Consider the following 57671-nt stretch of genomic DNA (forward strand, 5'->3'; position numbering starts at 1 on the left):
AATCTTTCGTACGAAGTCTAGCACCAAGGAGACTGCGAAGAAAGCGCTTGAAGGATGGTACAAGAAGGTCACCAAGTCTACCCTTAGAGAGATTAAATCCGTAAAACAGTCTATCCAGCACTACGAGGACGAGATACTCAATTACTTTATCAACAGAGACACTAATGCTTCTGCAGAATCGCTCAACTCCAAGATGAAAGCCTTTAGGTCATGCCTGAAGGGAATAAGGGATATACCCTTCTTTTTCTATAGATGTATTACCGTCTTTGGTTAGGCAGCGGCATCCGCCCGCCACGGACAATCCCCCTTGGGCCTTGCTTTGCCTATAAAAACGATGCTGAAAGACCTTGTAAAAGACATGAGTCAAATGGCCTCAAGTGTTTCGCAAGAATTGTTGGGGCTAATAAAAGAAAGAATGTCAGATTGGCTACCATCAGAGGTAATGGCCGACACTGGTATTGGGCGAACTGTAGAGTCCTGTCTGGGTATCTCTATGAACTCGGATAAGAATCCTGACTACAAGGGGATTGAGTTAAAGAGCAAACGAGCAGAAGCTAAAGTCAGAAACACTTTGTTTACACAAACACCTAATTGGCAGATTAGCAAACTAAAAAGTGCTAAGGAAATTTGTGCTAAGTATGGCTATTATCAATACGATGACGGTGTAAAACGCATGCATGTCACTCTCAAGTCATTATGCCCTAATCCTCAACATCTTGCATTGAATGTAAATATGCTATCAGATCTTTTGGAAGCTAATGAGTATTCTCCAATAGAGAACGAAGATGGAAGCTATAAAAAAGTTGATGACGTAGTCGTATGGCAGTTAATGACATTGCATCAACGGCTTCTTACTAAACACCGTGAGACTTTCTGGATAGATGTTGAAAACAAAGTTGAGCAAAATAAAGAATTCTTTCGTGTTAAGGACATTGTTCACACTAAGAATCCTATTGTTAACCAGTTTGACATTCTCATGGAGCAGGGACATATATCAGTAGATTTTCTACTATGTAGAAGAACTGGTGGAGACACTTATAGTTTTAAAATTGACGCAAAGTCTAGACCTTTGTTGTTTCCACAAAGTGAGACGTACATCATTAATCAATAAATATGAAGCATAATCTAATAGAGCAACTAAGAAAAGAGTCAGTTCTTGACCTCTTTGACGATAAAGACAAAGTAAGTTGGAATGTTTGGTATCGTAATATCGCTAAATATTTTAACCTCCATGAACCTTCGTATGAATCTTTGTTATCCTTAGGTGACCACCTTTCAGATGTTTTTAAGTCTACTAATAACGGTGATGCGCGTTCACAATCGAGCCTTAGCAAGGGAGGTACATATTGGGAGAAGCTGGTAACATGGTATATAAATATATGTAGCGTTGGTTCAAGGGTAGTAGCTTTTAGAGGAAGTAAGAAAACGCGTATCCCTGATGTGGTTTCCCAAGCACTAACAGTTGAATACAGAAACTTGGAATGTCAATCTGAAGCGGATATCATTGTTCTCGTATTTCCAAGAACTTACCCATTTGTCGAGGCGAAAGACTTACAATTATTTCTAAATAAGAAGGGCAACATAGACTTTGATGTTCTCTCTGATGAAATTGGAAAACAATTTTATTCCTTCCAGATAGGAGTTATACAATGTAAGACTAACTGGAATGATAATGCTCAGGCACCTATGTTATGGGATTTAATATATAAGTCCAAGAAAAAAGCCATAGACGGTATAACCGTAGGCTCTGCATTATATAGTATACAGAATATACCTTTTACTTACTCTTTTGTAACAGTGCCATCAAACAATTTGGATACCTATAGTCCTTCGTCAATCAGTGTAGCAAGAGTTACACATTTGTCAGGTGGAAATTATTGGGGGCATGAAAGCAAGAATGGAATAGCTTTGAGCTTATCAAAAATCTTTTCGAGGAACTATAGACAGGGCTATACAGACTGTGATATAAATATAGACTTGAAGAGAGAAATTAATGAATTGGTTGCTAACTATCCATATTTTTGGAAAGGTAATAAAAAACAAAAAACACACAAGAAATAGTAATGGTTAGGCGATTATGGACAAGGGATGAATTCATGATAGTCTTCAATTTGTACTTGAAGACTCCATTTGGGAAAATGTACAGCACAAATCCCGATGTAAAGCGAATTGCAGAACTAATAGGAAGAACAGCAGGTTCAGTTGCTCTCCGTCTCGCAAATTTTGCTTCATGCGACCCTATTCTTCAGCAACGTGGCATTAAGGGTATGACTGGTGGCTCAAAGCAATGTCAACCTTACTGGGATGAATTCTTTGCCGACAAAGAGAAGTTTGTCTTCGAAACAGAGCAAGTCCTTGCTCATTATCAAAAGACGTCTCTGGAGAAGAAGTACAAAAGAGTCCTTAGCGACATATCTGATAATTTAACAGGCAAAGACAAAGAGAGGATAGTTAAGACAAGAGTAAACCAAAACGTATTTCGGGCTATCATCCTTGCCAATTATGATTCGACTTGTGCTTTGTCTGGAATAGATATTCCTGAATTACTCGTAGCCAGTCATATTATGCCGTGGGCAGACAATAAAGAAGAAAGACTCAACCCAGAGAATGGTATTTGCCTTTCTTCTATCTATGATAAAGCGTTCGACCAAGGACTAATAACATTCAATGATGATTATAAGACAATACTTTCCAGCAAGATAAAAGCAAATGTAGGAAAGACATTCTATGCAGATTTCTTTGAACCAATTGAAGGAAAACAACTACTGACTCCAGAAAAGTATTTTCCGAGCAAACGCTTCTTAGAATACCATAGAGATGTAATATTTAATCATTAGAACAGATGATGAGATTAAAAATTCCAAAATATAAAATATCATGGATATAAAACAATTTGTAAAGGAGTCTGTTTCACAAATAGTAGAAGCTATCAATGAATCTAATCCCAAGCTACAATCCATTGGCTCATTCATACCTACAGGTGGGATGATAGGAGAAGGAGTTCTGTTTTCTGCAAATAGTGAACCTTCAAAAGATGCAAATAAAGAAAATAACCATCGACATTTCATTAAGGTTGATTATGATTTAGCTGTTACAGTATCCACTTCCACTACCTCTAATGCTGGCGGAAAAATAAAAATAGCAGTATTGGGAGCAGAAGGTACATATGAAGAATCAAATCAAAACCAATGTATCAGCAGGATTAAATTCATGATTCCTATTGCATTACCAAAGCAAGAGGCGAAGGAAGAAAGATAAACTTCTCATTTACACTGAATATTGCTATTTAAAAAACATGAAGACCAAATAGCAGCAGATATATTTGCAAAGGATTAGAAAAAGGAGACCTTCAGCAAGTGTAGGATGAGTGATCGTACAGGGGCATTCGTTCGTGCAGGCACGTCGTAGAGCCAGATTCGTGCAGCATACTCGCACTTGCTGATTCAAGCAGGCGGACTGTTAGCTTTCGTAAGGACACCTCAGAGATGCGTGCATCCGAGGGACGAAGTTCGTGCAGAACAGTTGACCGCCTACAGGCAGGTTTCCAGATGCAAAGGTAAACACATCTTGGGGATCACACAACGGCCAATAGTGCACATTTTAATAAAATCATATTTGAACAACATAAAATTTACAGTTATGATGACGCCATTGAAAATGCTATTGTCAGTCGCTTTTGCAACGACAGCACTGGCTGGTTTTGCCCAAAGCAAAGCACCGGTATTCACAACCATCAAAGCCAACGCGATAACGTCGGTGAAGGATCAGAACAGAAGTGGGACGTGCTGGGACTATGCCACCTGCGGATTCTTGGAGAGTGAGATCCTGCGCAAGACGGGCAAGACGGTGGACCTCGCCGAGATGTATGTGGCATATCAGGATTATCTCGACTGTGCCGACTACCATATCCGCATGCATGGCAGCAGCCGTTTCTCGGAAGGCGGCTCCTGCGACGACGTGGTGAGTGTCATCAAGCGATTCGGTATCGTGCCGGAAGAGGCGATGACAAGACCGGGAGCGATGGTAGGCGATAGTCTCGCCAATTTCAACGAGTTCTTCCCTGCCTTGGAAGCGTATGTCAACAACTATGCTGACAGCAAGCAGACCTCCATCACGACGCAGTGGCGGCAGGGCATGACGGGAATCTTGGATGCTTATCTTGGCACTTATCAGAAGGAGTTTAGCTATGGGGGCAAACGCTATACCCCGCAGTCGTTTGCAGCAAGTCTCGGACTTGATTGGGACGACTATGTCAGCGTGACCAGTTACACCCATCATCCTTTTAACGAGTGGATGGTGATAGAGGCACCTTACAAGTGGCGCCCGCGTCCGAGTTTCAACATTCCGCTGGACCAAATGATGGCGGTCATCGACAATGCCCTTGCCCACGGCTACTGCGTGGCATGGGGCGGAGATGTGAGTGGAGACAACTTCTCACGGAGCGGCATCGGCCTGGCCTTGGACAAACAGAAAGCCTACTCGTTGGCTGGGAGCGATGCGGAGCGGTGGCTCAAACTGCCGAAGGCACAGCAGAAGAGCAAACTCGACAGTCTCGGTGTGGATGCACCGGAGGTGACACCGACACAGGCTTTGCGGCAGAAATATTTCGATACGTGGGAGGCGACCTACGACCACGTGATGCTGATCTTCGGTACGGCGAAGGACAAGAATGGCAAGGAATACTATATGGTGAAGAACTCGTGGGGCGACTATGGCAACTACCATGGCATCTGGTATCTCAGCAAGAGCTTCGTGGCGATGTACACCACCTATATCTTCCTGAACAAGCACGCGCTCGACAAGCGTCTGTTGGATAAAATGGCGGTAAGGTTCTGAGCAGGTAATACAGGAAAGTTCGTCACCGTATTACTGATATTACCCGTCTTACCGCCCTCTCTGCCGCTTCTTCCCACCCGGCCGCATCATGGCGGCTGAGCGGGCGATACAGCGTCGCCACCACTGCTCGTCATCCTCATCCTTGTCACGTCCCCAGCCGGTGTTGTTGACGGTGCTGCCGCCGTTGGACTCGGCATAGGCGGTAGCCTCGCGGATGCAGTTAAGGGAAAGGAGCAGGGCACAGTTGATGACACCGGCGGCATTGTCGGTGAGATGGGTGAATCCTGACTCGTCGAGAAGATGCTGCTGGTGCTCGGAGAGCGTCGGACGGACGGGTTCCCAGGAAGAAGCCACCATGTCGTTGTAGGTCGCCAGCAAGTTCTTCTGCAGCTCCGTGGTCTTATAGTTGAAGTCTGCACCCAGATGCTCCCGTATCTCGGCATGTTCCTGTTTCAACGCAGCGAGACGCGCACGGGCAGCGAGGATGGTGCGCTCGGCATCCTCCAACATCTGCTGACGGAGAGAAAGCTTGCTCTTGACGTCTTCGAGCTCACTCCGCAAAGCCGCCATCCTGCTGGCCAAGGCAGCATGGTCACAACCGTCCTGGCCAAACTGACGGGCGATCTCGTCTATCTCATCCTGAATGGCCTGCTTGCGCTCCCGGAGATTGGCGATCATCGTCGAGATGCCCTTCAACTTTATCTCGGCCCGACGGATCTGCCGAAGCAGTCCCTGACGGGTGGTCTCCAGGTCGCACACCTCTGATACAAGCTCACGTTTGTATTCCTCGGTGGAGCGGTGCCGGGCTTTTGTCTCCTCCATATTGCTGCCACGTTCCAGTCCCCACTTCTTGTTGACCTGTTCGACAAGTTCGGAGTGCAAGGCGGTCATATTTGCCGATTCAGCCTCAATGGTACTGCCAAAGACTGTTCTCCATGAGATACGGTTACGGGCTATATCGACCGGCACCATTGTACAATGAATGTGGGGATTCTTCTCGTCGAGGTGGACATAGAAGCTGATGATGTTATCCTCGCCATAACGTTTGGCCATGAAATTATATACGTCACGTGCCCAGTCCTCGATCTCTTGGCAACGGGTGATGCCACTGTTGTCCGCCCCTTTCGTCAAATCGACTTTCTGAGTGCCAAAGGCGAGCTCATGCATCCGCTCACGGTTACCGCCAAAGATGAACTTGGCAATGGTGCGGTACTTCCGTTTGCCGTCAGCGTTACTGTTCGGATCCCTGATGCCGCGGGCTGCCAGGTTCTCAGCCATCTTCTGAGCGATGCTCTTGGATGTATCTATAGGCTGCACGACCCCTCCCCGTACGACCTCAAAGTTGAGCTTAGCACGGGTAGGGTCGTAGTTGGCAAGACTGTCCGCGGCTTTCTTCTTCCACTGTTGGGCAGTCCAGTTGCGTTGCTGCTCATCACTCTCTTTTTGACTGACACCACCCGTCTCAGAGCGCATGTCCATGACTTGTTTTCTTCCTGCCATATTCGTTTTTATTGACAATATTATTACCTATTCAGCCCGAGCTTGCTCCCCGCAGGAACTCCCTTGGAGGGGCTCTCAGGGCGTTAATGTAAGTTAACGCTAATTAGGCTTACCGATTTGGAAAATCGTGCCTAAACCGTAGGTTGCACTAAACTGGTGAAGAAAGGCAAGCAAGCTCGCTCGGCTTAGAAAATTATTGAAACGGAGTGCACCGGTTCCTGAAAGGTTTGAATGGAAAAGAAGGAGAATTTGAAGCATCGCGACATGAGGTTAAAGGAGTAAATGTTTGTGGGACTTCTTGGCCAAGGAGAACACGAAGGTGTTGCCCTTGCGCTGGCGTGAGATCACCGAGAGCGCGGCAAGCTCATCAAGGAACTGCTGTACGGTGTGCCGTTCCCAGTTCCATTCTTCAGCCAGGCGCATGTAAGAGGCAGTGAACGGGAGGACATGGATCTGTTCGCCCTGTTCATTACACACGGGAATGCCCTTGCCGATGGATTCCATCAGCCATACGAAAGCATCGTAACGTGACAGACGGTGACGGTCTTTGGTTCGAAGACAGTTGATGAGTTCGTGGCCGATGGCCATCCAGTTGACAGTCGATTTCTTCTTTTGCTTCATTGCTTATTCGTTGATTCAATGTTTAGTGGCATCAGATTCTGTAATGTTCTGCTGGGGTATGTCCGGCAGGCAGGCGGCTGTAATCAGGACAGCAGACAACGTGTAGGCGATGGGGAACATGCCGGGGATAAAGCCGATGGGAACCGCGATGGCGAAAATACCAAGATAGATGGGCATGGAGGAACGGATGAACAATAGCAGAAGGGTGTTGCGCTTGACGGCTATGGCAAAGAACGCATAGAGCGATGAGATGGCCAGACCGATCGTCACGGGGAAAGCCAACGAGTAAGCCAAATGGAAGAGGAGAATGACAATGGCAAGCAGACTTGCGGCAAAGTTGGCGCGCTTCTCGGAACGTGACAGACAGCGGCGGACAACCATGAGGCGACCCTTGCGGGCGAGTGCGATAGAGACGGCCAACGGCAGCAGCGAAACGAGTAATATGAAGAGTAATTTTGCAGTCATGATTTCTTAATAGTAATATGGGTAATACATGATGGTTGGGATTAGTTTTTGATGCAATCTACATAGAGATGGTAAGACGAGTTGGAGATCTTCAGCGTCAGCGATTTCAGCGTGGCCCGGCGAATGATCCACTCCACATCCCTGGGGGAAGGATTGCAGGTTTTCATCCGCTCAGCAAAGGCTTTGTCGCGGCGACTGATCTTCTGAATGATCTTGTCCATGTCGCCCTCATAGACGTTCCACACCGTCCGGCGCACATGATTCTTTGCCTTGCCGGAAAGCATGACACGGAGCACGTAACAGGAGGAACGTACGAGGCGGCTGCCTTCCTGCACCATATAGTCGTGCTTGGCAAAAGGCACTACGGCATGATAGGTGTCACCATGGGCGTTGATGACATCGGCAATGGAATAAAGCAGCTCAGGTCTCATAGCTCATCTTGCAAAAAACAGACAACAGTTCCTGGCTGGTCATCGCCTCGGTGAAGTCGAAGGACAGCGTGTGGGAGAGAAGATCGCTGTCGAGTTCTTCGGCAAAGACATCCACGGTGTCATAGACGGTGACGGCAACACTGTCTACAAAGCCGTCGGTGCCGGTGAGCAAGTTGATCTTGAACATGCTCTTGCCGAGCTTGGGACTGGCGAAGAAGCAGCAGTGGAGGATGCGCGGCTCTGACTTCTTTGAGCCGTGGTAGAGGAGCTGAAGGTCGAGGTCGTCGTCGATCATGTCCATCACCATGCCAATGGGGAAACGCTCTTCAAGGTTGAAGTACAGTACCGCCGAGTCCTCGGCGATGTCGGGTTCTACACACTGCTTGCTGTCAATGAGTTTGGGCAGCATCAATGGCATCAGGGCCATAAACTTGTTTACTTCTTTTACAATCATAATTAGTTTGGATTAGACGGATAAAACATATATTTTGAGCAACTGCTGTGGCAGCAGATAGTTCAATGCGCTCAGGTTGATGTCGAAGGTATCGGCAAACCGCCGCGACTTGGGCAGATGGGTGACGATATACTCGAACCGGCTGCGCTCCTGTGGGGTCATGGTGGCCAGCAGGAACGGGTCGATGCTGACAAAGGGCTGGATAATCATCCAGAGGTAGGCATTGCCCTGTGCCTTGCCTTTCATCTCCAGGCGGTTGATGTTCTCGACACACTCGGCGGAGTTCTGCAACAGCCTGCGCACGGTGCGCATGGACATATAGACGATAGCATCCTTGGAGGGGATGCGCCCTTCACGGGCAGCGATGAAGATGTTGCGGCAGATGGCCTCGGTGTTCCGGCTGATGTCTGCCAGGGGCTCGTCGTCCATCTCATAGAGGTGATGGAGGAAGGTGCGGAACATATAGTCTTCGTCACGGATGAAGCGCAGCATGTCCTCACGACTGTTGACGCCCTTGCTGAGGGTGGTGGTCAGGAAGTAGCGGTACCGTTTCAGGATGGAGGCCTTGTCGCAGACACTGATGGCGGTACTGTCGAGGGAGGTAAAGAAAGGTGTGGCAAGGCTGACGGCTTCCGCCAGTTCGCTGTCATCCTTATAGGTGCTGGTCTGCTCCTTGATGGACAGCACGTCGTCGTAGCCATAGCGCCAGGTCTCGGCGAGACGGAGCAGCTCTTTGCGGATGGAGTCACGGATAAGAAAATAGTCGTTCGCCTCATTATGGTACTTCACAAAAGCAGAGTCAGCAACGAGGAACTTGTAAACGGTATCGTTTACTTCCTTCCATTCCTTCAATGAGGCGACATATTCCTTGGTATTGCTGGTCCTGACAGATTTGATTTTACTGAGAAACGCACGGTAGGTTTCGACCGCACTGCGACTGGTGGTGAACTGGTATTTGTCGTCTTTATTACAAGCAGACAAAAGGACGGAAAACGTCAATATGGATAATATGGGTAATACGGTGAATATGGTATGAATGGTTTGCCGGACAAGTCTCCGTTCCGACTGATAATGATGGTGTTGCAATCCGTTTTTTCCGGTTGTTGTCATTGTTGTGATGGTTTTGGTGAGATACTACAACAAAGATAACAATTCTTCCTCAAAATAGTATGTCTTTTACCCGTTTTGCAACTTATTGGTTCTGTAAAACTCGAAAATAGAACCAAATACGCCGAATTTGGTACTAATTTCGTAATCTTTTGATATTATAACGGTTAACTTGCCGAGAAATGGAATATTTTTAGTATCTTTGTAAATAAATCACAGAGAAATATGAAACATATCGGATATATCGGTAATGCTCATATTAATGAGCACGGTGAGGATGCACTCCAGCAGATGCGGGTGCACGGGTGTGAGACGCTTTATAAGGAAAACGGCAAGGGCAGGAAACGGCCTCAATGGGAGGCGTTCATCAACGAGCTCCAGGAGGGTGACTGCGCGGTGCTGCTTTCGTTCGACAACGCCTTCTACAACTTCCACGATATGATATTCTTTGTGAAGTTCTGCCGGAAGACGGGCATAAGGATTGTCTCCATCGCCGACGGACTGGACACGCAGGACGAACTGTTCCCGGAGTCGAAGACGGTCAACACGCTGGACCTTATCTGCAAGGTGTTCAGCAAGCGCGACCGCAACACGCACGATGACCTGGAGGCGGAACTCTATTCCACCAACTACAACGACCGCAAACTGAAACGCTATAAGCTGGTCATCAACATGTATAAGGCGGGGTACTGCATCAAGGAGATTATGGAACGTACCGGTTACCGCAGCAAGAGCAACCTCTACAGGATACTCCACATGTATGATGTCCAGATGGAATATCCGTCGATGTCAAGGGCTGCCAATGCTGTGGCGGTGGCACGTGTATAGACAAGGAGTCAATTTCCCTTTCTTTAGGTTTCCCGAAGTGGTCGGAAACGGTTCAGGAAGGGTGGGAACAAAGCGGACGGCGGCTACAGTGACGGCACAGAATTGTTTTCACTGACAAGAAAGCGCAAGTGAAGACCGGCAACGTCGGGCTGCGGTTGCGCCTTGGCAGGGAAGTCAATTCGCCGGCACGTTCTGCTGAGCGGCCAGCCTTTGCCGGGAGTGTGCGGACGGTAATGGATGGACGGTCAGAAAAGCAGAATAGCCGTCGTCCGTTTTGTGGCGTGGGCATGGGCTAAGAAAACACTTAGGCATCGGGCAACGGCTGTGACCCTTTAATCGGGTAGGGGTCGTGAGGCACCCTGCAAGTGCCTTCTTCGTGGTGCCTCGCAACGGTGGGGCAAAGCAATAAGCCGGAACTTTTGCGGATGCGGTTGATGACTGGAGAGGAAACGGAACTTGTGCAGTCTTCACTCCAGTCATGGACCGGCATCAAGGAAGGACGGTATCGCAGAGCCGTCCCGCTGCAAGCGTTTGCCATGCGGTGCCTGAAAATGGAGTGAAGCATGACGGCGCAACGGCGAAGACTTGCGACTCCATGCGCAACGGAATGGCAGGACACGGCATGGCAGGAAAAATAGGGAAGGGTGGGAAAAAGCCTGGCGTGGGACGAAGTTATCTGTTGCCTTTGTTCCTTGAATGCACGGCAAGAATAGTCTGTACGGCTACCGACAAGAGGATGAGTGCGATGCCGCCCCAAAAGGCTAAAGAGAGTTCACCCGCCTCGCCAAAGAGCAACATGGCCAGCGTGATGGTGTAGATGGGCTCGAGATTATAACTCAGGTTGACGGTGAAGGCTGAGATGGAACGAAGCGACTGCAATTGGAGCAGAAACGGTCCGATGGTGAACAGCGATGCAAAGACGAGCAGGGCTATCAGGTCGTGGCTTGGCGGTACTACAACAGCCTGGGGTACAGCCACACCATAGACGAGGGTGGCCACAGCGAGCAGTATTCCACCGCCCGTGAGCTCATAGAGCAGCATGGTACTGCTGGCGCGTCCTGTAGTGGCCTGTACCCGTTTGCTGAGTACGGAGAAGAACGAATAAAGCAGGGATGAGAGACAGCCCACGGCGATGCCGGCGCGATAGCGAACGTCGAATCCGAAGATGAGCATGATGCCACAGACGGTCAGCAGACTGAGCAGCAGCTCACGCCACGAAGGGCGGTGCCGTCCGATGATGGGTTCAATGATGGCAGTGAAGAATCCCACGAGAGCAAAGCACACTGCACCGATGGACACGTTGGCCATCTTGATGCTGCCGTAGTAGCACACCCAGTGAACGGCCAACAGTACGCCGCAGCCCATCATCATGGCTACCTGACGCCACGGCAGACGGTGGAGCCGGTGCTGCACACCCATGTCAAAGGCGAGGAGCAGGGCGGAAAACAATACGCGATAGAACACCAGCGGCAGTTCGCTGATGGTGATGATCTTGCCAAACAAGCCCGTAGCTCCTGCTAACAGAATGGAGGCATGCAGACGCAGATATGAATGTTTCATAGATGCAAAGGTACAACAAAATGTGGATAAGCACATATTTATTAAGTAATGTATTGGTCGTTTCAAGGAAATTGATTATTTTTGCACCGATAAAAAGCGAAAGTATAACCCAAAGAACATAAAACAATTCATATTATTCACCAACAACATTTTCACGTTATGAAACATTTGAACAAGATTCGTGTTTTCACATTCGTCCTCATGCTGATGGCCGGAGGATTATGCTCAACCGCCAAGGCGCAGGCCGCCGAAATCGTTGAACCTGACACAACGGCTGCTGACCTGATGTATTTAGTCGCTGCTGACAACAGCCTGAAGGCACTGCCTATGGAAGACGGCAAGATGGAGAAGCACAAGAACAAGTTCGGCAAGCTTGCCTCCATCGTGAGTACTGCCGCCAGTGCCGCCGGAGCCTTGGGAGGTATCGGGATGATTGCGGGAGCAGGGAGCTCTTCCTTGGGAGCCGTAGTGGCTGGTGCCCAGGTGATGGGTACGGCTGCCAATGTGGGCAGTCTCGCCGATGCCGCCAACACGTTAGCAGGAGCCGAGGGCATGGACTTCACCTTCAGCGGTTCTTCATCTGCCTTGAAGTGCAGGCATGAGGGTAAGGACGTGAAGGTGCTGATTAATCTCAGGGCAGAGAAACGGGAGGACGGCATGGCACTGTTCAAGGTCGTGAGGTTCGCCTCGTCGAAGAAAGACCGCCGGCTGCAGTGGTTCCAGACAAAGGCGGCACTCATCAACACCGCAGACTCGGAGAAGGCTGACAAGGCTGGCTATCTGTCGTTCGGGTATCAGAACTTCGGAGACCACAGCTCCATCATCACGATCCCTGCAGCACGGCTGACACCGGGCGATTACGGGGTGTTCTACCTCGGTAATATGATCTCCCCGACGCTCTCCAGTATCTGTTATACGTTCTCTGTAGAGTAGTTTTTGTAGCGCAAAGAGAGGATGCTACAAGGTGTATCGTTTCATAAATGGTTGATAATCAAACAAATTTCTCACAACAGCCATAAGTGCTACAACGATACAAGGAAAAATCGCACTCTCATACCATACACATATAATCGAGTAGGAGGTAAACACTAATCATAGGTGCTTATCTCCTACTTTCGTGTTTACCGACCTCTCACACCACCGTACGTGCGGTTCCGCATACGGCGGTTCCTCTTTTGGGTAACCATTTGGCATACTCGTCATATAGGAACGTATAACCAGCCTTGCGCAAGTTCACGTTAGATGCAGCCATATGCATAATCGGTGTCCCTGCTACTCTCCAATAGCCCTTAACATAACCCCATCGGCGTGCGTTATACTTGTTTATTCCGCATTTAATGAGGTTCTTGATTCGGGTCTTGGGAAGCTTCCATGACTTCCATATACACATACGCAAGCGTCTCCGTAACCATTCGTCGGTTTCCTCGGCCAGTCTCTTCATAGTGGCAAGGTGATAGTAGTTCACCCAGCCCCTTATGTAGAGGCGAAGAGTCTCCTTCCGCTTGGCATAGCCCATGCCATTGCTGCGACCCGTCAGCTCTTTCAAGCGGCGACGCATCTTGGCTTTGGTCTTGGGATGTACCGTCAGAAGGCACTTGCCCTTTTGGATGTAAAAGGAGTAGCCGAGGTACTTCACACCACGGACATAAGAGACTACCGTCTTTTCCTTATTGACCTTTAGGTGAAGCTTGCCTTCGATGAATTTGGTTATGGATTCCCTTACACGTTCCGCAGCCCGTTTGCTGCGGCAGAATATCATCGAGTCGTCGGCATAGCGGACAAACGGAAGTCCTCTGCGCCCGAGCTCTTTGTCCAGTTCATTAAGCATCACGTTGCTCAACAACGGACTCAGCGGGCCACCTTGCGGTGTACCTTCATCGCTGCGCACGAACAAGCCGTTTACCATTACGCCACTCCGAAGATACTTGTGTATAAGCGAGACAACCCTCCCGTCCTTGATTGTTCGGGAGAGAACTTCTATGAGTTTGCTATGGCTGACCGTATCAAAGAAGCGCTCCAAATCCAGGTCGACTACGTACTTGTAGCCGTCCGTGATTATGGACTGCGCCTTTTTCAACGCATCATGACAGCCACGCCTCGGACGGAAGCCGAAGCTGTTCCTGCTGAACTGTTTCTCATAGATGGGAGTCAGAACTTGGTTGATGGCTTGTTGCACCATGCGGTCTACCACGGTGGGTATCCCTAAAAGGCGCTTCTTGCCATTATCCTTGGGTATCTCTACCCGTCTGACGGGATTCGGACGGTAGCTGCCGTCCATAAGGGACTTTATCAGAGTGTCCTTGTTGGCTCTCAGCCACGGGAGCAACTGCTCGCATGACATCTTGTCGACACCGCCACAGCCCTTGTTCCTCACCACGCACTTATAAGCGGCGTTCAAGTTCTTCGGGGACAATATGACCTCCAATAAATGTGCCTTGTCAAATGGTACTTCCACGACGTTGTCTTCGGTCATCCATATGTAGGTCTGCACTCCCTCATACCCTTCGGATTCCGTCCTGTCTCTTTGAGGGCAGTCATTGCCTTGAGACCATGTTTTCTGCATTCTTGCCTGCATAAGGTAACTTTCAATTACTGTCGTTTAATTAAGGTTCGGTCCTTCGACGCACGTGTCAATTTGCGACTACTATGACCTCGGCTGACTTCTCACGGCAAGCATTACTCCACGACTTTCGTAAAAGCAACTAATCGTCATGTCCGTGAGACCTCACCAGTTAAGCGTACTAACTTTCCATCTTATCCCCGCCTAATTTACTCCTTGCGATTCCGAGTAGTTATAGGGCTTTGACGCTTTATGCCGCCTCACCCTCGCAAGCAAGCCTTGGTATTAGGTTTCTGTACGTCGGGGCAGGTGTTTGCCGCTGACTTCTTTCAGATTCCACCTCGCGATGGACACCCTTGTCTCTCTGGCTATGCAGTTCCCACTACTAAGGTCTGCTCGGGACTTGCACCCGTTAGCCGGTACACATGCTGGTCAAACATAAATCAGCCACCTGTGAGGTTAATCTCACGGGTGGCTGGTTTCGTTTATTGTCTATTTGTCTTTAACGTCATCCTTCGCCTTGGGCTTTTCATAGACCATATTACCCTCAAAGTTGAGCGTTCCCGGCTGCACATCATGCTTCTGGATATAGCGGTTGGTTGTGGAGATGTCCCTGTGGCGTGCCTGATCACGGGCAACGACAACACCCTCGGAATTGGCAAGGTCACGGATGCCGGAATCCTTCAGAGAATAGAACTGATAGCAGTCGCTCCATTTCAGTGCGTTTCGCATCGTCTTCCAACGCTTGTTGAACTGGTCGCTGCCTACATGCTCTTTGCCCGGCTTGAAGTCGTGGCTGAAGATATAGCAGTCGCTCGTGCTCTTGAAGATATCGAGGTCGAGCATCAGTTTGATGATGATTTTGTTCAGACCCACGTCCGCATCACGATGGTTCTTGCTGAAAGTCTTGGAAACGAAGATAGTCTGATTCTTCAGGCTGATGTCTCCAATCTTCAGATTGCTGAGCTCGCCGGGACGGATGAGCGTGTAGTACTGCATGAGACAGGCCAGGAGGAAGGACTTGTCATGCTCCGTGAGATACTTGGTCATCGTCTTGAGCATCTCCGGAGTGAGGTCCTTGCGGAACTTTTCCCCGTTCTCTGGCATCACCTTGATCTTCTCAACAGGATTGTTAGCGATGTACTTGCGGGCAACCATGAACTCAGAGAAGCCGTAGAGCCAGCCACGATAATTGTTACGCGTTCGGGGAGAACTCTCACGGTCGAGAAAGATCCAGTCGATGAAGTCGTTGCAGAAGGACTCATCGAACTGATAAGCATACTTGAATGGGGTAGTACGGGTGGCAATATACTCTTTGAGCACATTGACCCGCGAGTGATAACTCTGCCGTGTCTTCTTGCGATCCATGCGGTCGACATAATCGAGATACCTCTCCAGGCAATCCTCGAAGAGTACATAAGCACGGGAATTGTCAGTCTGTACCCACGGATTCCATCCCTTCATGAGCTTACTGCTCACTACATTGATAATCTCAGTAGCGCGCCGGTTGCGTTCAGAAACACGAAATTCAGTACTGATGCTGTACTTCTTACGCCGCATCGTGTCGGTGGCAGGGTCGAGTGCATAGAAGTCGACATACCACTCTTTGCCTTTGTGGAGTTTTGGGTAGGTGTAGCCTACGAGCTTGGAAACATTACTTCCTTGAATTTTAGAGCACATTTTTTTAACATCTTTTGTCGCTGCGTTCCCAGCTATAAAAGATGCACGTCCAACAATGCTTAACAGAAGCCGTCCGTCAATCGTCCGGTCTTTTTAACGCAAAATGCGCAACTTGCTGATAAATAACGAGTTACGCATTTCTGGCGGAGAGAGAGGGATTCGAACCCCCGGTACCTCTCGGTACGACGGTTTTCAAGACCGTTGTAATCGACCACTCTACCATCTCTCCAGATTTCTTTGAGTTGCTGCTGAAAACAACAACCCTCAAAGGCTTTTGGTCGAAAAGCGAGTGCAAAGATACGGTTTTATTTCGGAATGACCAAATTTTTCGGTTATTTTTTTAGAAATCCGTTGTTTAACATTTGTGCAAACGGTTTGCACAAAGTGTGCACGATGTCTGCACAACTTGTGCATACCTTTGGCACTGTTGTTTTTTCCAGATGTTATGGATTTGAAATATTCTATTTACGGATATGTAATTTCCTTAACGTAATTTTGCGGTCGAATAAAAAATACCATTATTCTAACAAATTATAAAAAGATGAGAAAGATCAAAGGAAAGACCAGACCTCTCATGCTCGCAGCCATGTTAGCGGGAGTACCCTTGACTACATGGGCTGATGTGAGCCAGGGGGAGGTGAGCAAGAATGGGAATGACACGACGCTTCACGTGAAGATGAAAGACAGTGTACATAACCTTGATGAGCTTGTTGTCGTCGGTTACGGTGTGCAGAAACGGCGTGATATCATTGGCGCCATCTCTTCCGTTAATGGTGATGTACTCGAGAACCGCAGTAATCCTAATATTACGCGCAGCTTACAGGGACAGGTGCCTGGGTTGACGATTACGATGTCGGATGGCAAGCCTATCCGTACCGGTTCGATCCATATCCGTGGCAATGTCAACTCCATCGGTGCCGGCGGCAGTGCCCTCGTACTTGTCGATGGAGTAGAGGGTGACCTCAATGCTGTCAATCCCGATGATGTGGAGAGTATCTCCGTACTGAAGGATGCCTCGTCGACAGCTATTTATGGTGCCCGGGGAGCCTTCGGCGTTATCCTCATCACGACGAAGAAGGCGAAGAAGGGTCGTCCCTCCATTCAGTACAGTGGGAGTCTCTCTTTTCTCTCTCGTACGGTCAAGCCGCAGATGGTGACCAATGGCCTGCAGTGGGCCACGGATTTCTATCATGCTTATGTCAACTATAAGGGCAAGGAGCCCAGCACCATCAACAACCGTTTCAATAAGTTTATTGTCAGTTGGGATGACTGGTACAGTGAGTTGCAGCGCCGTGATGCCGATCCTACGTTGGAGAAGATTCGAATCAATGGTAAGGGATACTACGATTATTTCGGCAATACCGACTGGTTTGGTGAGATTTATAAAGACAGCTATACGGCCACGCAGCATAACCTCAGTCTCTCCGGCGGCTCCGACCGTGCCACCTATCTGTTGTCGGGAGGTTATTATGGAACGAGTGGTATCTATAAAATAGGTGATGAGAAGTTTCAGCGTTTCAACCTCCGTGCCAAGGGCTCACTGAAGTTGAACAGATGGTTGACGGTAAGTGACAATATCGAGTTGTGGCGGCGTCTGTATCATGAGCCTGCCGTGATGTATTCTTATGATCCCAACGATCTGTCTACCATTATCCCTATCCAGCGACAGATAGAAACTCAGGGATTCCCTGTGGCTACCCTTCGCAACCTTGACGGTACGTGGACGGAGGCGGCGGTCTATACGGGTTATGCTGGAATGTATGAAGGAACCTCGTGGCGCGAGTTGAAGAAGCTCACCGTGAAGAATACCGCTGCCCTCACTGCCGATATCCTTCCGCGTGTGCTGCAGGCGAAGGCTGAGCTCGGCGAGATGGACACGAAGATCTGGGACAAGACCATCCGTCCGTTGCGTGAGCGTGCCGGCGTGAAAGGCGATGCGCCGGCCACGGCCGATCCTTATCTCATCAGTTACTATCGGAATAAATGTACGGATAAATGGCTGTTGGAGATCCGCCGCGAGCGTGCCATCGAACTCTTCTTCGAAGGTGACGGCCTGCGCTACGACGACCTCATGCGCTGGGGCGAAGGTGAGATGCTCACCGATCCGTGGAACAGTATCTATATCGGTGAGAAGAATGTCGCTTACGACACTAATGGTGATGGCGTGAAGGACCTTGAGGTCTGTGACAAGAAACCGTCGGAGACAGAGTCGGGCGTCTATTACATCGTTTTGAGCAAGGCCCCGTATTATACCTTCCGGGACGGTCGTCTGTATATCAAGAACGAGAACGACTGGAGCGACAAGAAGTATCTCCATCCCATCCCTCGTGCCGCCCTCGTGAAGAACCCTAACCTCAAGCAGAACTATGGATGGGAAGATTGAAAGATCGTTAACAAGAAAGATTGAAAAAATGAAACACAAGCTATTCTTATCAGCGCTGGCCTTGTTTGCGGGGCTGGCGATGACCTCATGCAGCTCTGACGACGACAACTTCGTGCTGCGCTCCGACTCCGAGCTCCGTTTCGGTTATGCTGCCGGAGAGAAAGACTTTACTATATGTACGCAGGGTGAGTGGACCGTTTCCACGGAATCCCCTTGGCTCTCCTTTGATATGATGAAGGGCACGGGTGACGGCGTGACGCGGCAGAAGATCCAGGTGATGTCAGCCCGTAACACGGGTGCGGCCCGTCGGGACTCCTTTCTCATCCATGCCGCCGGCCGGGACCTCACCGTTTATTGCGATCAGGAGGAGGGCGCTCCCTTCACCTTCGGCAAAGGCAAACTCTCGGGTGACCTGCAGGTCGGTAAGGTCAGTGATCAGACCATTGATCTGCCTTTCACCTACGGTTATCAGGGCATGAGCCTGACGTTGCACACAGCCCTCAGCGGTGCCGGTGCCCAAGGTCTTGCCGTGAACGATACGACGCTGACCCTTGATGGTGAGCGCGGCAACATCATACTGCCTCTGAAGGGCACGCCGCAGGTCTCCGGCCCCGTGGTGATGAAGATCACTGCTGACGACGCGTCGGTGAGTCCCGTTGTCCTTCAGTCGACCGTTCTCTCGCAGACACCATCTGTCTCCCAGACCTTACTCGAACAGCACTTCGACCTCATGTTGTGGGGTGGTGATGCTGTCGCCAATCAACCGGGCATCAAGGGCGGCTTCATGGATGGTGACGGTGGAAAGGTCATCGATCCGAATGTTCCCGTGACCGCTTGTAAGGCAACGGACGATGGCAGCAATGATCTCATCCTCACCATGGCGGAGAGCTATCGTGTGCTCCGTGGTTTCAGCGGATGGGACGGTGCCCGCATCTATGAGCATCCGGGGTATGTCAAGGTCGGAACGGCCAAGGCCGTCGGAACGATCACGACGCCGGCGCTGGGCACGCTCTCTGCCGGTGTCTCGACGGTGACGGTGACCTGTCGTGTGGCGCAGTATGTCTCTGAGTCAAAAGGTAAGCTGACGATCAAGGTACTCAATGGCGGCACACCGTCGATGACGTCCTACACCTATCAGCATGCCACCAGTGACGCGTGGGCCACGGGCCTTCATCTGGGTGTGCTCAACCGTAATCCGAAAGATTTCGCGCCCAACAGTCACCACGACTTCATCTATCAGTTGAAGAATCCGGAGGCGAAGGTCATCCGCGTGGAGGCCGTGGATGAATACGGCAACACCTATGAGCAAGAACATTTTACCACTGATTTAAGAGAAGCAGAATCCTATGAATAGATTTTTATTATGGGGTATCCTCTCCGCATTTTCCGTCTCGGCCATGGCCCAGCAGACGCTGTTCCATCTCCGGGGAGAGGTACGTACCACCGACGGCAAGGGCATTGCCGGTGTCGTCGTCAACGACGGTATTCATTTCACGACCACAGACACGCAGGGCCGCTGGGCCCTCGACTGTGACACTTGTCTGGGAAAGTTTGTCGCCATCTCCACGCCGGCGGCCTATGCGTTGAACAACGACCACGGACTCGCCCGTTTCTATATCCCCGTCCGTGAGGCGGTGAAGCGCGAAAGTAATGACTTTGTCTTGAAGAAGCGGAAGACGGTCTCCGACAAATTCACTTATATCGCCATCAGTGATCCCCAGATGCGTGATGCGTATGAGGTAGGGCGGTGGAAGAACGAGACGCTGCGTGACCTTCGTCATACCGTCGACTCCTTGAAAGGAAACGGAGAGATCATCGGCATGACCCTCGGCGACCTTGTCTTCGACACGCCGAATCTCTTCCCGCAGTATGCCGCCTCCTGTCAGAACCTCGGGATGGTGATCCCGCGTGCACCGTAACGTGGCAGGAGGATGGTGTGGAGAAAGGCCCGATGGAGCAGTTCACGGCCACCGTGACCTTCACCAACCGCTTTGGCGAGAAATTCTCACAATGTTTGAAATGATTGCAGAAGGCCCCGGGAGGGGCCTTCTTTTATGGCTGATCTTTAACCTTTTGTCACGTTCCGTTGATCTTTTGTTTCCCCGCGTTTACAGGGCCTTTTGATGCTGTGTTTGTTTTAATACTAAAAAATGTTAACAGGGGGGTAATTTTTGCGATTTTTATAATTATTATAAAATTTAATTCATAACTTTGTTGCGGAATACGATACATTTAAGTTATGATACGATTGGGGATTACTGTTTTTTTCATGGGAGTATTGGCATGTGTCTGTGCGTGTACCGATGATCCCGGGACCATCACTTCAAAGAGCGAGGGGGAGATTCCTGTGGAGATCAGTGTCATGCAGAGCAGTCGCGCCGTCTCCGATTATACCGCCTCTGACCTCAGTCTGACGATCCTTTACCAGTCGTTTGTTGATTCTTATACCCGTACGAATGTCAAATGGTGTAACCTGCCGCGGCCTGATGGCACGCCGTTGTGGGCACAGTGTTCGGAGGGCACGCGTCCCATGGCTTGGAAGTCGGCCACCGACAATGCCCGTGTCCTCGCTTATGCCCCTTATCTGTCGATCACGAAGCCCAAGGACCTCGCCAATCTCTATTTCGAGGTGAAGAAGCATCAGGAGGCGGGACTCGACTCCAGTGATTTCGTGAGCTATTATAATCCCGGCTTCGCCCCGGGACCGAGTCTGAAGAAGTTGAACATCGTGTTCAATCACCAGCTCTGTAAACTGTCCATAGATTTCAAGCCGGCACCGGGGAACCTCGTCATCGACGGCTTCGGCACGGCGCTGACGCAGGGGATGCTCGACACCCTCTCCACCTGTAAGGTCGGTCCTGTCTGCTATGCCATCCGTTACCATCTGACGGACTATATCACGAAGAACGCGACGACCGACATCCATCCGTTGACGACGGTCTCCGGGACGGCTGCCGACTCCGCGTTCGTCTATACCTATGCCCCCGACACCCTGAAGCGCAGTCACCAGGAGTGTATCATCCCGCCGCAGACCATCCGGAAAGACAGCAGTTTCGTGCAGTTGCTCGTCTTCGATCCCGTGGCCTGTAAGCATCACATCTTTGTCTACCGGGCGGAGAAAAACTTCACGCTGGAGCCCGGCAAGCACTATCATCTCACGATAGAGCTCGGAGGCACGGGACTGGAACTCTCCTCGGTAAAGGTCGTGGGCTGGCTCTTTGAGGATAAAGGAACTTATGATATCAATTAAAAAACGAAGAGATATGAAAAGAGGAATCATCGCATCTATTTTTATTCTGGCGTCTTTCGCGCCCGCCATGGCCTTCCATGCCGACATCACCGTGTCGGGGAAGGCCGTGGATTGTTCTTTCGAGATCCTCTCTTCCACGGAAAAGACCGTAGGAGTCGGCGTGTCGGCAGAAGACGCCCTCTTTGACGGCGGCAATGCCACGGACACGGATATCGCCGGGGATGTCGTCATCCCGTCCACGGTGTCCGACGGCAGTGTGACCTATACGGTGACGGCCATCCAGTATTCGGCGTTCTCCTCCTGTCAGAAGATCACGTCCGTCACCCTGCCGTCCACGGTGACTACCGTGGGACAGTATGCCTTCAGTGGCTGCAGTGCCCTGACGACGGCCGACCTGCCGGGGGTCGTCACTCTCGAGGCGAATGCTTTCGACTCCTGTCCCCTCCTGACGATGGTGAAAGGGTGCAGCGCCCTGACGACGATCGGCAACTTCTGTTTCAACAGCGACGCGGCACTCGTCGACTTCTCCCTCCCGGCGACGGTGACGACCGTCGGCGATTATGCCTTCCAACTGTGCAAATCACTGCAGACGGTCGTGTTACGGCCCTCCGTGACCTTTGCCGAGCATAGTTTTAAGGACTGCACGGGCATCACCGCCATCACGTATCCCGTGCGCAGCCATGCCTCGCTGGCCGCGCAGCTCGGGGCCGACATCCTGGCGAAGGCCACGCAGACCTGCTATCTCTCCCTGGCGAAGTCGGTGGAGACCGTCCGGCTGCCTTATGACGTGTCCGCGGACGGGACCTATGTCCTCGCGGCTGACGGCGTGACGCAGGAGCAGGCCTCGGACGGGAAACTGATCATCTGTACGACCTATGACGCGGCGACGAAGACCATCGCCACACGGGAACTATCGGGTACTGTACCTGCGGGCACGGGGGTGCTGTTCTCGGGAACGCCCGGGACCGTCTATTATCTCGCGCCCGCCGCCGACGGTGCCGTGACGGCCGATGTCAGCGACAACAGTCTCATTGCCGTCGATGAGGCCACGGAGATCGGCCAGTCGTCGACGGCTTACGGTGACCTCATCCTCTCCGACGGCATCTTCTATCGCGCCTCCGCGGGAACGCTCGGTGCCGGAAAAGCCTATCTCCGCATCTACTGGGGCACGCAGCCAGCGGCCGCGAAGGTCTTTGTCGGTGGCCTGCCGACGACGGCCGTCCGCACCGTGCCGTCTTCCGCGACGGCACATCCCCGCAGCACATTCTATAATCTCTCCGGTCAACGGGCGACGGCCGCCAGCGGCATCGTCATCGATGGGCGGGGACAGCTCTTTTTCAGACGATAAATCATGAACATACGCTTACACCATCAACCGGAAAAAATGTTGCGGATCCTCCTGTGGGCATCCCTTCTGTTGCTGGCCGCCTGCTCCGTCTCGGATCTCGGGCAAGACGACGGGAGACCGTCGGATTATCTGAAGGTCAACGCCGCCGTCGGCCTCGAGCCCCTCTCGCGTGCCGTCTACATGCATGGCAATATCATCGGCCAGCACTATTTCCTCAACGGTTCCCATATCGGCATCACCGTTGTCAAAGCCGATGACGAGTCGGCCTACAACGGCGGCCACGTCAATAATCACTGGTATTGCGAGGGCATCCGCAGTGACACCTACAACGGACAAGAGTGGATGCCCGTCGGCGGACAGCAGGCCAACGGCGTGGGACTCAACGAGAATGGCGCGAAGGTCTGCGCCTATTATCCTTACAATGCCGGCTATTCCGATCTCTCGAAGATGCACTGGCGCTGCAATCCCTATGTCGACATCATGTATGCCAAATGGACCCTCTCCAACCAGTTGAAGCAGAACTCCACGACGAGCTATGAGCCGGTATGCCGCAAGGCCCCGACGACGGATCTCAACTTCCAGCATGCCCAGGCCGTCATCGTCTTCGTGCTCCGCAACAAAGGCTACAACAACCAGAGCCGTATCTACAGTGTCAATATCCATAGTGACGGCTTCGGCCGGGAGGCCGACCTCAATGCCGGCACGGGTGAGCTGAGCAATGTCACCGACACCATCATCAGCGAGACCTACGACCCGCCGCTGACCTTCAAGCTTGACAGTACCATCGACATGTTCTATGTCTTCCCGAAGGAGAAGGTCAGTCCGATCTATTTCAGCTTCGATATCGACCATGAGGTCCAGTCGGGCGTGAAGAAAGACCTGGCGCTGCAGCAGGGCTATGTCTACTATTTCCATTTCTATCTCTCCAGTGTCCGCCTCTACCTCAGTGATGTGGAGATCGTCCCGTGGGACCAGGCGGGGATCCTCGCCGATGCTGTGGAGCCTTACGACTACCGCCTCGATACCGCCCGTTATGTCGATATGGACATGACGGATGTCTATGGCAACAAGATCCTCTGGGCCGCCAACAACCTCGGTGCCGCCGACTCCATGGATATCGGCGACTATTATATGTGGGGCGACACCGTCCCGTTTTCGGGGACGCACTGGGTAGGCCCGTCCTATTATACCAAGCTCCGGAATCTCGGCTGGCAGGATATCGGCGGCACGCCGTATGATGCCGCCCGCCATGTCCTGGGCAATGAGAACCGCATGCCCACGCGTACGGAGTGGCAGATGCTGACGAACCCGTCGAAATACACGTGGACGGTCGCTTCCTCCGTCAACCGCCAGGGCAATACCGTCTATGGCTACCGTGTGTCACTGGTCAGTGATCCCTCGCGGGCGATCTTCCTGCCCTATGGCGGCTACCGTGCCTATAAGACGCAGGGTACGGGCGGTTACAAGACCGATACTATCCAGACGCTCAATGATGTCAATGCCGGCGGCCGTTACTGGACGAGTTCCCATCATGTCGATGTCATCCCTTATCAGCCGCAATATTTCATCGTCGGCACGGGGGCAACGAGCGGTTACAACACGAGCAGTGAGATCCACGGCGACAGCGTGGCCTATAACATCCGGCCCGTGAAAGTCTACCGCCGGTATAAGCCCCCATTTAAATAAGGACTATCCGATCACGACAAGAAGTCCAATCTTCAAAAGAAATTCAATCACAGCAAGATATCATAACAATAAGAATAATAACAAAAAGAATAACATTATGAGAACATTCCTTCCAACCTTTCTCCTGTCCATGGCCTCCCTCGTGGCCATGACCTTCGCGTCCTGCAGCAGTGAGGACCAGAATGCCGCCACCGGTGACGGCAACAGTTCCATGCTGAAGATTCAGGTATCCATGAGTGACGGTACCGGTGTCACGCAGACGCCCATGGGCGCCAAGGGAGCGACGGCTGTCGCCTCCCGTGCCGACAACCCGTCGTCGGCCAGTCCTTATAAGTATACGCCGGCCAACAATCCCAGTCCGGCCATCCCGCATTATTTCTGGAGCGGCGAGGACCGTCTGGGCATTTTCGTGCGTAAGGCCGTGAGTCCCTACGATGAGTATATCTTCATCACGAAGGACGAGGCGGGCAATAACCAGCGCAACCAGCCGATCGACAACTTCCGTTTCTACGCCTCCGGCAACTATCCTCAGCAACAGTGGATGACATACAGCAGCAGTGAGAAGCCCGTCCTCAGTTCGGATCTCGAAGGTCTCCTCTGCGCCTACTGGCCTTATGAGAAGACGATGACGTTCAACGGTAACGTGTACAACTATGATAACAATGGCAACCGCCTCCTGCCGCCCGTCAACACCAATCAGCCGTCCGTCCACAGTTGGACTATCGACTGTACGACGGGTACCGACTATATGTACTGTGGCTGGGTAGGGTATAACGGCTCCACGAGTACGCCGCTCAACAGTACCCATCCCACGACGAACATCGAGATGAAGCACGCCCAGTGCATGATCAAGTTCTCCCTGCGTGTCGCCTCCGACTATATCGGTTCCGCGTCCCTGACGGACTTCCGCATGATCGGCGGCTTCGCCATGCACGGCACGATGGATATCACCGACGGCACCTATGTGCCGACGCCCACGAAGGCCGGCAACCAGGACACCGTGCGCTACTATCATCAGGACTCCTCGAACCTGCGTACGCTGAACACGAACACGAACTATGCCGACAGCGTGTTCTGTCTGCCGTTCTCCGAGACGCAGCCGACGACGCTCCATTTCTCCGCCATCATCGACGGTAACACCTATAGCAACGATATCTCCTCCATCACGCTCATGCGTGGCTATATCTATAATGTCAGACTCGTCCTGGCCAACAACGAGCTTATCATCAGCGGCGTGACCATCAAACAGTGGATCCCCTATTCCGATATCGCGGAGACGGCACTGCTGCCCAATGAGTCGGCCAAAGGCGGAAAGATGGAAGAACCGGAATCAACGAAATAGTTATGGCCAATTCTATTCATCGCTCTGTCCTTCTTGGCTGCCGCCTGCTCCTCCTGGGGCTGACGGCAGCCCTGACGGCCTGCGGCAGCGACGGGACGGAAGGAGCGGCCCCCGCGGCATCAGCAGTCCTGGAGGTGCGCTCCTTGACCGTCCCCTTGGCCGATGAGGCCGCGGCGAAAGGATCCCGGGTGAGCTATGCCACGGGGGATACCTATCTGCCCGAGGGCACGGAGATCGGTGTCACGCTGAAGAACGAGCAGCAGACCGAGCATGACTATGCGGCCTGTTTCAATCTCCTGTTCACGGCTGCGGGGAGTGCCACGTCACAGACCTGGAGCCATAGTGGCGGCGTCGCCGTCACCGATGAGACGGCGCAGCTCTCGGCCTACTGGCCTTACGACAAGGATGCCGATCCGTATGCCCTCACCGTTGACGCCGCCAAGGGCGTCGACTGTCTCTACGCCCCTTTCGGCTATTGGACGAGTGGCAATGATCCGCTCAACTATCTCCATCCCGTCGTCCATCTCTCCATGAGTCATGCCCTCTCGGTGATCATCATCAACTTCAAGAACAATGCCTATACCTCCTCGGTAGGCGCGGGCAAGCTCGACCATATCCTCGTCAGCAGTAACGCCTATGCCACCCATGCCACCCTCAACACTACGGCGGGGACCTACTCCGCCTTCACGGGCCAGCATGAGGTGGAGCTGGAGGCGGAGCAGGTCACGATCCCGCAGGCCGGCACCGCCGAGGCGGCCATCGACACGTTCATGATCGTCCCCACGGGGAAGAGTGCCGCCATGACATTCAAGATCACCCTCGACGGAAAGGTCTACACGGTGACGACACCGGCGACGGTCTTTCAGAAGGGGTATGTCTATACCTATCATCTGCGCTATGACGACCGGGAGCTGAAGCTCGACGACAACGGCGTGACGATCGCCCAGTGGAACTATGCCACGATGCCGCCGATCCCCGATATGTGGAACCACTGGCATGTCGATCCTCATGGCGGGTATAACGGCCATTAATCATTCATTATGCGAAAAAACAAATTCTTTCCATCTTGCTGTGCCGCCCTGCTGCCCTTGATGCTCCTGTTGCCGGCCGCCTGTGCCGGTGGCGACGGGGGCGCGGATACCGGGGAGGCCACGGAGGCCGCGGGGACGGTGCCCATCGTCATCCGTGCCGTCATCGGTACGTCCTCACGGGCCCCGCAGGAGGAGCTGCAGGAGACGCGCCTCGCCTTCGGCCAGAACCTCTGGGTATGGGTCGACAAGGCGAAGGACGGCAAGGCGTATATCGGTGCGTGGGAGCATCTGTCGAATGGCGACGGCACCTTCGTCACCGTCAATCCCGGCATCCGCTATTTCCCCAACGGCAACCGCAGCATCAATGTCTATGCCGTTCATGCGAAGACAGACCTCAAGGAGGGGGACAGCCGGCCGAAGAAACTGCTGCATCACTGTTATAACCTGCAGACCACCGACGAGAACTATCTGCAGTCGGACCTCCTCTGGGGCGACAGTCTCCCGGTGGCGGCCGGCAAGAGCGGCGACGGTGTCAAACTAAAGCTGCATCACATGCTCTCGAAGCTGCGCTTCTGTTTCCAGCCCGTGGGCAGTGTGACGGCGCAGACCCTGGAGGGCGCCAAGGTGGCCGTGACAAATGTCTACACCAACTGTACCCTCGATCCCGAGACGGGGGCGGGGACGACATACGGCGAGCAGGGAGAGATCCAGTTCCCGTTGAAGCAGATCGATGCCTCGGCAACGACGTTCGACGGCGCCACCTACGGCTATTGTGTCGTGCCGCCGCAGCTCATCACGCCGCGGCGTCTCGTCACGATGACGCTGAAGGACGGCACGACGTTCTACTACCGGCCCGACAGCACGTTCTCCTTCGATCCGGGAAAGACCTACACGTTCAATCTCCAGGTGAAGCAGACCATCAAGGTCGATCCCGGCGAGTTGGACACGCTGACGAATCATGACGAGCAGATCGTCTTTGATCTCGAGCCTATCGTCGCCACGCCTTTCGAGGTCACCGACTGGAACGCGGAGTCGTTTGATATCGTCTGGACGCAGCTCATCGCCGAGCCCGGCGACCCTGATATAGAAGAATGGAAATATGACAGTCACAGTCAGACGTGGACGTTCATCCAGGACGCCCTGGATGTCGACGACTGGATTCCGCAGAATGGCGGAACGAAGAATTATGACAAGACAGATGTGGACAAATAAGGTCCGTAGAATGAAAACGTATACGATGATGAGATACACTCCGATCATAACCCCTCTCCTGGCTGCCGCGGCACTCCTGCTGCTCTTCCCTTCCTGCGCCAATGACCTGACGGAGGGAGCAGGGACGGGCACGGGGACCATCGCCCTCCCGGCCGTCGTCGAGGAGCTGTCGGCGTATAAGGCCGTCGACGTACAGCCGCGGGCCGCCCGGGCAGCAGGCGCCACGACGGGGCATGCGGCCTCACGCCGCCTCTTCGTCGGCTCCTCCTCTGTGGCGGGCATCGGGCTGCCGAAGGGACACGTCAACGCGGTCACGACGGCGGAGACCACGCCGGCGAGCCGCGGCCGGGTGGCGACGACGAAATGGTTCTACGACGACTTCAGTCTGTCGTTCTATACCTATCCCGCGTCACAGTCCTGGGCCTCCTACAGCAACGGCCAGCCGTCGCCGGCCGTGAGTCATGAGCCGTTGGCCGTGTCGAAAAACTGGATGTCGAAGGAATACTGGCTCGGCACGTCCTATCGGTATGCCTTCTTCGCCTATGCCCCTTATGATGCCGAAGGCGTGGGGACGCTGACGGCGGCAGGGGCTGTCGGCGGACCGAACTTCCATTATGTCGTGCCGTCGAACGCCACGGCCGAGAGCGACCTCCTCGTCGCCCATGACACCGATGTCCCCGGTGACTATAATGCCATCAAGACGCTGAAGTTCACCCATGCCCTCGCCGCCGTGCGCTTTGCCATCGGCGACAAGATGGCACGGGGACGGATCACGAAGATCCGCCTCACGGGCGTCTATGGCGAGGCCGACTACGACTATGCCACGGACTCGTGGCAGAACCTCTCCACGGAGAGCGACTTCGAACTTCAGCAGGCCTTCGTGATCCGGGAGGACGACAAGAACTATCTCCTCAACAACGTCGATAATCTCTTCATGATGCTACCGCAGACGCTGCCTGCCTCGGCGCAGATCGAGCTCACCGTCGATGACGGCGAGAGCCATACTTTCAATATCGGGATCGGCGGCAAGAAGTGGGAGCGCGGCACGATGACGACCTATTATATCTCCACGGCGGGCACGGGGAGCTCCTATCATCTGTTGATCTCGGCGTCGAGCCGTCCCGTCGACGGCGCCGGTGCCACGGCCCCCGTGAAGGTCATCAGCTATATCCGTTCCTACTACGGCACAGCGAAGGCCGTGCCCTGGACGGGCTATTTCACCCTCGGCAACGGGAGTGAGCAGCACACCGCCGACGCCGGCTTCATCAAGGGCTTTGTCAGTGAGGGCAAGGGCGGCGCCGACGGCAACGCGATGAGTCTCGCCTTCGACCAGTATGTCCCCGTGAGCACGGCGGCGAGCAGCAGCCATACGGAGACCCTGCGGGCGGCTGCCGACGGCAGCCGTGACCTGCAGACGGGGCAGGAGAGTGCCAACTGCTATGTCGTCTCCGCCCCCGGCACCTATACGCTGCCCCTCGTCTATGGCAACAGTCTGAAGGCTGACGGGTCGGCGAACACGGCGGCCTTCACGGCGGCCGGCGGCACGGCGGTCTTCGTGGACCATAAGGGACAGACCATCACGTCGCCGTATATCTACAACAAATACGCCCCTGCTGATGCCGTCATCCTCTGGCAGGACGCCCCCCATCTCGTCTCGCCGCCGTCGGTGAAGGTCGTCGATGACGGCCGGAAGCTGCAGTTCACCATCAAGGCCGACAGTATCTGTCAGGGCAATGCCGTCCTCGCCGTGCGCGACGCCGATAAGAACGTGCTGTGGTCGTGGCATATCTGGGTGACCGATGAGGCTCTGGACGCCGCCCATGCCGTGACGATCGACAACAACGGCGGCAGTCTGAGTTATATGCCCGTCCCCTTGGGCTATTGCGACAGTGAGAGCCGTCCTTACGGCATCCGTACGATGACGCTCCATGTGACGCAGGAGGAGTCGGGAGAGACGGCCGTGCGCACGCTCACGCAGGGCGGCAATGATGTCGTGGAGTACGGTGCCACGGCACCCTATTTCCAGTGGGGCCGCAAGGACCCGTTCCTGCCGAGTATGGGCACGGGGAATACCAACAAGGGCGCTTACGACAATGCCTATCCGTTGGCGGCCGCCAATGAGAACCTGTCGGACGTCTCCGCCTCCATCTCCCGCCCGTGGGTGATGTCGTCGGCGATGAACGGCTCCACGGAACTGTGGAATGCCGGCAACAGTGACCTCACGACGACGAGCGAGACGGTGACGAAGACCGTCTATGACCCGTCACCGGCGGGCTACTGCGTACCCGCGGCCGCCATGGCCGTGGGATGGAACGGTCCGTCGCGGTCGATGTGGACGAGCCGCCTCGGCGTCTACGGCCGCTATGTCTACCATCACGTGACGAATGTCGGCGGCTGGACCTTCTTCCCCGCCTTCGGATGGCGGACATCGCTCGCCGCCCCCGGTGAAGTCGGCGTTCAGGGCGACTACTGGTCGGCGGGACCGGCCTCCGGCGGCGCGTGGTATTTCTATTTCTTCAGTGACCGCATCAACTACCAAGGGATCGTGCGCAACTATGCGTTCACGATCTGGCCGATGAAACAATAACATTTTATGACAACGAACATTCAAACAACATAGGATATGAAAAGATTTTTGGTTGAAACTCTCATCCTGGCGGCCGCGCTGTTGCTGACGGCTTGCTCCGAAGATACCTTCGACAACCTCTCCCGCGGGGAGGGGAAGATCGGCGCGTCGACGACGTTAACGGAGTCCGTCGATGTTGTCGGTGAGACGCGTGCCGGCACGCAGGCGCAGACCCGCACGATGAAAGGCTCACGGGGAAAGATGTTCCTGCGCTTCACCGCCGCACAGGGTATCCACGCCACCGACTGGCAGCGTGTGAAGGACGGCGAGGGACTGCCCGTGACGGGGGCGAAAGGCGGCACGCGCGGCCGCCCCGTGACGACGGACAACTTCCATGACGACTACCGCCTGTTTCTCTATAAGTATCCGCGCAGCGCGAAGTTCGATGCCGTCGCCGCGGCGACGATGCCATGGATCGTCGATGAACAGGTGCAGCGTGACCGTTCGTGGATGACGTCGGAATACTGGCCCGGCGGCGGCAGCCACCTCACGTTCATCTGCTATGCTCCCTATGACGCGGCGGGTATCACGGGCCAGCCGACACTCTCCACGAAGGGGTTCCCCGTGATCCATTATACCGTGCCTACGGATGCCACGAAACAGAGTGACCTCCTCGTCGACACGACGAAGGATGTGCCGGGGGATTATAATCAAATCAAACAGCTCCATTTCAAGCATGCCTGCACGGCCGTGCAGTTCGCCGTCGGTGAGAAGATGGCGCCGTGCAATGTCACGTCCATTGCCATCAAGGGTGTCTATGGCGAGGGCGACTTCGACTATTCTACGATGCAGTGGTCGAACCTCTCGTCGACGAAGGACTTCTCCCTCTCGGCGAGTCTCCCCGTGCGCGCCACGGATCACAACAAGGTCATCAACAGTGGCGATTATACTTTTATGATGCTGCCGCAGACGCTCCCCGATGACGCGCAGGTGGAGATCACCGTCAATGACGGCGCGGAGCATAAACTCACCTGCGATATCGGCGGACAGGTGTGGAAACCGGGCTATACCGTGACCTATTATCTCTCCACCTCCCGCACCGATGATGACTATTTCCTCTCCGTGACACCGTCGGCCTCGACAGTGGCCCGCAAGGGCGGCACCGTCAGCTTCAGCGTGAAGAGCTACCGCATGACGTTCTATGGCTCTGAGGTCGCCGTGCCCTGGACGGGATCGTATACATCAACAGATGAGTTTGATGGAACCTCTGGCACTACCTCTCTTGGCTCGGGTGTTGGCACGGCAAGCGGCGAGACGAACACTTTGTCGTTCACGGCATCTTCTACGTTGCCACGTAGTCGTAGTTGGCGAAATTCACATACCATGACGTTGCAGAATGCTTCTGACGCATCTTGTAACCTCATTAAACGGGACGGGCAGAGCGCGAACTGCTATGTCATTTCAGCCCCGGGCACCTATACCTTCCCGCTCGTCTATGGCAATGCCTTGAATTATGCTAACGGCAGTTATGTAGATAATAGTACGTCTTATAGTTCATCGACTTTCGTCGACTACGAGGGCAATCATATCACGTCACCCTATATCGCTACTGCTGACGGTGGCAAGCATGAGCCCGATAATGCTTGTATCGTCTGGCAGGATGCCCCGGGCCTTGTCGATCCGTCAAGTCTGAAACTTGTCACGGCCGACGGCAAAAAATCCTTACAGTTTACGGTAGACAAGAAGCATATCTGTCCAGGTAACAGCGTCCTCGCCGTCCGTAATAAGAACGGACAGATTCTCTGGTCGTGGCATATTTGGGTGACTGACCATGACGTATCTACAAAAAATACCATTGATATCACTAATCGGCCTACGACGGGTGGCTCCATTACAAGTAAGTTTATGGAAGTACCTCTTGGATGGTGTGATGCAGAGACGCGTGTCTATAATGAGCGGTCTTTTACTTTTAATTTCCGTCAAAGTTCCGCAGAGAGCTCCGTCACTGCTGCCTGCACGGTTTTGCAGAATAGTGGTGACAGTACGTATGTCTATGGTGACAATGCCCCGTACTACCAATTTGGCCGTAAGGATCCTATGTTGCCAAGTAACGGCGCTACAAATAATTCTGCGTCTGATGCTGGAATTGATAAACCCTATTATGACTATAATTATTTGTGGAGTATTAATAATAGTCAGGTGTCTACCGCAACAGGTATTCAGAATCCGTTTACGTTCTATTATGCTGTTAATGATGACTGGTCTACTTCCCATAACTATGATTACTGGAATATCAACTTCACGAGTGCCGCCGGAGTGAATAATACAGCTGTTGTTAAGACTATTTACGATCCGGCTCCGGCAGGATTCCACGAGCCTTGCACGGCTGCTTTTACGAGTTTTACCACTACAGGAGGAAATACCGTAAGTAGTGGTCAGTTTAATGTTTCAGGTAGTTTTAATCAAGGATGGAATTTTTATAATGTGAGTCGGACGAAGACAATATTCTTCAAAGCTTTGGGATGTAGATCCTCGTATAGTGGTGATGCAAATGGTGTGGCGATTTGGACTAACGTGCGCGGCTACTATTGGTCCGCCGGGGCCTCTTCGGCTGTGGACGCGCGTTTCTTGAGCTTCGGTTCGGGCTACGTGTACCCGCAGTGCGAGGGCTGCCGGGCTTATGGCTTTACGTGTCGTCCGGTCTCAGAATGAAACATCGAAATCCGATTATTTGATCATTTTAGCCGCCTTTATGTGGCGGAGATAAAAATTAGAATTTATGGCTTTATCCGAAAATCTGCCTGTCTTTAAGGCAACTTATGACTTGCTGCTGGACACCTACCGAAGGTTTCAGAATGTGCCGCGCAGCGTGAAGTTCACCATTGTGGAGAAAATCAGGGAAGAGCTGCTTGATGTCCTCGCCATCATCACCGCTGCCAACATCGACCGCGACAAGCAGTCGCAGCTGGAACGGGCCTGGTGGATGGTGCAGCGTATCAAGTTGCGTGTGCGCCTGCTCAGCGATCTGCATGCCGTGCCGCTGAAACTGTACGCTCAGCTCAGTATGTCGTTGGAGTCGATCTCCAAGCAACTGATGGCTTGGCGGAAGAGTAGTTTATCTAATCATCAACAGCATGTCTAAACTGCAAAGCTATTACGAGGAAGAGCAGAACAATACCGACCGCATCATCCTGTGGAAAGACGGTATGTTTTGGCGTGCCTATGAGCACTCGGCCTGGCATTTCTCGAGGGAGGTGCATGTCTTCAACACGATCAAGAAAAGCTATAAGACGCTCGATGGAAAGTGGCTGGTATTCATTGGCATTCATAAGAATGAGTTGACGAAATACACTGAGAAGTTGAAAGTGGTGACCCAGGACGCCGATCACTATGTCTTTGAGGCGTTGAAACCTTTCGATGCCGATGACTTTGAGGAATGGAAGGAACTGCTGCCCGAGGGATCGTCGAAAGCGCCGGGTGGAACGGTTCTCAGTGATAATGACCGGGAAGTGCTGCGGCGCCTGCGGAACTATGTCGTGGTCAATCACTCGCCGCTTGAAGCTATGTCGTTTCTCTCATCCTTGCAGGAAGCACTGATCAAAGACAAGAAGAAAGATAAAGACAAGGAATCATAAATAGAAACAACAGGAAGCACCCGGAGGACTGCCGGAGTGTCGTCGACTACGGTTGACGGCAGTGTGCTATAGTCAATTCAGTAACCCACCGGTGGCGTAAAAGTTACGCTGCTGCCATCTGGAAAGGGTGGCGGCACGTGTTGCCATCGGTAGCAAGCCCAAAGGGGCAGCCCGATGAGGGTTGGCGTGTGCTCGCCGGCAGGGACGGCTTAGCCTGTTGGCAGTACGCCTCCTCTCAGGGGTGAATGATTACGGAGCGGTTACCCCGCTGACCACGGCCCCGTGGGGAAGAGCCCCCGGGGAGGAAAGTGGGTATGGGCGTAAGATCGTCCGGGGCGTAGAGTTGAGCAAAAGACTTTCGCCAACGTGAACGGCAACTATTGGTCCGCCGGGGCCTCTTCGGCTGTGAACGCGCGTAACTTGAACTTCAATTCGGGCAACGTGAACCCGCAGAACGAGAACTACCGGGCTTATGGCTTAACGTGTCGTCCGGTCTCAGCATTAACTAAAGGTTCTCCGGGATAGCTTCCTTCTTTTTTATCATATTGGAGTATGCATATTTCTGATGAGCAATTGCTCTACGACCTCTTTCAGGCTTATCATGATGCCCGGAAGCACAAACGGAATACCAACAGTCAGCTCCGTTTTGAACTGAACCTGGAGAAAAACCTTTATGACCTGTATGAGGACATCCGTCAGCGCCGCTATTTCCCCGGCCACTCCATGTGTTTCATTCAGGAGAAGCCCGTGAAACGGGAGATCTTCGCCTCACCGTTTCGTGACCGTGTGGTCCACCATCTGCTGTTCAACTATATTGAGCCGCATTTCGAGCGCCTCTTCATTTTTGACAGCTATTCCTGCCGCAAAGGGAAGGGAACCTTGCGTGCTGAGTGGCGGCTGGATCATCATATCCGCTGCTGTTCCCGTAACTACAGCCGTCTGTGCTATGTGTTGCAACTCGACATCAAGGGCTACTTCATGAATATTGACAAGCAGGTGCTCTATAAGCTCATCAGGGACAGAGTGGAGCGGTGGCGTGATCGTCTGGATGTGGAACTGTGCGATTATCTGATTCGTTGTGTACTCTTCCGGGACCCTACTGAAGGGGCGGTCATCATGGGAAAACGGAGCGATTGGGAAGGTCTGCCGGCTTCCAAGAGTCTCTTCCATCGCCATGGAATCACGGGATTGCCCATTGGCGACCTGACGAGTCAACTGTTCTCTAATATCTTTCTCAATGAACTGGACCAATTTTGTAAGCGCACTTTACATTGCCACTATTATGGCCGTTATGTCGACGACTTCTACATCGTTGATCGTGATGCCGCCCGTCTGAAAGCGATGGTGCCGCGGATCAGTGACTTCCTCGTTTCCCATCTCCATGCTCAGCTGCATCCGGACAAAATACGCTTGACACCTTCCGATCATGGTGTTGCCTTTATGAGTGGCTATCACGTCCCGCCCTTGATAACGTCTGCTGTTCACCTTCCCGCCGGTATCATCCCCGGCCGCCGCTTATGGCATAACTATCTCCATGAGCTCCATGGCCAGCATCGACCCGCCAGCCTCTCCTCCTATCATGGCTTCATGGGTCATTACCTTCTGATCTCTCGAGCAGCGCGAGAAGTTGGAATGCCGTTGCTTCGCAAATGGATAATGGATAACGGAGAATGGATAATGATGGCAGTCCGTGAAAGTCCGTGTCTTCCGTTGCGATGATTCCCAAGGGTTGGCCCTCTCCGAGGACCGTGTGGCTGCGCGGGATACGAATAACCCCAGGCGCACGGGCCGGTGATGTCCGTCGCTGACGCTCCGTCCATCACCGTCCCGTGTGCCTGGGGCTAATCATGTTGGCCCTCTTCGAGGACCTCATTGCCGCAGCCTTTCGTCTCATTGCCGCAGCCTTTCGTCTCATTGCCGCAGCCTTTCGCCTCATTGTGTTTTAAGTCCATTTGGCGGAACATGATGAATCATGTCCCTACAAATTCCCTGGCGTGGCCACAACATGGTGGCCACCTACCCATTGGCAGCTTGATGAAGCAGGCCACTACTTGACGACCCATTTATGGCCGTTGCGGATATAGATGCCACGGGGGAGATGAGGCGTGGTGACGCGGCGGCCCTGGAGATCGTAGACGGCGGTGGAAGCACGGGGGATGAGGACCGGACGGTTGGCGGCCAGAGAGGCGTCACTGAGGCGGAAAGCATTCCATTCGTAGGTCATCATATAGCCCACGCGTGAGGACACGCCGCAGGAGCCACCGGTCTGGTTGAAGATCGGCGGGAACCATTTCGCCGTGGCATTGTTGACATGGGAGGGGAGTGTGGTTGCCGTTGCCGCCGTCATCAGTCGGCTGTCTGCCGCCGGTGCCGGGGTATAGTCACGATAGACGGAGCGGTCCACGGGGACCGGCGTCTCCTGGGCGTGCGCCACCGTTGCGCAACAGGTCAGGAGTGCGAGAAGAAACGATCTGTTCATGAGCTTTGTGAGCATGTGTAGGGAAGATACTGATCTGTAATTGATATTTATACCTCTGAGTATGTAAACCTTAAAATATTGCAATTATTCCAATTCTGCTGCAAAGGTACAAATAATATTTGGTATGATAGCTGTTCACACCTTTTCCCCTAAGGTGGAAGTTTCTCCGCCAACTGACTGTTTTTTGCACGCTGTTTTTGTCAGGGAAAATCTTCGTTCTAGCGCGGAAGAGGCTGTAAATGGGATTTTGAAGGGCTAAATGACGTAGAAAATTTTGTAAACATCGTGTTTATGAAATTCTCTACGAAAGATACGATCGTAAACAGCGTGTCTACGACTCACAAATAGCGTCCGGAAAACGTATAATTATAGATCTACGCATCGAAAATGATATGTTTATGCGTGTATTTATGCAAGAAAGAGAGGCGTAGAAATGGCAGGATTTTGTATCTGTCTGATAATCAAATTATTAATAAAAATCGCTGAGATTCCCGAATTTGCGGACGATCCTGCGTTTGCTGGATTCTGTGAGCAAAATGAACCCTGTTAAACGGGCAAAAAAGAGGTAGTGAACTGTTTGACTGATTGATTTCTGATGCAAAGTTACGCAGAATTGCTGAATGGTGAAATCGCCACTGCGTGGTATTTTGATTCGCATGAAATAGGGATAAAATATACCAAAGGTATGTGATATTTGGTGGAAAAGTTGTACATTTGCAGGAAAAATACAGGAAATTCATGGAAATAGAACCCGTAGCCATTTTTCATTCCCCTTTCGCGAGTAAGTTCGGCATTCCCAAACAGTCGGGAATCGTCGAGGCGTTGCACGGCACGATCGTCCTCGAGCCCGCCTTCCGCAGTGCGGATGCCCTGCGGGGCATTGAGGGCTTTGATTATCTCTGGCTTCTCTGGGGGTTCTCGGCCAACAAACACGCGGCGACCTCGCTGATGGTGCGGCCGCCGCGCCTCGGTGGCAACACGCGCGTCGGTGTCTTTGCCTCCCGCAGTCCCTTCCGGCCCAACGGGCTCGGCCTGTCGTCGGTTCGCATCGAACGGGTGGAGTGGGAGAGTGCCCATGGTCCCGTGATCCATGTTCTTGGAGCTGATCTCATGGATGGTACGCCGATCTATGATATCAAGCCTTACGTCACCTATGCCGACTGCCATCAGGGTGCCCGTTCGGGTTTCGTCGACCGTCATCAGTGGCAACGGCTGCAGGTCGTCATTCCTGAGGAGATCCGACGGCAGCTCGTCGCCAAAGGCTGGGATGACGCCTTGCTGCAGTCGTTGGAGGCCGTCCTCGCCGAGGATCCCCGTCCGCAGTACCAGCATGATCCCGAGAAGGTCTACGGCATGCCGTTCGGAGGCGTGGACGTGAAGTTTAGCGTCAAGGAGGAGGAGCTCCGCGTCATAGGGATCGGGGATACATCTGCGCTTCCTTGCGCTTGCAAAGCGCAAGCACGGGACGGCAGGCACTTAACGGCAGGCACTTGACGGCAGGCCATTAACCGATCACGAGGGTTCTGAAATAATCTTTCAGAAAGCCTTTGTAGCGGTCCTGGCTGTCGGCACAGAGGATGATGACCCGGCGGCCGTCGGGGAGACGGGGACCCTCGCACATCCCTTCGTAGTTGGCGAGGTTCATTTCCAGTAGATTCATGTGCGTACGCCAGCCGGCAACAAACTGCTTACCTTGGTAGCCGGGGAAGATACGGAAGACCTTGTTCATCACCCAACTGCCGATCTTCGCCTTCGCCACGAAGAACTCGCGCTCCAGGGCCAGCAGACTGCCGTCGCCGAGACTCAGCAGTTCGGAGACACCATGGGCATAGTCGCCACTGATATCCTTCGGATCGGCCAAGGGGGCGTCAAGGAGATAAGTGTATTCGTGCGTGAGCATGAGGTCGCCGTCCAACTGCAGCAGGCGCAGCATGAGTCCGTTGTCGCCTTTCAATGGGCCTTCGTTGATGGTGAAGATACTCTGTCGGGCCGGATCATAGCAGAGGCTCTCGATCTGCAGGTTATGCACGCCACGGTCGTGATACATCTCGATCTGTGTACGGCGGATGAGACTATCGGTGGCCTGGTCGTACTCCTCAATATAGGAGCCTTCCTCGTCACCGATATAAATATGTTTGTTGTTCGGATTAAACGCTACGGCCTCCTCATCCTCGTTCTTCCCGGGCAGACGCGTATAGCCGCAGTTGCGGATATTCGTGATCTTCCCTTTTTTATTGATATCGATGTTGAAGACATAATAGCCCTTCTCGTTATTGTCCATCTTATCGGAGACCACAGCGTAGTAGTTGCCGAAGAGATGCGTGATGCCACTGTAGTTGCCTTTCGGAATATGATCGTCGAAATTCACTTGTGGCAATACTTTCACACGGGAAGAGATATCATCGGGCACCCGACGGCCCCAGTAGAGTGTTCCTTCTTTCAGATAACCTTTCGCCTCGTCGGTAGGAATAGAGAGATTCTGTGACGGCTGTTCGATGGTGGACAGAGAATCAGCATCCCCTTGACGGCCTGGAAGACCACCATGGGTGTCGGGCGTCGTATTGACATTGACGGCCAACAGGAGAGGGATGAAGCAAATCAATCTGTTCAACATCATTCGCATGCATTTTAATTTTTGTCGATTTCGTTCCTGAAAACTAATAAAAAAAAGGCGGCCACTCTCGTGAACCGCCAAAATGAAAGGAGGAGTGGTACCTCTTGGAGTTGAACCAAGGACACATGGATTTTCAGTCCATTGCTCTACCACCTGAGCTAAGGCACCGTGTTGTTTTGTTTTGCGAGTGCAAAGGTACAAACAATTTGCGGACTGACAAAATATTTCTGCGAAAAAGTTTATACGTTTAACTTTTGTTAAGAACTTTGGACTTTTTCCTTATGCAGGGGCCGACCCTTGTGGCGGCCCGTCGGCGGTTACGCCGAATCAGGAGCATTTGCCTTCTAGAATGCCGTTCCGGCATCGGGCCGCCACAAGGGACGGCCCCTGCAGAGGATTATTTATGCCTGTTGCATCTGCCATCCCTGAGCGGGGAGGTCGAACTCCTGGTCATCGCGCGTGATGAGTTTGATGCCGAGATCTTCCTTTGTGATATAGCCGATGCGCTTGATACCCTCGATGCTGTCGAGCTTGGCATGGTCACCGATGGGGACGGTGAAGACGAGCTCATAGTCCTCGCCACCGTTGAGGGCGGCTGTGGTGACATTCATGTTCAGTTCCTCGGCCATGACGGCAGTCTGGTAGTCGATGGGGAGGTTCTTCTCGTAGATGCGGGCGCCACAGTGACTCTGCTGACAGATATGATGGATCTCCGAACTCAGACCGTCACTGATATCCATCATTGCCGTGGGACGGATGCCGGCGGCGGCGAGTTTCTCGCGGATATCACCACGGGCCATCGGCTGCAGCTGTCGTTGGATGAGATATTCCTTTCCACTGAAGTCGGGCTGGAAGTCGGCCACCTGTTGGCGCTTTGCCTCCAAAGCAGCGATCTTCTTGTCGTCATGCTTCTCATGGGCTTCCTTGAGTTCCTTGTTGAAGTCGTTGATCTGCTGGTAGTATACTGTCTTCTCCCGTTCGAGGAGTTGCAGACCCATGTAGGCGGCGCCGAGGTCACCGCTGACACAGATGAGATCGGTCTCATTGGCGCCACTACGGTAAATGATGTCTTCCTTATTGGCCTCGCCGATACAGGTGATGGAGATAGCCAGTCCCGTATAGGAGGATGACGTGTCACCACCGACGATATCCACATGGAACTTGTCGCAGGCGGCCCGCAGACCTTTATAGAACTCATCGAGGTCCTCCACATTGAAGCGCTTGCCCATGGCGATGTTGACGATCATCTGTCGGGGCACGCCGTTCATGGCGACGATGTCACTGATATTGACCATGGCACTCTTATAGCCGAGGTGGAGCATGTCTATATAAGTAAGGTCGAAATGGATACCCTCCATGAGCATGTCACTCGTCACGAGCACTTCCTTGTCGGGATAGTGGAGGACGGCGCAGTCATCGCCGACACCTTTGACGGTGCTGGCGTTCTGCGGCTTGATATCTTTCGTGAGTCGGTCGATGAGGCCGAACTCACCCAGTTCTTTGATTTCCATTAAAAACTCCTCTTGATCAGTTCACGCATAATCTCCGTCATCTTCGGTTCAGCGGCATTGGCGGCTTTCTGTACCTCCTCATGGCTGACCTTCACGGGGACATCGAAGCCACCGAGATCAGTGATGACACTGATACCGAAGACGCGGATGCCACAATGGCGGGCCACGATCACCTCCGGTACGGTGCTCATGCCCACGGCGTCACCGCCGAGGGTACGGTACATGCGATATTCCGCCGGTGTCTCGAAGGTAGGCCCTTGCACGCCGACATAGACACCATGGACGAGGCGGATACCTTCCTCCTTGGCCACCTCATCGGCGAGGTCACGGAGCTTCTTGTCGTAAGCCTCGTGCATATCGGGGAAGCGCGGGCCCGTAGGGAAGTTCTTGCCATGGAGCGGGTGCTCGGGGAAGAAATTGATATGGTCGTCGATGACCATGAGATCGCCGATCTTGAAGTTCGGGTTCATACCACCGGAGGCATTGCTGACGAAGAGGGTGTTGATGCCGAGCTCGTACATCACGCGCTCCGGGAACGTCACCTCTTTCATCGAGTAGCCCTCATAGTAATGGAAGCGGCCGTCCATAGCCATGATGTCATAGCCGCCGAGCTTGCCGAAGATGAGTTTCCCGGCATGTCCCTCGACCGTGGAGACGGGGAAGTTGGGGATATCTTGATAGGGGAACTCGTAGGCGTCAGTTATTTCGGAAGCTAATTGTCCCAGTCCGGTGCCCAGAATGATGGCTGTCTTTGGACTTGTGGTCATCCTTGCTTTTAACCAGGATGCTGTTTCTTGAATTTTTTCGTACATAGCTTAGTATTTTAGAATTGAAATTTTCTTCTTCATCGAGCATGAACTTGATCTTGATCGGCAGGGCATAGAGGGCCTTGCGGACCTCCTCGCTCAGTCCCTCGCAGAAGATGAGGCGGGCGGCATCCTTCTCCGTCGTCACGATGAGCCGTGGCTCGGGCATGGCGGCAAAGGTGTCGTTGATGGCTTCGATATCCTTGTCCTTGAAGTCGTGGTGGTCGCCGAACTGCAGTTGTCGCAGGCGGTCATCATGGGTGCCGATATTCATCATCTGTCGCAGGTCCTGGACCATCTGCCGGGTAGAGGCGATACCCGTGAGGAGAAGGATGTTCTTCCCTTGCAGGTCACCCAGCGGCAGTGTGGCCTGCGGATCTCCGAAGACAGGCAGCAGGGGACGGTAGTCGAGGGTGGTGAAGAACAGTTCCTGATAGGGGAAGAGGTTCATGGCTTTCGTGAGGACACGGAACTCCATCGGCTTCAGGTCTTTCGGACATTTCGTGACGATGACGATGTCCGCGCGGCTCTTGCCTTCTTGGGGCTCCCGCAGCCTTCCTGCCGGCAGCAGCTTATCGTAGATGATGAGTCGGTGGTAGTCGACGAGCAGGATATTGATGCCGGGTTTGACATACCGGTGCTGGTAGGCGTCGTCAAGGAGGATGACATCGACATTCTTCGTCGCGTCGTCATACTGCAGCCGGTCGATGCCCTCCGTGCGTTTCTTGTCGACGGCGACATAGATATCGGGGAATTTCCGGTGCATCTGATACGGCTCATCGCCGATATCGCTCATCGGCGTGTCTTGATCGGCAAGGACATAGCCTTTGCTCTTCCGTTTGTATCCACGGGAGAGGACGCCGACTTTCACATGATTCTCCAGAAGTCGGATGAGATATTCCACATGGGGCGTCTTTCCCGCGCCGCCCACCGTGATATTTCCCACGGAGATGACGGGGATGCCGAAGGCGCGGGTCTTCAGCAGCCCGACATCGAAGAGCCAGTTGCGGAAGCGCACGCCGATGCCATAGAGCCAGCTCAAGGGGAGCAGACTCTCATTGATCTTGATGAAATCTCCTTCTGTTCGCATTAGTTTTTTTTAATTCACTTTAAAGATAAACGGCAGCCGGGCCTGGATACCTTTCATCCGCTGTGCCTCCATGAGGATCTTCATGGAGGTGTAGTAATCGCCGAGGACATTGCGGGCCTGTTCATCGAGGAAGTTGCCGGCATTCTGATCCTCTGCGGCCAGCAGCTGGTCGAGGAGAGACTGTTCGCCGGGATAGAACTCCTCATGGTAGTCGTCACTCTTGGCGAGTTGCGCGGCCTTCTTCACAGCGTCATCGAGTCCGCCGAGCTGGTCGACGAGTCCGATCTTGATCGCGTCGGAGGCGAGATAGACATGTCCCTGTGCGATCTCTTCCACACGGGCCATGGACAGTTTACGGCCTTCGGCGACACGGCTCTTGAAGAGCCAGTAGCCATGATTGATGGAGGCCTGCATGAGTTGGGCCTGTTCGGGGGTGAAGGTGCCGTCTTCGAGGAAGTCACTGTTACGGTTTGTCTTCACACTGTCGAAATGGACACCAAACTTACCTTGAATAAGTCCGGACATATCGGGGAAGAGTCCGAAGATACCGATGGAGCCCGTGATCGTCGTCGGGTCGGCGACGATCCAGTTGGCGGCCGTGCTGAGGTAGTAAGCGCCGGAGGCGGCAGCGCCGCTCATGGAGATGACGACGGGTTTCTTCTTCTTCAGCATCATCACCTCATGCCAGATCTGCTCGGAGGCATAGGCGTCGCCACCACCGGAGTTGACACGGAGGACGACGGCTTTGACGTCATCATCATCGGCGAGGTCCTGCAGATCCTGGCAGACCTGGTCCTGTGCGATGCTGTGGCCGCCACCCATACTCACGGGGACACGACTGCCGACGATGTCGCCCCACATATTATATACAGCGATCTTGTCACCGCTCTCACTGTCATCCTGGGCGGCCATCGTGGAGACAGACACCTGATGGATCGTGGCGTCGGCGTCGATGCCGAGCTGTTTCTTGATGATGCCCTTGATACTGTCATTATAGATGAGGCCGTCGACGAACTTGTATTTCTTCAGGTTCTCTGTCGGCTCCAGGGCAATGAAGCGGTCGGCATAGCTGTTAAGGCTGTCGACGGAGATGCCGCGGCTCTTGCTCACGGCGGCCGTCATCGTGTCCCACATGCCCTGGATATAGCGCTCGGCCTGTTCACGGGCGGGCGCACTCATGCTGTTCTCTGTGAAATTCTCCACGGCACTCTTGTATTTGCCGCATTTGAAAGCGACGAATTTGATGCCGGCCTTGGCGAAGGCATCCTTCAGATAATAAGGCTTTCCACCCATACCGGCCCAGAGAATCTCACCGCTGGGATTGATATAGATCTTGTCGGCCGCAGAGGCGAGGTAATAAGCGCCCTGGCCGTAGGCCTCGCCATAGGCGATGATCCATTTTCCGGCTTTCTTGAAGTCGAGGAGCGCCTTGCGCAACTCCTCCAGCTGTGCCATATCGGCATGGAAATCATTACTCTCGATATAGATACCGCTGATCTTATTATTGTTACGGGCTTTCTTAATGGCACTGAGGGTCTCGGTGAATCCCGGCGTACTCTCGATGTTGCCCTGGATATAGTCTCTTATCGAAGGCTGTGAAGATCCTTCCTCCATCTCGCCGTCGAGCTGGAGCACGAGGACGGAGTTCTTGGCGATAGCCGGTTTGTCATTGCCGGAGACCAAGGCACCGATAAAGGTGAAGAGGCCGAAGAGTCCGGCGATGATACAGAGGATGAGCATTCCGACGATCGTCGCGCCGACATTTTTCCAAAAGTCTTTCATATCTTTCCTTATGTTTGTTAGGGTTATGATGTTTATGCCACAAAATTACGGAAAAAATTTCGTTTGACCAATAATTTTTCGTAATTTTGTGGCATTCAACCATTATTTACTACTTATATTATGCTATTGATGAACAAAAAACTCTCAGTCCTTGTAACGATACTCATGACCATCGGTCTTTTTACGGCGATGACGACGAATGGCAAGACGGCGCGTCGGTTTGTCATGGATCTGAACACCCCCGGAGACAGTGCGCTCCTCGTTTTCCTTCCTGATCATCCTACGGGACGGGCCGTCGTCGATCTCCCCGGTGGCGGCTATGAGCATCTGGCCATGCAACATGAGGGTACCGACTGGGCGCCGTTCTTCAACGACCGTGGCATCGCACTGATCGTCTTGAAATACCGCATGCCGAACGGAGACCGTTGGCTGCCGATCGCTGATGGTGAGAAGGCGCTGCAGGTGGTACGTGACAGTGCGCTCTCCTGGCATATCGACCGGAAGAATATCGGGATCATGGGATCGAGCGCCGGTGGTCATCTCGCCACGACACTCTCCACCCATGGTCCTGCCGCCACACGACCGGCATTTACGATTCTTTTCTATCCTGTGGTGACAATGGGAGAGGGGACGCACGGCGGATCACGGGATCATCTCCTCGGAACGCTGCGGAATGACAGTTCGGTGGTTGCCGAATACAGTAATGAGCGGCAGGTGCACAAGGGCGTGACACCTCCCGCTATCATTATCCTTGCCGACGATGACCATGTCGTGCCGCCGGTAGAGAATGGCGTGGCTTACTATTCGGCCCTGCGTCGTGCCGGCATCCCTTGTTCCCTCTATGTCTATCCCAGTGGGGATCATGGCTTCGGTTTCCGAACCTCGTGGAAATATCATGACCTCATGCTCAACGAACTCTCTGCCTGGCTAAGTTACCGGAAGTAGCGCATGACGACTTTGCTCTTGACGCCGCGGAGGGTTTTCTCGATGTCCTTCGGATCGGTATGCTGTCCCCAGTTGTAAGGGTAGACGATCTTCGGGCGGATGACCTCCACGGCCTTACGGAGCTGCCGGAGGTTCATCGTATAGGGCGTGTTACACGGCAGGAAGGCGATATCGATGTCCTTGATATGGTACATCTCCGGGATAAACTCGGTATCGCCGGCGATATATACGCGGAAGCCGTTGAAGTCGATGATATATCCATTGCCGAGACCTTTGGGATGGATGGCGCGGTATTTCGGCGTGACATTATACGCCGGGACGGCATAGACGGTGACGTTCTTCTCCAGTGCAGCTTTCTGTCCGTTATGGATAGGCGTGCCCCGGTTGTAATAGCGGTTCCAACTCTTCACGTCGAGGAGGATGTTCGTCTTCGCCTCGTCGGTGAGCACGAGGATGGCATGTTTCTCGAAGTGGTCGTTATGCCAGTGGGTCACGAGGATATAGTCGGCTTTCGGTTTGTCGACATATTCCACGATAGGCTCTACATTACTGGAGACGGGATCGATCTCAAACTCCAGACCGTCATAGTTCATTTCTATCGACGCATGTTTGATGGGTGTGATCGTCAGTCGTTTCCCTTTCGGCGTGATATAGACATCGGAGCCCTGCGGAGCCTCGTGACAGGCCGTGAGCGTCAGCAAGGCAGGAATCAGAAGCAGCCAACAAATTTTCCTTGTCATGATTTTCTTCTTTTTGGCAAAATTATAGGTTTTTCTCTAAACGCACAAATTTTACCCTGTTTTTTTGCCTTTAGTCACAGATTTTTCGTACCTTTGCAGCCGAAATATTTCAAGGATAATTATTTAGGATTAATCATTTATTTTTGCAAGGAAACAACATGGACGAGAAATCTACATGTAAATGCAATGACAATGCAACAAAGTTATTAAGGCGTAAATTGGACTTGTTGCTCCGCACGGGACAGATCCTTATGGAGAGTAGTGCTGATACCTCCCGCGTCCGTCGGAACATGATGCGTACGGCAGCCTTCCTCGGACTTCCCGAGGACAAACTCCATCTCTATGTCGACTATTACGTGCTGCAGGCCGAGGTGAGTGACGAGACACATTCTTTCTCAAAGATGCAGCGTTGTGACAAGCATGTCATCAACTTCCTGGCCATCCAGGAGATTTCCAAACTCTCTTGGCGTGCCATCAAGCAGGACTATAGTCTGGATCGTTATGAGGCAGAACTGGAGCGCATCGCCCATGGTCCACAGTATTACAGTCAGTGGATGATCGCCATCTGTGCCGGCTTCGCCTGTGGCGGCTTCTGTGTCCAGTTCGGTTGTGACTGGACGGCATTCTTCTATGCCTCCCTGGCTGCTATCCTCGGCAACCGTCTGCGCATGTATCTCAACAAGCTCGGTTCAAACGTCTATTTCAATATTGCCGTGGCCACGTTCGTCTCTACGATCATCGCCTGGCTGACGACATTCCTCTCTACGCCTGCAGCCGCGCAGGCACTGCCGGGCTGGCTCGCCACGTTGCTCCAGTCCAACACGCCGTACCATCCCTTCATGGCGTGTGCCTTGTATATCGTGCCGGGCGTGCCACTGATTAACTTCGTCAATGATATGCTCGACAATCATATTGAGACGGGACTCGTGAGAGCTACGAACACATTGCTGATGATTGCCGCCATGTCCTTCGGTATCGCCGTGGCTATCAAGGTCACGGGGCAGGACAACTTCGTGAAGGACCTGAGCATGATTCCTCATAACAGTTTCTTGAGTTACGCCATCGCCGCCGGTATCTCGGGCATGGGCTTCGCCACGATCTATGATACGCCGAAGCGCCTGATGCCATGGATCGCCGTGGGTGCCATCATTGCCGTCTGTACGCGTAACTTCGTTAACCTCGGTCCGGCGAATGGTAACATCGGTCTGGGTCAGGGTTTGATGATCGGATCACTTGTCGGTTCGGCTCTGATCAGTATCATCAATATCAAGATGGTCCACGAAGTCCATACGCCGCACCAGGTCATCACGATCCCCGCCGTCATCCCGATGATCCCCGGTGTGCTGATGTACCGTGCCCTCTATGGACTGATTGATATGCAGGGTATCGTCGGAGAGGTGACCTTTGCCACACATAACGCCATCAACGGATCCCTGACGATCCTCGTCATCGCCATCGGTGTGGCTATCCCGAACATCTTCTTCCGCAAATGGATTGCCCCGAACCGCCGTGCCAAGTTGCAGCAGCTCATCGAAGAGCGTAAGGCCCGCGGAAAATTCGTGGAGTTGGGGGAGATTGACAACTAATCTCCACCTTATTATATATATAGGTGTAGGAACGCTGTTTCTGTCATCTTGTCAGTGTGCCAATGCGATGCGTCGCATTGGCACACTTTTCGTATAATGGTGGGCGAAAGTGAGGAAAAGAAGGATAGTAAAACTTTAAAACATAAGAACTATGACAATTAAACCATTAGCAGACAGAGTGCTGGTACTTCCTGCACCAGCTGAAGAAAAAGTAGGTGGAATCATTATCCCTGATACCGCTAAGGAGAAACCGCAGCGTGGTAAGGTCATCGCTGTCGGTGAGGGCAAGAAAGACGAGCCGATGGTCCTGAAGGCCGGTGATGAGGTGCTCTATGGCAAGTATGCCGGCACAGAGATAGAGAATGGCGGTGAGAAGTATCTCATGATGCGCCAGAGTGATGTCCTCGCTGTCGTAGAAGGCTAAGCAATAGAAAAAACATAAACTTAAAAAATCAAAGAAAACAATGGCTAAAGAGATTAAATATGATGTAGATGCCCGCGACCTCATGAAGAGAGGCGTTGATCAGTTGGCTAACGCAGTAAAGGTAACCCTCGGTCCTAAGGGCCGTAATGTCGTCATCGAGAAGAAGTTCGGTGCTCCGCAGATCACGAAGGACGGTGTCACCGTCGCCAAGGAGGTAGAACTCGAGGATAAGTTCGAGAATACCGGTGCCCAGCTCGTCAAGAGCGTTGCCAGTAAAACCGGTGATGATGCCGGTGATGGTACGACAACGGCTACGATCCTGACACAGGCTATCGTCAACGAGGGTCTGAAGAATGTCACCGCCGGTGCCAACCCAATGGATCTGAAGCGTGGTATCGACAAGGCCGTCAACGCTGTTGTCGATCATATCAAGAAGTCCGCTGAGCAGGTCGGTGACAACTATGACAAGATCGAGCAGGTTGCTACCGTCAGTGCCAACAACGATCCCGAGATCGGTAAGCTCATCGCTGACGCTAAGCGTAAGGTCTCCAACAACGGTGTCATCACCATTGAGGAGAGCAAGAGCCGTGATACCCATATTGATGTCGTTGAGGGTATGCAGTTCGACCGTGGCTATCTCTCCGGTTATTTCGTTACCGATGCCGACAAGATGGAGTGCGTGATGGATAATCCGTACATCCTGATCTATGATAAGAAGATCTCCAACCTCAAGGAGTTCCTGCCGATCCTGCAGCCCGCTGCCGAGAGTGGCCGTCCGTTGCTCGTCATCGCAGAGGATGTTGACTCTGAGGCGCTGACCACACTCGTTGTCAACCGTCTGCGTGGTGGTCTGAAGATCTGTGCCGTCAAGGCTCCGGGCTTCGGCGACCGTCGTAAGGCTATGCTCGAGGATATCGCCGTTCTGACTGGTGGCGTCGTCATCAGTGAGGAGAAGGGTCTGAAGCTTGAGCAGGCTACGCTGGAGATGCTCGGTAGTGCTGACAAGGTGACGATCACGAAGGACAACACGACAATCGTCAATGGCCATGGCCAGAAGGAGAATATCGCTGACCGTGTCGCTTCCATCAAGAATGAGATTGCCAACACGAAGAGCTCTTATGACAAGGAGAAGCTCCAGGAGCGTCTTGCTAAGCTCTCCGGTGGTGTCGCTGTCCTCTATGTCGGTGCTAACAGTGAGGTAGAGATGAAGGAGAAGAAGGACCGTGTCGATGACGCCCTTCGTGCTACCGATGCCGCTATCGAGGAAGGTATCGTTGTCGGTGGTGGTACGACCTATATCCGTGCTCAGGAAGCCCTGAAGGAAGTGAAGGGTGAGAATGCTGATGAGCAGACGGGTATCAATATCGTACGCCGTGCCATCGAGGAGCCGCTGCGTCAGATCGTCGCTAACGCCGGTGGTGAGGGCTCCGTCGTTGTCAACAAGGTCCGTGAGGGCAAGGGTGACTTCGGTTACAACGCCCGTAAGGAAGTCTATGAGGATCTCCGCGAGGCCGGTATCTTCGATCCTGCGAAGGTGGAGCGTGTCGCTCTGGAGAATGCCGCTTCCATCGCCGGTATGCTGCTGACGACGGAGTGTGTCCTCGTTGACAAACCCAAGGCTGAGCCCGCTGCTCCCGCTGCAGCACCGGGAATGATGTAATAATTTGACATCTATAGCTAACAAAATAGAAGGCAACTGTTTTTGCAGTTGCCTTTTTTATGTTAAATATCAGTAGATTCGAAAAAAAATCGTTGAAAAATTTTGTTGGATGATAGAAAAGTCATAACTTTGCAATCGAACAAAGATTAGTGGGCACTTCGGTGCGTAACTAGATATTTTTTGATTTGTTTTAGTAGATTAGTTTTTAAGTAGTTTGTTTTGGAAATCGGTTGTCGTGAGACATCCGATTTTTTTTATGCCTATAAAAACACGGAACTCAAAACTTTTTGTTACCTTTGCAGTCATGAAACAAAAATTAGACTGGAGACTGATCATACTCTTCCTGCTGATCTGTGCAGGACTCTATATCATCACCGAGAGCTTCCTCATGAGTCTCGGCATTCTGTTGCTGCTCTTCGTGGCCGACCATTTCGTGCAGGAGTTGCAGGAACGGAAAAGAAATCAAAATAAAAACGACTGATCCGAATGGACAAACTTTTAGAACTATATCAAACCTGGGCCGGGACAGAGCCAGCCCATGTCGAGAAGATCGCGGGACAGGGATCGAACCGCGAATACTACCGTATGACGGGTGCCGACGGGAGAAATATCATCGGCGTGAAAGGGACGTCGTGTGAGGAAGACCATGCCTTCGTCTATCTCACGAGCCATTTCACGCAGCGTCAGCTCCCTGTGCCGCAGATCCTCGCCGTGAGTGACGACGAGAGTTGTTATCTGCAGACGGATCTTGGCAACCGCTCTCTTTTCGATGCCCTCCGTGGCGGCCGTGAGGCCGGTGGGCGTTATAACCAGGAGGAGAAGGAACTCCTCGTGCGGACGATCCGTGAACTGCCGAATATCCAGATGCGTGGTGCCCGCGGCCTCGAATGGGAAAACTGTTATCCGCAGCCGGAGTTTGATACCGACAGCGTCCTCTTCGACCTGAATTATTTCAAGTACTGTTTTCTGAAAGCTACAGAACTTGACTTCAATGAGTTGAAGCTTGAGGCTAACTTCCGGTTGATGGCGAAAGAACTGACATCGGAGAAGATGGACTGTTTCCTCTACCGTGACTTCCAGGCCCGTAATATCATGCTCGACGCTGAGGGAAATCCTTATTTCATCGACTACCAGGGCGGCCGCAAGGGACCGTTCTATTATGATCTTGCCTCTTTCCTCTGGCAGGCTTCCGCCCATTACAGTTTTAAGTTGCGCCGTCAGCTCGTTTATGAATACTACGAGAGTCTGAAAAATTATACCGAGGTGCCGTCGGTCCGCCATTTCGTTGACCGTCTGTCGCTCTTCGTCCTCTTCCGTACCCTCCAGGTGCTTGGCGCCTACGGTTTCCGCGGCTATTTCGAACGGAAGAAACATTTCCTCGACTCTATCCCCGCCGCCATACAGAACCTCCGCGACCTGTTGAAACTCGGTGAGCGCGTGTTCCCTTATCCTTATCTCCTCGATGTGCTGCGCCGTCTGACGGAGTTGCCGCAGTTCGCGCCCGTTCAGACGCCGGAGGTTCAGCGACAGGACGGATTTAAGATCACGGACAATAATATCTACCTCAGTCATCCCGAGGATGGCCCTGCCACTTTCTCGAAATATGACGGTAAGGGTCCGCTTGTGGTCCATGTCTATAGCTTCTCTTATAAGAAAGGTATCCCTGAGGATCCGTCGGGCAATGGCGGCGGTTATGTCTTTGACTGCCGCAGCACGCATAACCCCGGACGTTATGAGCCATACAAGAAACTCACGGGTCTCGACGAACCCGTCATCCGTTTTCTGGAGGATGACGGTGAGATCCTGACGTTCCTCGACAGTGTCTATCGGCTTGCCGACCATCATGTGCAGCGTTATATCCAGCGTGGCTTCACCTCGCTGATGTTCTGTTTCGGTTGTACGGGCGGTCAGCACCGCAGTGTCTACAGTGCCCAGCATCTCGCCGAACATATCCACGACAAATTCGGCATCGAGGTAGAGATCACGCACCGAGAACAAGGGATACACACCGTGTTGCCGGCCAACAGAAAATGACGGATGTTGACGGGACATGATCGATCATGTCCCTACAAATAATCTGACGTTTTCTTGTCTGTTTGGAAAAAAATATGTAAATTTGCACGCATTAAAGTTTGAAAAAGCAAATGATGCAAGCAATGATATTCGCGGCAGGGTTAGGCACCCGTCTGAAGCCTCTTACCGACCATATGCCGAAGGCGTTGGTAAGGGTCGGCGGGGAGCCCCTGCTGAAGCGTGTCATCTTCCGTCTGCGTGATGCGGGCTTTTCCCGTATCGTCATCAATGTTCACCATTTCGCTCCGATGATCCTCGACTATCTCCGTGAGAACGGAAATTTCGGTATGGATATCCGTATCAGTGACGAGAGCGAAACGCTCCTCGAGACGGGTGGTGGCATTAAAAAAGCACAAGGACTGTTTGATCCCCATTTTCCCATCCTGATTCATAATGTCGACATCCTGAGTAATGTCGACCTGAAGGCGTTCTACAGTCATGACCGTAAGGTGATGTGTATGGACTGTGGCGTGCCCCATGATGTCGCCGATGCCACACTCCTCGTGAGCTGGCGGAAGACGAAGCGCTATCTCCTCTTCAACGATGCCCTGCGCCTCGTCGGGTGGATGAATATTGAGACGGGGCAGGTGAAGAGCCCTTTTGCGGAGATCCGTGAGGCCGATCCACAGGTGCTGCGGGAGAAGTTGAAGATGTATGCCTTCAGTGGTATCCACACGTTCTCGCCGTCGCTCTTCCCCCTGATGGACCGTTATCCCGAGAAGTTCCCGATCATGGACTTCTATCTCGACAACTGCAAGGAAGTAGCCATCAAGGGCGTCGTCAAGGACGATCTGAAACTCATGGATGTCGGCAAGCAGGAGACGCTTGCGGAAGCAGAAAACTTTCTTAATACAATATAATATGCAACAGAAGATTATCATATTGGACTTCGGTTCCCAGACGACGCAGCTTATCGGCCGTCGTGTGCGTGAGCTCGATACCTTCTGCGAGATCCTTCCTTACAATAAGTTCCCGAAGGATGATCCGAACATCATCGGTGTCATCCTCTCCGGTAGTCCTTATTCCGTTCACGACAAGGAAGCCTTCAAGTGTGACCTCAGTGCGTTCATCGGCAAATACCCCGTGCTTGGTATCTGCTACGGTGCCCAGTTCATCGCCTACAGCAATGGCGGTAAGGTGGAGCAGACGGGAACGCGCGAATATGGCCGTGCTAACCTCGCGGAGATCGACACCAAGAACCCGCTTTTCAAGGGTTTTGAGCCGAACTCACAGGTATGGATGAGCCATGGAGACACCATCACGGCGATCCCCGAGGACTGTCATGTCATCGGTTCCACCAATGACGTGAAGTTTGCCGCTTACGCGAGCACGAAGAATCCCGTGTGGGCCGTACAGTTCCATCCCGAAGTGTTCCATACCACGCAGGGCAAGACATTATTGAAAAATTTCGTTGTCGATATCTGTGGCAGCCGTCAGGAGTGGAGTCCCGCCAGTTTCGTAGACTCTACGATCCAGGAGCTCCGCGAGCAGCTTGGCAACGACCGTGTCATCCTTGGTCTCTCCGGTGGTGTCGACTCGAGTGTCTGCGCCACGTTGCTGCACCGTGCCATCGGCAAGAACCTCACGTGTATCTTTGTCGACCATGGCATGTTGCGCAAGAACGAGTTCAAGAAGGTCATGGATGCCTACCAGGGTCTCGGTCTGAACGTCATCGGCGTCGATGCCAGTGAGAAGTTCTTCGCTGACCTCGCCGGTGTCACCGATCCCGAGAAGAAGCGTAAGATCATCGGCCGTGACTTCGTGGAGGTCTTCAATGCTGAGGCCAAGAAGATCACGGATGCCAAATGGCTTGCCCAGGGCACAATCTATCCCGACCGTATCGAGAGTCTGAGTATCACGGGAATGACCATCAAGAGTCATCATAATGTCGGTGGACTGCCGAAGGACATGAAACTCCAGCTCTGTGAGCCGCTGAAATGGCTCTTCAAGGATGAGGTCCGTCGTGTGGGCTATCAGCTGCAGATGCCCGAGCGCCTCATCAAGCGCCATCCCTTCCCGGGTCCCGGTCTCGCCGTCCGTATCCTCGGTGATATCACGCGTGAGAAAGTCCGTATTCTTCAGGATGCCGACGATATCTATATCGAGGAGATGCACAACTACACGATGCCCGACGGCACGAGTCTGTATGACAACATCTGGCAGGCCGGTACCGTCCTCCTCTCCACGATCCGTTCCGTCGGCGTCATGGGTGATGAGCGTACCTATGAGCATCCCGTTGCCCTGCGTGCCGTGACGTCACAGGATGCCATGACAGCCGACTGGGCTCATCTGCCGTACGACTTCATGGCGAAGGTGAGCAACGAGATCATCAATAAGGTGAAGGGTGTCAACCGCGTATGCTATGACATCTCCTCCAAACCGCCTTCGACAATTGAATGGGAGTAAACAAAATACCTCATTTACGAAAATATCTCCGTAAGATAGAAAATTATCTAACGGAGATATTTTTTTATCTAACAGAGATATAAAAAATTCTTTTCTGTCAGTTCATGTAATACGTGTGTACGCTGGTGCCCTGTGCCGCCGGCAGATAGTTGATGCCCCACCAGCACATCTGCAGGAGAGCGAAGTTGACGATAAGAATCCAAAGTGAGAGCCGGTGATGGTCGTTGGGGTGGATACGCAGATGGATATACACGAGATAGGCGAGCCAGGTGGCGGCGGCCCATGTCTCTTTCGGATCCCACGCCCAGTAGGTGCCCCACGCCACTTTCGCCCACAGAGCTCCCGAGAGCATACCTAGGGTCAGCAATGCCCAGCCGACATCGACGAGATTATCTGTGATCGCCCATTCATTGGACGACGGTTCCTTGTGGTGATGGAAGAAGAGCAGGTAGACGGCCATGACGAAGGCGGCGCCGAGGAGTGCGTAGGCCATCATATAGATGATGACATGCGGTGCGAACCACGGACTCTGCAGCGCCGGCATCATCGTCTTCGAGTGAATCTCCGGTTTGAAGAGGTTAATGCAGATGAACACCGTCGCCAGAAGGGTAGAGAACGACAACAGCCATTTGTAGTTCCACCGGCTGTAGACGATGAGGCCCATGAGAGGCAGGAAGAGGGAGTACCACAGGCGTGTCTCGCCCATTGTGCGCATCGGCGGCCGGTCGAGAGTCGTCCAGAGGATGATGATATAGGTGAGGAACACGGCGAGGCCGATGATCGTAGAGCCTATGGCCCATCTCCGCCGTTCTTTCCACGAGAACCAGGCGCCGAGGCACCAGCAGAGGATGGCGGCGAAGGCGAAATAGATGAACAGATTCCAGATTTGCATGGTGATAAAGGGTTAATGTTCTTGAGAAGTTTGATGGATGGAGGCGTGTCGTGACTGTATAAACATCAGGATGGCACCGATGATGAGCAGGAACAGACCGACATACGTTGCCGGCAGCCACGGATCGGAGACAAACTCAAAGATACTGAGGTTGCTCCATTTCCCCATCTGCTCGTTGTAGCTGAGCTGATAGATCTTCCAACTGCCAATGGAGTAGGGCTTGTTGACTTCTATCGTCGTATGGATGTTGCGCTCGTCCTTCTCGGTGTAGATGTTCACGTCGGAGGCATAGCGCATCGGCTCGCGTTGCGGCATGACGAGTTCGAGATGGTCGTCGAGGCTCACGCCGGTAAGAGGGAAGAGATAACTGCCACAGCTCACCCAGCCTTTCTGGTGACGGTTTCCTTTCGTTGCACGGACATAGAGAGCGCAGGCGGCCCCTTTGCCGTTATAGGGGACGAAGCCGCCGGTGTTCAGGCGCATGCCGAGGCTGTCCATTTTCATCTGTGATGCCATTCCCTCGGGCATGCCGGCCATCATCTTCGCCATCGTTGCCGGCAGGGCGTTGTCGATGCGCTTGACGATCTCCACCTTCCAACCGAGGAGCGTTGAGGGCTGATAGTCCTTGTCGATGACGAGTGTTGCGGGTTTCTTCTCTGGTTGTGGCAGTCCGTCACGCATATTGATGACCATCAGTTTTGGTGGATACTCATCGATGGTGAAACGGTTGAGCTGGATGGCGATGGGCAGTTCGATGACATTATTGTCCGCGTCGAGACCACGCCACTCCGGTTTCCCTTCCTCGCAGAACATTTTCAACTTCTGCATGTCGGCACTGCCGAGGGTGCCGCAGACGATGAAGATAAAGATTCCCGTGTGGGAGATGAGAGAGGGGATGAACTTCCGCTGGAAATGACAGGCCTGGAAGAGGGCCTCCTCCGCGACGATCATCACGTTCCACAGATAGATGAGAACGAAGGGCCAGAAACTCAACATCTTGGTCAGTCCGATGGGGTCGGCGGGATTTTTCCCTTCCGGCACCTGTCGCGTCAGACCCATGATCACCGTGAGTACGGCTGCCGTGGTGAGGGCGGGGACGGCGGCTTTGACGGTGGTGATAAAACGGAAGAAATAGGCCTTTCGGCGCAGGAGATAGAAGAGGATGAGTATGACCAACAAAAAGGCCAGGGCAATGATATTGCCCGGCCATTTGAATATGATCCATTCCAAAGGACCGACAGTCATCTGCAACAGACCGCCCGTGATGAGCAGTCCGATGCAGATAGCTGTTCCTTCGGCATAGCTATAAGGTTTATTCCACATAGTCTTTAAGGTTACTGATTCGTGTGTTGGTTATATCGGCTGGGAGACGAACCGCTTGTTCTTCCGGGCAATCTCGATCCATTTCGGAACGACAGTGTCTAGGAACTCACGCTTCTGCCTGCGGTAGGTGGGCATGTCGAGACCAATATATTTCTGGCCCTTCTCTTTCGTGGAGAGATCGGGCATCGGCACGTCACCCGTAAAGCCATGACGGGCGAGAACCTTGGCGATGCTCAGACGGGCCTGACCGGCATAGTCGAGGGCGTCACCGAGGAGGCGCGTGACTTCCTGCGGGGCGTGGAAGGAGGCACCGTGGGAGGCGACGGCATAATCCCAACGCCACTGACTCTTGCGGATACATTCGAGGGCATAGGCCATCTCTTTCTCCGTGGCTCCCTTCTTCCAGGCGAAGGCGGCCTCGATATGAGCGGTGGCGAGCTCTTTCTCCACACGGGCGCGGATCTCCAGCACTTTCTCCTGGCGCTCATAGACATTCTGCTTCAGCGTCTCAGCATCCTGGCGGTGACAGGTCTGGCAGGTGCGGTCGATATGTGCCAGCGGGGAGGTGATATGATGGTCGGTGAACTTCACGCCGCCTTTCTGCATGTAGGGCATGTGGCAGTCGGCACAGGAGACGCCGCGCTGGCCGTGGATGCCTTGCTTGTAGAGCTCATAACCCGGATGTTGGGCCTTGAGGATCTTCGCGTGGCTCAGTGGGTTGATATAATCGTAGAAACCGATGCTGTCATAGTAGGCTTCGGCATCCTCACAGGTGAGTCCCTTGTCCTGCGGGAATTTCAGGAAGTTCGTGCCTTTCTCGAAGTAATATTCCGTATGGCATTGTG

50 protein-coding genes and 2 tRNA genes (1 of these 52 running past the window's edge) are annotated in these 57671 nt (G+C 53.0%); 31 read left to right on the forward strand and 21 right to left on the reverse strand.

The genetic code is table 11. The features are described 5' to 3' along the window. The 6 genes from G604_RS14015 to G604_RS0108895 all read left to right on the forward strand — a co-directional run. Window positions 1-274: transposase (locus tag G604_RS14015; protein WP_036905119.1), on the forward strand; the 274-nt coding region annotated here is incomplete at its 5' end. 60 nt (window positions 275-334) lie between these two features. Beyond that, entirely contained in the window at window positions 335-1111 is a 777-nt protein-coding gene (locus G604_RS14020) for an MvaI/BcnI family restriction endonuclease (protein ID WP_051220329.1), read from the forward strand. Window positions 1112-1113: 2 nt separating this feature from the next. Then, window positions 1114-2061 carry a hypothetical protein gene (locus G604_RS14810; protein ID WP_051220330.1) on the forward strand — a complete coding sequence of 316 codons (948 nt, stop codon included), beginning with the start codon at window positions 1114-1116 and terminating at the stop codon, window positions 2059-2061. Between the two features lie 35 nt (window positions 2062-2096). Then, on the forward strand, window positions 2097-2837 hold the full coding sequence (locus G604_RS0108885; protein ID WP_231376114.1) for an HNH endonuclease: 741 nt from the start codon (window positions 2097-2099) through the stop codon (window positions 2835-2837). A 40-nt stretch (window positions 2838-2877) separates the two neighbouring features. After that, window positions 2878-3258: a hypothetical protein gene (locus tag G604_RS0108890; RefSeq protein ID WP_028910252.1), complete on the forward strand. Its 381-nt coding sequence runs from the start codon at window positions 2878-2880 to the stop codon at window positions 3256-3258. Window positions 3259-3657: 399 nt separating this feature from the next. Further along, the gene (locus G604_RS0108895) at window positions 3658-4836 is read left to right on the forward strand and encodes a C1 family peptidase (protein WP_155941902.1); all 1179 of its coding nucleotides are present in this window, start codon (window positions 3658-3660) and stop codon (window positions 4834-4836) included. A gap of 48 nt (window positions 4837-4884) precedes the next feature. Here G604_RS0108895 and mobV read toward each other — a convergent pair whose 3' ends face one another. The 6 genes from mobV to G604_RS0108925 form a co-directional block, all read right to left on the reverse strand. Continuing rightward, the gene (gene mobV / locus G604_RS0108900; protein ID WP_028910254.1) at window positions 4885-6336 is read right to left on the reverse strand and encodes a MobV family relaxase; all 1452 of its coding nucleotides are present in this window, start codon (window positions 6334-6336) and stop codon (window positions 4885-4887) included. A 270-nt stretch (window positions 6337-6606) separates the two neighbouring features. Further along, window positions 6607-6957, reverse strand: coding sequence for a hypothetical protein (locus G604_RS0108905; protein ID WP_028910255.1), 351 nt, complete (start codon window positions 6955-6957; stop codon window positions 6607-6609). Window positions 6958-6972: 15 nt separating this feature from the next. Further along, window positions 6973-7422 (reverse strand): hypothetical protein, encoded by a 450-nt coding sequence (locus G604_RS0108910; RefSeq protein ID WP_155941903.1) that lies wholly within the window; start codon window positions 7420-7422, stop codon window positions 6973-6975. Window positions 7423-7463: 41 nt separating this feature from the next. Beyond that, window positions 7464-7853 (reverse strand): hypothetical protein, encoded by a 390-nt coding sequence (locus G604_RS0108915; RefSeq protein ID WP_028910257.1) that lies wholly within the window; start codon window positions 7851-7853, stop codon window positions 7464-7466. Beyond that, the gene (locus G604_RS0108920; protein ID WP_154534355.1) at window positions 7843-8307 is read right to left on the reverse strand and encodes a hypothetical protein; all 465 of its coding nucleotides are present in this window, start codon (window positions 8305-8307) and stop codon (window positions 7843-7845) included. The genes G604_RS0108915 and G604_RS0108920 overlap by 11 nt, the downstream gene beginning before the upstream one ends. 12 nt (window positions 8308-8319) lie before the next feature. Next, window positions 8320-9288 carry a hypothetical protein gene (locus tag G604_RS0108925; protein WP_028910259.1) on the reverse strand — a complete coding sequence of 323 codons (969 nt, stop codon included), beginning with the start codon at window positions 9286-9288 and terminating at the stop codon, window positions 8320-8322. A gap of 351 nt (window positions 9289-9639) precedes the next feature. Between G604_RS0108925 and G604_RS0108930 the strand changes: the two genes are divergently transcribed. Next, entirely contained in the window at window positions 9640-10242 is a 603-nt protein-coding gene (locus G604_RS0108930; protein ID WP_028910260.1) for a recombinase family protein, read from the forward strand. Window positions 10243-10914: 672 nt separating this feature from the next. Here G604_RS0108930 and G604_RS0108940 read toward each other — a convergent pair. Continuing rightward, complete coding sequence (locus tag G604_RS0108940) at window positions 10915-11802, reverse strand: DMT family transporter (protein WP_028910261.1); 888 nt, start codon at window positions 11800-11802, stop codon at window positions 10915-10917. A gap of 159 nt (window positions 11803-11961) precedes the next feature. Between G604_RS0108940 and G604_RS0108945 the strand changes: the two genes are divergently transcribed. Continuing rightward, window positions 11962-12735 carry a hypothetical protein gene (locus tag G604_RS0108945; protein WP_036905127.1) on the forward strand — a complete coding sequence of 258 codons (774 nt, stop codon included), beginning with the start codon at window positions 11962-11964 and terminating at the stop codon, window positions 12733-12735. 199 nt (window positions 12736-12934) lie between these two features. Here the strand turns inward: G604_RS0108945 and ltrA are convergent, their stop codons facing one another. From ltrA to G604_RS0108960, 3 genes are all read right to left on the reverse strand, one after another. After that, on the reverse strand, window positions 12935-14377 hold the full coding sequence (gene ltrA, locus G604_RS0108950; RefSeq protein WP_028910263.1) for a group II intron reverse transcriptase/maturase: 1443 nt from the start codon (window positions 14375-14377) through the stop codon (window positions 12935-12937). A 477-nt stretch (window positions 14378-14854) separates the two neighbouring features. Then, entirely contained in the window at window positions 14855-16042 is a 1188-nt protein-coding gene (locus G604_RS14030; protein ID WP_051220332.1) for a tyrosine-type recombinase/integrase, read from the reverse strand. A 141-nt stretch (window positions 16043-16183) separates the two neighbouring features. Next, window positions 16184-16271: transfer RNA gene (locus G604_RS0108960), tRNA-Ser, on the reverse strand. 312 nt (window positions 16272-16583) lie between these two features. On the opposite strand from G604_RS0108960, the gene G604_RS14035 reads away from it, so the two are divergent. From G604_RS14035 to G604_RS14050, 14 genes are all read left to right on the forward strand, one after another. Next, entirely contained in the window at window positions 16584-18425 is a 1842-nt protein-coding gene (locus G604_RS14035) for a RagB/SusD family nutrient uptake outer membrane protein (protein WP_051220333.1), read from the forward strand. A gap of 28 nt (window positions 18426-18453) precedes the next feature. Then, complete coding sequence (locus tag G604_RS14040) at window positions 18454-19779, forward strand: BACON domain-containing protein (protein WP_155941904.1); 1326 nt, start codon at window positions 18454-18456, stop codon at window positions 19777-19779. Continuing rightward, on the forward strand, window positions 19772-20344 hold the full coding sequence (locus G604_RS0108975) for a metallophosphoesterase N-terminal domain-containing protein (protein ID WP_051220335.1): 573 nt from the start codon (window positions 19772-19774) through the stop codon (window positions 20342-20344). The genes G604_RS14040 and G604_RS0108975 overlap by 8 nt, the downstream gene beginning before the upstream one ends. 350 nt (window positions 20345-20694) lie before the next feature. After that, window positions 20695-21675, forward strand: coding sequence for a fimbrillin family protein (locus tag G604_RS0108980; RefSeq protein WP_196801112.1), 981 nt, complete (start codon window positions 20695-20697; stop codon window positions 21673-21675). 13 nt (window positions 21676-21688) lie between these two features. After that, a complete protein-coding gene (locus G604_RS0108985) occupies window positions 21689-23023 on the forward strand; it encodes a leucine-rich repeat domain-containing protein (protein ID WP_036905133.1) in 1335 nt (444 codons plus the stop codon). A gap of 36 nt (window positions 23024-23059) precedes the next feature. Beyond that, entirely contained in the window at window positions 23060-24709 is a 1650-nt protein-coding gene (locus G604_RS0108990) for a fimbrillin family protein (protein ID WP_196801113.1), read from the forward strand. Window positions 24710-24806: 97 nt separating this feature from the next. Further along, window positions 24807-26051 carry a fimbrillin family protein gene (locus G604_RS0108995; RefSeq protein ID WP_081657729.1) on the forward strand — a complete coding sequence of 415 codons (1245 nt, stop codon included), beginning with the start codon at window positions 24807-24809 and terminating at the stop codon, window positions 26049-26051. Between the two features lie 2 nt (window positions 26052-26053). After that, on the forward strand, window positions 26054-27082 hold the full coding sequence (locus G604_RS0109000) for a fimbrillin family protein (protein WP_028910269.1): 1029 nt from the start codon (window positions 26054-26056) through the stop codon (window positions 27080-27082). Window positions 27083-27091: 9 nt separating this feature from the next. After that, window positions 27092-28294: a fimbrillin family protein gene (locus tag G604_RS0109005; RefSeq protein ID WP_081657730.1), complete on the forward strand. Its 1203-nt coding sequence runs from the start codon at window positions 27092-27094 to the stop codon at window positions 28292-28294. Further along, window positions 28269-30881 carry a fimbrillin family protein gene (locus G604_RS14045; protein ID WP_196801114.1) on the forward strand — a complete coding sequence of 871 codons (2613 nt, stop codon included), beginning with the start codon at window positions 28269-28271 and terminating at the stop codon, window positions 30879-30881. The genes G604_RS0109005 and G604_RS14045 overlap by 26 nt, the downstream gene beginning before the upstream one ends. A 36-nt stretch (window positions 30882-30917) precedes the next feature. Then, window positions 30918-33572 carry a fimbrillin family protein gene (locus G604_RS0109015; RefSeq protein ID WP_155941906.1) on the forward strand — a complete coding sequence of 885 codons (2655 nt, stop codon included), beginning with the start codon at window positions 30918-30920 and terminating at the stop codon, window positions 33570-33572. Between the two features lie 67 nt (window positions 33573-33639). Further along, window positions 33640-34002, forward strand: coding sequence for a four helix bundle protein (locus G604_RS0109020; protein ID WP_028910272.1), 363 nt, complete (start codon window positions 33640-33642; stop codon window positions 34000-34002). Then, on the forward strand, window positions 33995-34495 hold the full coding sequence (locus G604_RS0109025) for a hypothetical protein (RefSeq protein WP_028910273.1): 501 nt from the start codon (window positions 33995-33997) through the stop codon (window positions 34493-34495). The genes G604_RS0109020 and G604_RS0109025 overlap by 8 nt, the downstream gene beginning before the upstream one ends. A gap of 552 nt (window positions 34496-35047) precedes the next feature. After that, window positions 35048-36214 (forward strand): reverse transcriptase domain-containing protein, encoded by a 1167-nt coding sequence (locus tag G604_RS14050; RefSeq protein WP_155941907.1) that lies wholly within the window; start codon window positions 35048-35050, stop codon window positions 36212-36214. A gap of 328 nt (window positions 36215-36542) precedes the next feature. Here the strand turns inward: G604_RS14050 and G604_RS0109040 are convergent, their stop codons facing one another. Next, complete coding sequence (locus tag G604_RS0109040) at window positions 36543-36974, reverse strand: hypothetical protein (protein WP_155941908.1); 432 nt, start codon at window positions 36972-36974, stop codon at window positions 36543-36545. A 738-nt stretch (window positions 36975-37712) separates the two neighbouring features. Between G604_RS0109040 and tsaA the strand changes: the two genes are divergently transcribed. Then, window positions 37713-38468, forward strand: a complete 756-nt coding sequence (gene tsaA, locus G604_RS14055; protein WP_051220337.1) for a tRNA (N6-threonylcarbamoyladenosine(37)-N6)-methyltransferase TrmO — start codon at window positions 37713-37715, stop codon at window positions 38466-38468. 10 nt (window positions 38469-38478) lie between these two features. Here the strand turns inward: tsaA and G604_RS14060 are convergent, their stop codons facing one another. The 6 genes from G604_RS14060 to sppA all read right to left on the reverse strand — a co-directional run bounded on the left by G604_RS14060 (window position 38479) and on the right by sppA (window position 44777). Beyond that, a complete protein-coding gene (locus G604_RS14060) occupies window positions 38479-39585 on the reverse strand; it encodes an esterase-like activity of phytase family protein (protein WP_231376116.1) in 1107 nt (368 codons plus the stop codon). Window positions 39586-39683: 98 nt separating this feature from the next. After that, window positions 39684-39756, reverse strand: a tRNA-Phe gene (locus G604_RS0109055). 233 nt (window positions 39757-39989) lie between these two features. Beyond that, window positions 39990-41099: a thiamine-phosphate kinase gene (gene thiL, locus G604_RS0109060; protein WP_028910275.1), complete on the reverse strand. Its 1110-nt coding sequence runs from the start codon at window positions 41097-41099 to the stop codon at window positions 39990-39992. After that, entirely contained in the window at window positions 41099-41911 is an 813-nt protein-coding gene (locus G604_RS0109065) for a purine-nucleoside phosphorylase (RefSeq protein ID WP_081657733.1), read from the reverse strand. Before G604_RS0109065 ends, thiL begins: the two co-directional genes overlap by 1 nt. Then, window positions 41796-42995: a tetraacyldisaccharide 4'-kinase gene (lpxK, locus tag G604_RS0109070; protein ID WP_028910277.1), complete on the reverse strand. Its 1200-nt coding sequence runs from the start codon at window positions 42993-42995 to the stop codon at window positions 41796-41798. Before lpxK ends, G604_RS0109065 begins: the two co-directional genes overlap by 116 nt. A 9-nt stretch (window positions 42996-43004) precedes the next feature. After that, a complete protein-coding gene (gene sppA, locus G604_RS0109075) occupies window positions 43005-44777 on the reverse strand; it encodes a signal peptide peptidase SppA (RefSeq protein WP_028910278.1) in 1773 nt (590 codons plus the stop codon). 129 nt (window positions 44778-44906) lie between these two features. On the opposite strand from sppA, the gene G604_RS0109080 reads away from it, so the two are divergent. Further along, complete coding sequence (locus G604_RS0109080) at window positions 44907-45722, forward strand: alpha/beta hydrolase (RefSeq protein WP_028910279.1); 816 nt, start codon at window positions 44907-44909, stop codon at window positions 45720-45722. On the opposite strand, the gene G604_RS0109085 is transcribed toward G604_RS0109080, so the two are convergent. After that, a complete protein-coding gene (locus G604_RS0109085; RefSeq protein WP_028910280.1) occupies window positions 45710-46462 on the reverse strand; it encodes an MBL fold metallo-hydrolase in 753 nt (250 codons plus the stop codon). The two genes, G604_RS0109080 and G604_RS0109085, sit on opposite strands and share 13 nt — an antisense overlap. A gap of 158 nt (window positions 46463-46620) precedes the next feature. Between G604_RS0109085 and G604_RS0109090 the strand changes: the two genes are divergently transcribed. The 7 genes from G604_RS0109090 to guaA all read left to right on the forward strand — a co-directional run bounded on the left by G604_RS0109090 (window position 46621) and on the right by guaA (window position 54611). After that, entirely contained in the window at window positions 46621-48048 is a 1428-nt protein-coding gene (locus G604_RS0109090) for a threonine/serine exporter ThrE family protein (protein WP_028910281.1), read from the forward strand. Window positions 48049-48199: 151 nt separating this feature from the next. Continuing rightward, window positions 48200-48472 (forward strand): co-chaperone GroES, encoded by a 273-nt coding sequence (locus tag G604_RS0109095; protein WP_028910282.1) that lies wholly within the window; start codon window positions 48200-48202, stop codon window positions 48470-48472. 40 nt (window positions 48473-48512) lie between these two features. Beyond that, window positions 48513-50132, forward strand: coding sequence for a chaperonin GroEL (gene groL, locus G604_RS0109100; protein WP_028910283.1), 1620 nt, complete (start codon window positions 48513-48515; stop codon window positions 50130-50132). A 304-nt stretch (window positions 50133-50436) separates the two neighbouring features. Continuing rightward, the gene (locus G604_RS14065; protein WP_036905146.1) at window positions 50437-50613 is read left to right on the forward strand and encodes a hypothetical protein; all 177 of its coding nucleotides are present in this window, start codon (window positions 50437-50439) and stop codon (window positions 50611-50613) included. Window positions 50614-50618: 5 nt separating this feature from the next. Then, window positions 50619-52166, forward strand: coding sequence for a phosphotransferase (locus G604_RS0109115; protein WP_028910284.1), 1548 nt, complete (start codon window positions 50619-50621; stop codon window positions 52164-52166). Window positions 52167-52276: 110 nt separating this feature from the next. Beyond that, window positions 52277-53065: a sugar phosphate nucleotidyltransferase gene (locus G604_RS0109120; protein ID WP_028910285.1), complete on the forward strand. Its 789-nt coding sequence runs from the start codon at window positions 52277-52279 to the stop codon at window positions 53063-53065. Window position 53066: 1 nt separating this feature from the next. Next, window positions 53067-54611: a glutamine-hydrolyzing GMP synthase gene (gene guaA / locus G604_RS0109125; RefSeq protein WP_028910286.1), complete on the forward strand. Its 1545-nt coding sequence runs from the start codon at window positions 53067-53069 to the stop codon at window positions 54609-54611. A 97-nt stretch (window positions 54612-54708) separates the two neighbouring features. On the opposite strand, the gene ccsA is transcribed toward guaA, so the two are convergent. The 3 genes in view from ccsA to nrfA are tightly spaced (at most 30 nt apart) and all read right to left on the reverse strand, a layout consistent with a single transcriptional unit that may run on beyond the window. Continuing rightward, window positions 54709-55503 (reverse strand): cytochrome c biogenesis protein CcsA, encoded by a 795-nt coding sequence (gene ccsA / locus G604_RS0109130; protein WP_036905149.1) that lies wholly within the window; start codon window positions 55501-55503, stop codon window positions 54709-54711. A gap of 12 nt (window positions 55504-55515) precedes the next feature. After that, window positions 55516-56826 (reverse strand): cytochrome c biogenesis protein ResB, encoded by a 1311-nt coding sequence (locus G604_RS14070; protein WP_051220339.1) that lies wholly within the window; start codon window positions 56824-56826, stop codon window positions 55516-55518. Between the two features lie 30 nt (window positions 56827-56856). After that, a protein-coding gene (nrfA, locus tag G604_RS0109140; protein WP_028910288.1) for an ammonia-forming cytochrome c nitrite reductase crosses the window boundary here: on the reverse strand, window positions 56857-57671 show its 3' portion. It continues 679 nt past the right edge of the window; the window shows 815 of its 1494 coding nt (coding positions 680-1494); its start codon lies beyond the right edge, outside the window; it ends in the stop codon at window positions 56857-56859.

This window comes from Prevotella sp. AGR2160, assembly GCF_000424185.1.
In the GTDB taxonomy this organism is placed as follows: Bacteria; Bacteroidota; Bacteroidia; order Bacteroidales; family Bacteroidaceae; genus Prevotella.

Bases quoted from the DNA above. Each gene is read 5' to 3' on its own strand.
- G604_RS14020 (WP_051220329.1), top strand. From the start codon at position 335: ATGCTGAAAGACCTTGTAAAAGACATGAGTCAAATGGCCTCAAGTGTT.
- G604_RS14810 (WP_051220330.1), top strand. From the start codon at position 1,114: ATGAAGCATAATCTAATAGAGCAACTAAGAAAAGAGTCAGTTCTTGAC.
- G604_RS0108885 (WP_231376114.1), top strand. From the start codon at position 2,097: ATGATAGTCTTCAATTTGTACTTGAAGACTCCATTTGGGAAAATGTAC.
- G604_RS0108890 (WP_028910252.1), top strand. From the start codon at position 2,878: ATGGATATAAAACAATTTGTAAAGGAGTCTGTTTCACAAATAGTAGAA.
- G604_RS0108895 (WP_155941902.1), top strand. From the start codon at position 3,658: ATGCTATTGTCAGTCGCTTTTGCAACGACAGCACTGGCTGGTTTTGCC.
- mobV (WP_028910254.1), bottom strand. From the start codon at position 6,336: ATGGCAGGAAGAAAACAAGTCATGGACATGCGCTCTGAGACGGGTGGT.
- G604_RS0108905 (WP_028910255.1), bottom strand. From the start codon at position 6,957: ATGAAGCAAAAGAAGAAATCGACTGTCAACTGGATGGCCATCGGCCAC.
- G604_RS0108910 (WP_155941903.1), bottom strand. From the start codon at position 7,422: ATGACTGCAAAATTACTCTTCATATTACTCGTTTCGCTGCTGCCGTTG.
- G604_RS0108915 (WP_028910257.1), bottom strand. From the start codon at position 7,853: ATGAGACCTGAGCTGCTTTATTCCATTGCCGATGTCATCAACGCCCAT.
- G604_RS0108920 (WP_154534355.1), bottom strand. From the start codon at position 8,307: ATGATTGTAAAAGAAGTAAACAAGTTTATGGCCCTGATGCCATTGATG.
- G604_RS0108930 (WP_028910260.1), top strand. From the start codon at position 9,640: ATGAAACATATCGGATATATCGGTAATGCTCATATTAATGAGCACGGT.
- G604_RS0108940 (WP_028910261.1), bottom strand. From the start codon at position 11,802: ATGAAACATTCATATCTGCGTCTGCATGCCTCCATTCTGTTAGCAGGA.
- G604_RS0108945 (WP_036905127.1), top strand. From the start codon at position 11,962: ATGAAACATTTGAACAAGATTCGTGTTTTCACATTCGTCCTCATGCTG.
- ltrA (WP_028910263.1), bottom strand. From the start codon at position 14,377: ATGCAGGCAAGAATGCAGAAAACATGGTCTCAAGGCAATGACTGCCCT.
- G604_RS14030 (WP_051220332.1), bottom strand. From the start codon at position 16,042: ATGTGCTCTAAAATTCAAGGAAGTAATGTTTCCAAGCTCGTAGGCTAC.
- G604_RS14035 (WP_051220333.1), top strand. From the start codon at position 16,584: ATGAGAAAGATCAAAGGAAAGACCAGACCTCTCATGCTCGCAGCCATG.
- G604_RS14040 (WP_155941904.1), top strand. From the start codon at position 18,454: ATGAAACACAAGCTATTCTTATCAGCGCTGGCCTTGTTTGCGGGGCTG.
- G604_RS0108975 (WP_051220335.1), top strand. From the start codon at position 19,772: ATGAATAGATTTTTATTATGGGGTATCCTCTCCGCATTTTCCGTCTCG.
- G604_RS0108980 (WP_196801112.1), top strand. From the start codon at position 20,695: ATGGGAGTATTGGCATGTGTCTGTGCGTGTACCGATGATCCCGGGACC.
- G604_RS0108985 (WP_036905133.1), top strand. From the start codon at position 21,689: ATGAAAAGAGGAATCATCGCATCTATTTTTATTCTGGCGTCTTTCGCG.
- G604_RS0108990 (WP_196801113.1), top strand. From the start codon at position 23,060: ATGTTGCGGATCCTCCTGTGGGCATCCCTTCTGTTGCTGGCCGCCTGC.
- G604_RS0108995 (WP_081657729.1), top strand. From the start codon at position 24,807: ATGAGAACATTCCTTCCAACCTTTCTCCTGTCCATGGCCTCCCTCGTG.
- G604_RS0109000 (WP_028910269.1), top strand. From the start codon at position 26,054: ATGGCCAATTCTATTCATCGCTCTGTCCTTCTTGGCTGCCGCCTGCTC.
- G604_RS0109005 (WP_081657730.1), top strand. From the start codon at position 27,092: ATGCGAAAAAACAAATTCTTTCCATCTTGCTGTGCCGCCCTGCTGCCC.
- G604_RS14045 (WP_196801114.1), top strand. From the start codon at position 28,269: ATGACAAGACAGATGTGGACAAATAAGGTCCGTAGAATGAAAACGTAT.
- G604_RS0109015 (WP_155941906.1), top strand. From the start codon at position 30,918: ATGAAAAGATTTTTGGTTGAAACTCTCATCCTGGCGGCCGCGCTGTTG.
- G604_RS0109020 (WP_028910272.1), top strand. From the start codon at position 33,640: ATGGCTTTATCCGAAAATCTGCCTGTCTTTAAGGCAACTTATGACTTG.
- G604_RS0109025 (WP_028910273.1), top strand. From the start codon at position 33,995: ATGTCTAAACTGCAAAGCTATTACGAGGAAGAGCAGAACAATACCGAC.
- G604_RS14050 (WP_155941907.1), top strand. From the start codon at position 35,048: ATGCATATTTCTGATGAGCAATTGCTCTACGACCTCTTTCAGGCTTAT.
- G604_RS0109040 (WP_155941908.1), bottom strand. From the start codon at position 36,974: ATGAACAGATCGTTTCTTCTCGCACTCCTGACCTGTTGCGCAACGGTG.
- tsaA (WP_051220337.1), top strand. From the start codon at position 37,713: ATGGAAATAGAACCCGTAGCCATTTTTCATTCCCCTTTCGCGAGTAAG.
- thiL (WP_028910275.1), bottom strand. From the start codon at position 41,099: ATGGAAATCAAAGAACTGGGTGAGTTCGGCCTCATCGACCGACTCACG.
- G604_RS0109065 (WP_081657733.1), bottom strand. From the start codon at position 41,911: ATGTACGAAAAAATTCAAGAAACAGCATCCTGGTTAAAAGCAAGGATG.
- lpxK (WP_028910277.1), bottom strand. From the start codon at position 42,995: ATGCGAACAGAAGGAGATTTCATCAAGATCAATGAGAGTCTGCTCCCC.
- sppA (WP_028910278.1), bottom strand. From the start codon at position 44,777: ATGAAAGACTTTTGGAAAAATGTCGGCGCGACGATCGTCGGAATGCTC.
- G604_RS0109080 (WP_028910279.1), top strand. From the start codon at position 44,907: ATGAACAAAAAACTCTCAGTCCTTGTAACGATACTCATGACCATCGGT.
- G604_RS0109085 (WP_028910280.1), bottom strand. From the start codon at position 46,462: ATGACAAGGAAAATTTGTTGGCTGCTTCTGATTCCTGCCTTGCTGACG.
- G604_RS0109090 (WP_028910281.1), top strand. From the start codon at position 46,621: ATGGACGAGAAATCTACATGTAAATGCAATGACAATGCAACAAAGTTA.
- G604_RS0109095 (WP_028910282.1), top strand. From the start codon at position 48,200: ATGACAATTAAACCATTAGCAGACAGAGTGCTGGTACTTCCTGCACCA.
- groL (WP_028910283.1), top strand. From the start codon at position 48,513: ATGGCTAAAGAGATTAAATATGATGTAGATGCCCGCGACCTCATGAAG.
- G604_RS14065 (WP_036905146.1), top strand. From the start codon at position 50,437: ATGAAACAAAAATTAGACTGGAGACTGATCATACTCTTCCTGCTGATC.
- G604_RS0109115 (WP_028910284.1), top strand. From the start codon at position 50,619: ATGGACAAACTTTTAGAACTATATCAAACCTGGGCCGGGACAGAGCCA.
- G604_RS0109120 (WP_028910285.1), top strand. From the start codon at position 52,277: ATGATGCAAGCAATGATATTCGCGGCAGGGTTAGGCACCCGTCTGAAG.
- guaA (WP_028910286.1), top strand. From the start codon at position 53,067: ATGCAACAGAAGATTATCATATTGGACTTCGGTTCCCAGACGACGCAG.
- ccsA (WP_036905149.1), bottom strand. From the start codon at position 55,503: ATGCAAATCTGGAATCTGTTCATCTATTTCGCCTTCGCCGCCATCCTC.
- G604_RS14070 (WP_051220339.1), bottom strand. From the start codon at position 56,826: ATGTGGAATAAACCTTATAGCTATGCCGAAGGAACAGCTATCTGCATC.